This is a genomic window from Vibrio sp. Vb1755, assembly GCF_033338635.1.
Lineage (GTDB): Bacteria > Pseudomonadota > Gammaproteobacteria > Enterobacterales > Vibrionaceae > Vibrio > Vibrio alginolyticus.
On sequence record NZ_JAWOTA010000004.1, the window covers coordinates 1 to 57,374 of the forward strand.

A 57,374-nucleotide genomic window follows, 5' to 3' on the forward strand; every position below is an offset into this window, starting at 1 on the left:
TTTCTAATTACTTAGAGATGTGAGCGATTAGGTCTAGAACTTTGTTTGAGTAACCGATTTCGTTGTCGTACCAAGATACAACTTTAACGAATTTGTCAGTTAGCGCGATACCAGCTTTAGCATCGAATACTGAAGTGCAAACTTCGCCGATGAAGTCTTGAGATACAACTGCATCTTCAGTGTAGCCTAGAACGCCTTTTAGTTCGCCTTCAGAAGCTTCTTTCATCGCTTTACAGATGTCTTCGTAAGAAGCACCGTTAACTAGGTTAACAGTTAGGTCAACTACAGAAACGTTAGCAGTTGGTACACGGAAAGCCATACCAGTTAGTTTGCCGTTTACTTCTGGAAGTACAACGCCTACAGCTTTAGCAGCACCAGTTGAAGATGGGATGATGTTTTGAGAAGCACCACGACCACCGCGCCAGTCTTTAGCAGAAGGACCATCTACAGTTTTTTGAGTTGCTGTAGTTGCGTGAACTGTAGTCATAAGACCAGATTCGATACCGAACTTGTCGTTAAGAACTTTAGCGATAGGCGCTAGACAGTTAGTAGTACAAGAAGCGTTAGAAACGATGTCTTGACCAGCGTAAGTGTCGAAGTTTACGCCGTTAACGAACATTGGAGTAGCGTCTTTAGAAGGACCAGTTAGTACAACTTTTTTCGCGCCAGCAGTGATGTGCTTACGTGCAGTCTCGTCAGTTAGGAAAAGACCAGTTGCTTCAGCTACAACGTCAACACCGATTTCGTCCCATTTTAGGTCTTCAGGGTTGCGCTCTGCAGTAACACGTACAGTTTTACCGTTAACGATTAGGTTACCGCCTTCAACTTCAACAGTACCGTTGAAACGGCCGTGAGTTGAGTCATACTTAAGCATGTATGCCATGTAATCTACATCGATAAGGTCGTTAATACCTACTACTTCGATGTCGTTGCGCTCTTGCGCTGCACGGAATACGAAACGACCGATACGGCCAAAACCGTTAATACCTACTTTGATAGTCATTATAGTTGCTCCACAACTTAATTTCTGATTAAAGATAACTGGTAGTAAAATTACAGAATCCAGTAAACATCTGCAAGTGATAATCGGACTTAACTTGTTTAAAGTCAAAAAAAAGCGACGCTTTTTTTAACAATTCTTTGCAAATGTACGTTTTTTAAACTTTTAACTGATTCTTCTGTAGCCCAGTTGGCGTAATATAACTGGTGAGATAAGTGCTCTTATCAAATTAATTACGCATGGTGTCCTGGTGAGAAAGTATGTGCTACAACTGTTAAGAGAAGCAAGTTTTTTGCTAAAAAAGTCAATACCAAGAACAGTAAATAAGGAGCCGAAAGTCGTGGAACAAAGCGGGAAAAAAGTGACGAAGTCAGATGAACAGTGGCGTGAGCAACTGTCTGATGAAGAGTTCCGTGTTTGCCGAGAGCAAGGTACAGAGCCTCCTTTCAGCGGTAAGCTACTGCATAATAAGGAAACTGGTGTTTATGCTTGTACTTGTTGTAATGCCCCTCTCTTTGTCTCTGATAACAAGTATGACTCTGGCTGCGGATGGCCAAGTTTTGATGCGCCTATCAACGATCAAGCGGTGCGCTATTTAGAAGATCTAAGTCACGGAATGGTACGTACAGAGATTCGTTGTGCAACGTGTGATAGCCATCTAGGGCACGTTTTTGAAGATGGCCCACAGACCACAGGAGAGCGTTTTTGTGTTAATTCTGTGTCGTTAATTTTCAACAAATCAGAATAATAACGACAAAATTGTGCTCGAGATGTTTTATCCTTTCAGGATGATTCATGCTCAACGGTGATCTGAGTGTCGCTCGACTTAAATAAAAACTCCCGCTTATTGCGGGAGTTTTTCGTTTATATCTCACTGGGTATCATTGCTGGGGAATAGATACCTTTCTCTATGGCTTTCGCCACCGATTCGGCTAATTCATCCAACTGCTTATATCGCTCTGGATGACTGAAATTGAACATACGTTGGAGCTGCTTTTCATCAGCAAGCGGTACGTCGAATCTCTTCGCGACCATTGCCCATAGATACGCTTGCTCTTTGTCTCCAAGCCCCTGATGAATACTTGCCATTGACTTGAGAATGACCGGATTGATGTTGTCTTCATCAGATAAAGACAACGCGTTATTAAGAAGCTCCAGGGTTTTCTTGGTATCTCGGTTGGTATAAAAAGTGGCTAATGCATATTGCATCTCAGCATTATTTAATTGGGGAGACCCTTCCATTTGTAAAAATGCGCGCCGAGCTTGAGTATCTCCCGTTTGAGACCATAAGAAATACAAAGTAGCCGGGTCTTCTGAGCCTTTTAACTCGTTTACAATGCGCTCTAGCTCATCAATACTGTGTACCAATGCATTAAAGCGTTGTCTTTTGAGAGCACTTTGATCAATAGGGGTGATCTGGGAGGCGAGTTCTAAGCATTTCCTATATTCAGCGACCAGACCGTATTCGATGATTTGGTTGGCCTCTGATGGGTTTTTCAATTGCTCAAACCGATGCCAAACCAAATTTGTTCTTGGAATTCGACATTGGCCGTCATCCATATTGAGCTGCTCGCAACGTAGCTCTGGTGTTTTTTGGCACAACTCTTCGGTTGTCACGTTACCTTCAAAACAGCCCGATAGCGCAAAACATGCGAGGCTGAGAAGTAACCAGTTTGTTCTTTTCATGGCTTTGCTTGTGATCCGTTACACCAATTCATTTTCGTATTCTTGACTCAGTTTCTTAACCCGTTATGTTCTGTAAATAGAATGTAATAAGAAGGTACACTATGGACGCAGAACAACTATTACAAGCGATGACTCCAGAAGTTTATGGTCGCTTAGTCTATGCAGTAGAAACGGGAAGATGGCCTGAGGGTACAACACTTTCTAAAGAGCAGCGAGATTCGTGTATGCAAGCTGTGATGTTGTATCAATCAAAACATAATACTGATGCGCAGCATATGACGGTTGCAGCCGGTGGTGAAATCAGTTTTAAATCAAAACAAGAGCTTAAAAAACAATTCAGCGGAGAAGAGAGCGATATTGTTCGTGTCAATCCGAACATTGATTAATCCTTACGCCTTATTTCTCAAAATTTTATTATTTTGATTTTGAAAGAAAAAAGCCCAAACTGTATTGGGCTTTTTAGATCGTAGAAAGCTTGAACTTACAGGCTCATTTCACCACGCAGTACTTGTTGCATTCTCTCTTTTACTTCTTCGTAAGAAAGGTTTTGGCTTAGAAGGTAGTGTAGTTTTGCCAGCGCCGCTTCGGGCGTCATGTCAAAGCCACTGATAACACCAGAGTCTGCGAGCGCACAACCTGTGGCATATCCGCCCATATTCACTTTACCTGCCAAACACTGAGTTAGGTTTACGACAATAACGCCGCGCTCAGAGGCTTCTTTCAGGTGACCAAGCAGCTCAGGGTTCTGAGGAGCATTACCGACACCAAAAGTCAGAAGAATCATCGCATTCACGGGCTGACGAAGCGTGTTGCGGATAACTTCGTGTGAAATACCAGGGTACATGGTGATCACACCGATTGGTTGTGGCGTGATGTTGTGAACCTTAAACTCACCTTCTGGTTGTGCACCAACGGTTACGCTGTTGCTAACTTGAATATTGATCCCAGCTTCCAATAGTGGAGGAAGGTTTGGTGAAGTAAAGGCATTAAAACCGTCTGCATGAGATTTTGTGCTGCGGTTACCACGCATCAATTGATTATTGAAGAACAAAGTTACTTCGTTGATCGGGTAGTTTGCCGCAATATGTAGCGCGTTTAATAGGTTTGCTTGGCCGTCAGAACGCAGCTCTGCGAGAGGGATTTGTGAACCCGTTACAATCACTGGCTTACCAAGGTTTTCAAGCATGAAAGACAATGCGGACGCTGTGTACGCCATGGTGTCAGTACCATGTAGGATAACGAAACCATCGTATTTGTCATAGTTGTCACGAATATCATTCGCAATCTGCTGCCAGTCAGCAGGTGTCATATCTGATGAGTCAATCAGAGGGTCGTATTCGTGGATGGTGTAATCCGGCATTTCAGGACGATGGAATTCTGGCATGCTTGCTAATTGCTTTTCCATAAAGCCAGCAACAGGCACATAGCCGTGGTCGGATTTTTGCATTCCGATGGTACCACCGGTGTAAGCGATGTAGATGTGTTTTCTAGTCATCGTTTTTTCTTTCGTGTAGGGGAACAGAGGCGGGGATTATATACCTAAATAACCTTGAGATGCGAGGCTATACGCACAGCATCAGAAAGTCATCTGAGGAGATGCAAAGCCTAATAAAAAGGGCACTTCAAGTAGAAGTGCCCTTTGTAATATTGATGGAAAAACTACTGCACTTGGCAGTTCAAACAAAATGCGTATTGACCTTTAGGATCGTTGAAGCTTTGGAGCAAGCTTGCGTCTTGTTCGAATTGTTGAGCTACGGGTTGAAGACTTTTTGGTAGCAAGCTTGTTGCATCAATACCTAGAGAGACTTTCACCTGTTTCATAAACTCTTGTAGAAATAGTTCAGTAGGTGAAAGAGGCTCTTCTACCCAGTAAATGCCGTAATCGGTTACGTTCGCTAGTTTCGCCGCTAGCTCTACAGCATCATCAAAGTCACCCATTTGATCGACAAGACCAAAGGATAGTGCATCTTGGCCAGTCCAAACTCGACCTTGAGCAACTTTGTCAACTTCCTCTAGAGACATATCGCGATTCTCGCCAACTAGAGAAATAAAGCGCTTGTAACCGTGCTCGATACCTAATTGGAACACTTGAGACGCGCCCTCAGAAAGGCCAGTGGTAATACCGTCACCTGAGAACGGCGATGTGCCAACGCCATCAGTATTAATACCTAACTTGCTAAAGCCTTTTTCAAACGTGGTGATGACACTAAATATACCAATGGAGCCCGTCAGGGTTGTTGGTTGAGCAACGATTTTGTCTGCGCTCATTGAAATCCAATAACCACCAGAAGCGGCCAAACTCGACATGGATACAACAACCGGCTTACCTGCTTGCTTCAGAGCTTCTACTTCGTTACGAATCACTTCAGAAGCAAAGGCACTGCCTCCTGGACTATCTACTCGTAATACGACCGCTTTCACTTTTTCATCATTGCGTGCTTGACGCAGCAAGCTTGCGACCGTGTCACCACCAACAGTTCCGCGAGGTTGTTGACCGTCCATAATCGCGCCACTGGCTAGAACAACGGCGATGTCGTGCTGAGGTAGTGTGTAATCGGGACGAATCGTTGCAAGGTAGTCGTAGTAACCAATCGCGTTGTAGCTGTCTTTGCCGTCACTACCAAACTGTTTTGCAAATAGAGTGCGAATGTCTTGGCGTGTCGCAAGTTCATCCACTAGCCCCAGTTTGACTGCGAGCTGAGCAATATCGCCATTTACAGACTTCATCTCGTTAATCAGCTCATCCATGGTTGGATTAAGCACTTTCGCATCAATGTTTCGGTTTGTTGTTACGTCATCAATAAAAGCACTCCACAATTGAGTAACCCAGCGTGTTGCTGACTCTTTCGCCGCATCGGACATGTCATCACGAATAAACGGTTCGATAGCGGATTTATAAGTACCTACGCGAAAAACATGAGTGGAAACGTCAAGCTTTTCAAGTAACGTTTTGTAGTACATTGAGTAAGCGCTGTAACCTTTAATCAATACACCACCATCAGGTGCCAGATAAACTTTGTCAGCGTAACTTGCCAAGTAATATTGGCTTTGGTTGTAGAAATCACCTACGGCGTAAACGGGTTTGCCTGACGCTTTAAATTCGTTCAACGCTTTCGCGATGTAACGTAGTTTCGTGAGATTTGTTTCTGGCATGTCTCGCAGTGCTAGCACTAATCCAGATACTTTAGGATCGTCTTTCGCGTAGCGAATAGTATCAACGATATCGAAAAGGACGTTTTCTTTCGGTAACTCATTACCCAAAAGGGAACCAGCAAAAGAGTCCATTGGGTTTACATAACGTCTTTGTTCGACAATTGGGCCTGAAAGGTTCATCACCAATGCCGATTCTTTTTCGACGACAGGTTGACCGTCTCCGGTATAAGTAAAGGCAAAGTAGAAAACGGCAATCATCAGCAAGAAAATTAGGTTTGCCAGTGCGAGTCTGATGAAAGTGATACTTTTCCATATCCCTTTAAATATCAAACCAATAAATTTGAAGAGTTTTTTCATCTTGTCTCCATAACGAGATAGTTACGCCGAGTCTAACAAAGTATGGGTTCTTATCTCTAAGATCTCAAAAGATAACATTTTTTTAGCTTATCACGACCACTCAACAATTGGCATATTTTCACACGAGATTGATCGGTGTTACAAAAATGTAAACGCTTGTTTGATTTTTTGGTTGAGCAGGCTTAATCTGGTCAGACCATGATAATAACAATGGATGTTAAGTGATGTCTGCCATGTACCCAAACCTATTAAAGCCACTGGACCTCGGTTTCACACAATTACGAAACCGAGTTCTGATGGGATCAATGCACACGGGCTTAGAAGAGCACAAAGAAGGATTACAGAAGCTCGCTGCTTTTTATGAAGAACGCGCGAAAGGCGGTGTCGGACTGATTGTAACCGGAGGTTTTTCTCCTAACTTACGCGGTCGTTTACACCCGTTGAGTGCTGAATTCAGCAAGCCAAAACATGCTAAAGCCCATAAAGTTGTGACAGAAGCGGTGCACAAGCACGGTGGTAAAATTGCGTTGCAAATTCTCCATGCTGGGCGTTATGCAATGCATCCATTCTCGCAAAGTGCATCTGGCATTAAAGCGCCGATTGCAAAGTTTGCTCCGAGTGAAATGAGCGACCGCCAGATAAAGAAAACCATCGACGCGTTTGCTAATAGTGCGGAGTTAGCACAGCTTGCTGGTTATGATGGCGTCGAGTTAATGGGCTCGGAAGGTTACTTGATAAACCAATTCTTATGTAAACGTACTAATATGCGTTACGACGAATGGGGTGGCAGCTATAAAAAACGTATGCGTTTTCCGCTAGAAATTGTTAAAGCGGTACGCAAGGCGGTGGGTGACAAGTTCATCATCATCTTCCGTCTTTCTATGCTGGATCTTGTCGAGCAGGGCAGCACTTTTGAAGACGTTATCGAATTGGCGAAAGCACTTGAAGAGGCTGGCGTCACGATTATTAATACGGGTATCGGTTGGCATGAGGCTCGAATTCCGACCATTGCGACTCAAGTACCACGCGGTGCGTTTACATGGGTTACGGAAAAAGTTAAACCTCACGTTTCGGTTCCTATTATCACTTGCAACCGTATAAATACGCCAGATGAAGCAGAACGTATTTTATCTTCAGGTCATGCCGACATGGTTTCGATGGCGCGCCCATTCTTGGCCGATCCTTACTTTGTTGCTAAAGCCGAACAGGAAAAAGCGCAGCTTATTAATACGTGTATTGGTTGTAATCAGGCGTGTCTAGATAACGTGTTTAAAGGTAAGCGCGCCAGTTGCTTAGTGAACCCTCTAGCGTGCTATGAAACCGAAATTGTTGTTGAACCAGCCTTTAAAAAGAAAAACATTGCAGTTGTTGGTGCTGGACCTGCGGGCTTGGCTTGTGCGACCACACTGGCTGAACGTGGCCATAAGGTTGATTTGTTCGAAAAGAACGACCGCATCGGTGGTCAGTTCCGTCTTGCGATGCAGATCCCTGGTAAGGAAGAGTTTCGAGAGACGATACGATATTTCGCTAACCGTATTGATGAAACAGGCGTGAATCTGCACTTATCGACGGAAGCGAACTATGACTTACTCACAGAATACGATGAGATAGTGATGGCATCGGGTGTTGAGCCACGTAAAGTCAATATTGATGGAATTGATAACCCAGAGAAAGTCGTCGACTATCAAACTCTCATTCGAGACAAAACGCCAGTCGGTGAGAAAGTGGCTATCGTTGGTGCTGGTGGCATTGGTGTAGATGTCGCGACCATGCTTACAGAGCCAGTTGGACAAACGTTGGATGACTGGTTGCATGAATGGGGAATCGACAAGGAGATGTCTCAGCCGGGTGGTTTATACCCTTACCCTGATGCGGTCAGCGATAAAGAAGTCTGGGTACTTCAGCGTCGTAAAGGTCGTGTGGGTAAAGGTCCGGGTAAAACGACAGGTTGGATCCATAAACGTACCCTTGAAAAACGGGGCGTACATTTAGTCGGTGGTGTGTCTTACGATAAAATTGATGATCAAGGTTTGCACATTCATGTAGACGGAAGCGCGCAGGTACTTAATGCAGACAAAGTTATCATTTGTGCTGGGCAAGAGTCTGTACGTCCGTTTGAAGATAAATGGTCTGAACTTGGAGAGAAGATTCATATCATTGGCGGAGCTGACCATGCGGGTGAACTTGATGCTGTGCGTGCGATTCGTCAAGGTGTTAAATTGGCGGTAAAACTCTAGCCTTTTAATGTGTGTTTACCATAAAAGCTGCGCTTTGAGCGCAGCTTTTTTGTATAGAACTAGTCACTGATATCTGGCAGTTGTTTGGCCATTACCACGCCAGAAAAAGTAATAAAAGAGAACACTAACACCACAGCTGAAAGGCTCAAGAAGTTCGACATAACACCAAGAGAGCTCATTAGAAGCAGCATTATCCCAACCACTGTGTTACTCACGGCTACATAGCTCGTTCGTTTGTCACCTTCTGCGATATCAACTAAATAGGTTTTTCGTCCGACTCGTATTCCGTCGTGGGCAATACAAACACAAAAGTAAAGCAGAGGAATCACGAATAGGAAGCTTTGGCTAGCGGTGACCCATGTATCGTAAACAAATAACACAACACCAAGTAGCGCGCTCATCATTGCGCCGATGACCATCACACTGCGGCTAGAGCGATCGGACATTCTTCCCCAGAAAGGACCTGACACAAAGGAGGCTAAGCCACTCGCAAACATAAAGAGAGCTAGCACCCAGAGCTGTCCACCCAGAGATTGCTGTGCCAGCACAACGTAGTACGGTGCACTCAGCGCAGAACATAAAAATAGTGTCCGCGTGATAACGAATCGACGAAAGGTCACGTCTGTCTTAAGTAACGCGAGTTGTTTAAATGCTTCGAGGACGCCATTTCGACCACCGTCTACCTCACCGGCATACTCATTAATTCGCGCATAGACGAATGCCGCGATGAGCCATATGACGCCCGCTAAGCCTAAACTCAGACCGTAAAAGCGCTCTGTCGGCTCTACGTCCCATAACCAGGCTAGTGCCAGAAGGCTCGCGAAAAGCAGCGTAACCAGGCCAGCAGCGCTTGAAGACCAGCCGTTGACTTGACCTCGTTGGTTTTTAGGGATGGTTTTGCCCAATACATCTTTTGATGCGACGGAATTTAAACCGCGTGAGAGGCTGAAGATCACAAGGCATGCAATCACACCATAACCCGCAGCTGCTCCTGTTAGAGTTAATGCGACCAATCCGATTGCAAATATGGAAAGAGCCTGCAAGATACTGCCAATTACCCAGACCCATTTTCTTACTGGAATGCGTCGGATGTAGTGCGCGATGCTAAGTTGTGGGATAAGGGATCCTGACTCACGAATAGGAACCAGCCAACCAATTAAGTAAACCGGAGCCCCGAGACTTTGTAGTATCCACGGCAACGTGACTTTAGGATTGATTAACGCATCGCCGACTTTCGTTAAAAACTGAGCGAGAATGATTTTAAGAAAGTTGCCGGGAACTTGATGACAAGCTGATTCAGGAATCGCCTTACAGGCACGGGCATCTTCGTCATTAACGATCTTTTCGTAAATGCTGTTTTGTTTGTCCTTGTTCATCAACCTGCCTATGTTCAACTTATTCATTTCGCGAATAAATTAACATTAAACCCAGATTGATGTTAAGTGAAGCACGTTATCAAGCCCGCAGAAAACCGGTTGTTATTCGCAGGAGCAGATTGTGCTAAAGTGGCGTAAACAAAATAACAACGATATTCAATAAGGATTCTTTCATGGACGCTCTCGATCTTTTGCTCAATCGCCGATCTATCGCGAAGTTATCCGCGCCTGCACCAGAAGGTAAAGCTCTTGAGAACATCATTCGTGCTGGCCTTCGTGCGCCTGACCATGCGGGATTAACCCCTTGGCGTTTCGTTATCGCACAGGGCGATGGTTTGAAAAAACTGTCAGATATCTTGGTAAAAGCGGCAGAAGCTGAAAATAGTGATGAAGCGGTGGTCGAAAAGGTAAAGAATGCCCCATTTCGCGCACCAATGGTGATCACTGTTATTGCTAAAGTAACAGAACATGAGAAAGTACCAGCACTAGAGCAACACTTATCTGCGGGATGCGCTGTACAAGCGATGCAAATGGCAGCCGTAGCACAAGGCTTTCAAGGATTTTGGCGCTCAGGTAAGTGGATGTTCCATCCAGAAGTTCATCAAGCATTTGGTTTAGAAGGTGACGATGAGATTGTTGGTTTCTTGTACTTAGGCACGCCTGGTTGTACACCGATGAAAGTTCCTGAGCGTGACCTTTCTCAGTTTGTTGAATTTCTATAACTGAAAACTTAAATAAACTGACTGTTTATTTATACAGTTTTTCTTGATTTATTAGGGCTACATTCGATAATGTGGCCCTAATTATATTTATTTCCCAAACGTTATGTCTCGTCTGTTTATTGCTGAAAAACCAAGTTTAGGCCGTGCGATTGCCGCTGCACTGCCAAACCCTCAAAAGAAAGATCAAGGATTCATCCGCTGTGGGAACGGGGATATCGTTACTTGGTGTATCGGCCACTTGCTCGAACAAGTCGAACCCGACGCTTACGATGAGCGTTACAAAAAGTGGAATATGGCAGATTTACCAATTGTTCCGCAGCAATGGCAGCTCAGACCGAGGAAAAGTGCAAGTAAGCAATTAACAGTGATTCGTAAATTGCTCAAAGAAGCTAACGAAGTCATTCATGCAGGAGACCCAGATCGAGAGGGTCAGCTGTTAGTTGATGAAGTTCTCGACTATTGCAAGTTATCTAAAACCAAGAAGGAATCTACACAGCGTTTGTTGATTTCCGACTTGAACTTACCTGCGGTTAAACGCGCACTCAGTTCTATGCGCAGTAATCGCGAGTTTATCCCACTTTCAGTTTCAGCATTGGCCCGCTCTCGGGCTGATTGGCTGTATGGTATGAACATGTCTCGTGCTTATACCTTGCTTGGTCAAAAAGCAGGGTATCAAGGTGTTCTCTCGGTAGGGCGAGTGCAAACGCCAGTTCTTGGCTTAGTGGTGCGTCGTGATGAAGAAATCGAAAACTTTGTCCCGAAGGACTATTTTACCCTACATGCTCTGATCCCATATCAAGATCCCAATGGTACTTTTGATATTCGTGCTCGTTGGAAGCCAAGTGAGGCATGCAAGCCTTGGCAGGACGAAGAAGGTCGAGTATTAAACCGTAAGTTGGTAGAAAATGTTGCAAACCGTATTGCAAATCAACCCGCAAAAGTGACAGAGTCGGAACAAAAGCAAACCAAGCAATCAGCACCATTACCTTATTCGTTATCTGCTTTACAGATCGATGCCGCGAAGCGCTATGGTATGAGTGCGCAACAAGTACTAGATACTTGTCAGGCATTGTATGAAAAGCACAAGCTGATCACTTACCCGCGTTCAGATTGTCGCTATTTGCCGATGGAACACTACTCACAAGCAGGGACGGTGACAACTGCTATTGCGAATAACGCAAAAGAGTTGCAAGTTGCCGTTCAGGGAGCAGACTTAACATTAAAGTCCAAAGCCTGGAACGATAAAAAAGTGGATGCGCACCATGCGATTATCCCTACACCGAAGCAAGCTAATGTGAATGCGCTTTCCGGCAATGAGATGAAAGTGTATCAGTTGATTGCGCGCCAGTACCTCATGCAGTTCTATCCGGCGGCGGTTTACGCAGAAGCGAAATTGGTTTTCGATATCGCTGGTGGTACGTTTGTCGCGAAAGGTCGTCAGTTAGTTTCGCCGGGTTGGAAAGCGCTAATGGGCAAAACTGACAAGGAAGATGAAGGTATTGATGCCGTGCCACCGCTACCCGAAGGCACCGTGTTAACTTGTCGTGAAGGGGAAATAAAAGACCGAAAAACCGAGCCACCAAAGCATTTTACCGAGGCATCGCTGTTGCAAGCGATGACCGGGATCGCCCGTTATGTTGCGGATAAAGAACTGAAAAAAATCCTTCGTGACACTGATGGGCTAGGCACGGAAGCGACTCGCGCTGGTATTTTGGACACGCTGTTCAAACGCCAACTGCTTACGCGTCAAGGTAAGTCAATTCTCAGTTCTCCTGCGGGAAGAGGTCTCATTCATGCCTTGCCAGAAGATTCAACATACCCTGATATGACGGCTCATTGGGAGCACCAGTTACAAGGTATGGCAGAGAGAAATCAAGCATATCAGCCGTTCATGCAAGCACTGGAACAACGCATTGATAGCTTGATGGCACAAGTAAAAGCAGGCCCTATCCCTGATTCATTACGTCATCTACCCAAGGTGGAGCGTCCTGCGTTTAAACGTAAAAAGCGCAGTTATTCAAAGAATGGTGGCGCGACTAAATCTCGTGCAACCAAAGGTAAGCAGGCATAGGACAAGCGCGGCGTAATTAAACTCCGCGCATGCTTGAAAATAGATTACTCGAACAGATCACCGTGGTTTTGGATCGCGCCTCTTACTTCACCTTGAGTTAACACGCGTTTGTCCAGTACCTCTTTCACCTGGTTGCCCAAGTCAACTAATGTATCTCGATTCGCTTGAGTTTGGCGTTTACCAGCACTTCTCAAGCAGTAATTTAGTTCGTGCTCTTCGCTAAAATTAACCAAATCCCTATCTGCTGCCATCGTGCTTTCTCCTTATTTGTTCTACTTTTTCCTAAGTCTGGATTGGATGTAGATAAATTCAAGTTAGATTGCGCGAATTATGCTGGTGGATCACTGATGAACATTATGTTTGCCAACCAAGTCACGATTATGAAGCCTGGCTTTGATGGTATTTGGTTTAGTGATGGTTGTGTCTTAATGCTGCTACCAAGGTAACTCAGTACCATCGTAGTTAATAAATCGACCTGAAAGCTGCGGTGTGCTCAGTTCTATCACGTTCGCTAGGCCTAGCGCGGAGGTTTGCGTATCTATCAAAGCATTTGGCCCGCCCATCGCCGTTTTTACCCAACCAGGGTGAAGCGCTAAAACGGTAAATCCTTCAGGTGTTAAATCATTACTTAAGCTTTTCACAACCGAGTTAAGCGCCGCTTTCGATGAGCGATAAATATAGCCGCCGCCGGACGTATTTTCGGTCATACTGCCGACTTTTGATGAGATACAAGCAATCTTTTTCATCTTGCCTTGTTGTAAGCGAGGGTAACAGTACTCAACCAGTTTTAACGGAGCAATGGTGTTTACTTCGAAGACTTTACGCCATGCTTCTACGTCAGTATTTCCAAAGCCATATCCCTTGGGGCCGTAATATCCTGCATTATTGATGAGTAAGTCGATGGCAGGGAGTTTATCGGCAAGCTTAGCGACTTGTTCGTAGTGCGTGACATCCAGTTCGTGCAAAACTAGATTGCTGAATTGTGAGGCTAGAGTTTGTAGTTCTGAACTGTTCTCTAAGGAACGGCTAGTAGCATGTACTTGGTGGCCTTGCTTCAGGTACAGCTCAGTTAAGCTAAGGCCAATGCCGCGATTTGCTCCGGTAATAAAGACGGTTTGACTCATACAAACACCTATGTTTTTTTGATTTCAGTTGAAAGTCATTGTGTTAGCTAAGCACCATAAAATCAACCAACCACCACGCACCAACAACAAGAGATGAAAATAGGGACAGAGCACAAAGAGAGCCAAACAGTGCGCCGAGAATAGCAAAGAAAGTAGAATTCATATGTATATTAAATTTAATTGATATTGAAAATCATTATCAATTAAATTGCGTTTTATTCAACCCTTGAAGTTGATACTATTTCGTTACCATTGTTATTAAGAATTTCTCATGCTGCCATTTATCTACCACCCGATTTATTCTCAACTTGAGTTGCCAGAGGGGCATCGTTACCCAATTATGAAATACCAGTACCTCTATGAATCGGTATTGGTGCATATAGAGAAAGATAACTGGAAAGAGCACGCGCAGTTTTTCCAGCCCGAAGCATTAACTGTTGGGGAAGTAAAGCGTGTTCATGACGAGGAATACGTCGAGTTACTTGTTAGTGGAAACATGCCAGCTGCGAAGATGCGCCGAATAGGTTTTCCTTGGAGTGAGTCTCTCATTACCAGAACGCTAACTTCAGCAGCGGGCACGGCTATGACCGCAAAAAAGGCACTTGAGTACGGTGTGGCCATTCATTTGAGTGGTGGGTATCACCACGCACACAAAGAGTTTGGCAGTGGTTTTTGTTTATTTAATGACTTAGTGATCGCGGCCAGGCAAGCGCTCGAAGTCGAGCATGTCGATAAAGTATTGATCATTGATAGTGATGTTCACCATGGGGATGGAACAGCAACTTTATGTGACGATGAGCCAGATATCATCACGCTTTCTTTCCACTGTGATAAAAACTTCCCAGCGAGGAAGCCTCAGTCTGACCTCGATGTGCCTTTGGTGCGAGGGACAGGTGATGAGGATTTTTTAATGGCGTTTAAAGAAGTGGTCGATATGGCACTTAATCTTCATCGCCCTGATTTAGTTATCTACGATGCTGGTGTCGATATACATCAAGACGATGAACTTGGATATTTTGATGTGTCGACTCAAGGGATTTTAGAACGTGATAGATTTTTAATGCAAACAGTGAAATCTCGAGGTATCCCTGTCGCAGCTGTCGTTGGAGGTGGATATCGAACGAATCATGCTGACCTCGTCCCAATTCATTTGCAGCTTATCAATGCCGCTAAAGAAGTCTTTATTGATGAGTAGATACAACTAGATGTAAATATCAAATTGATTCAACACTGGAACGAACGAAAAGGGCATTAATTTTTTTGTGGGTTCTTTCGGAGTGTGGCGGAGTGCTTAGTTGCGTTCAAGAAGTGATAAGTGATTTGTACAAATCTTTTAAGTCTGGAGATGCGAAAAAGCCCGCTAATTTCTTAGCGGGCTTTTTCTAAAAGTGGCGGAGAGATAGGGATTTGAACCCTAGATACGCTATTAACGTATGCCGGTTTTCAAGACCGGTGCTTTCAACCACTCAGCCATCTCTCCGTTGTTGAGGCGCATAATATAAGGCTTTGAAAATGTTGTAAACCCCTAGTTGAACTGATTGGATGTTTACTGCGCAAATTTGTGGTTTGTGTTGTTTAAATAAACAAAAACTCCCCAAAAAGGGGAGTTTGAATAGTATATGGATTGCTAGGTATTAATCGTTTTTAGAATAAAAACGCTGTAACTCAGTTAAACCTTGCATCAAAACTGGCAACTTCGGTGCATCATCTCGAAGTCGTTTGTAGTTTTTGTCATACAGCTTGTAGTTGCCAAACTTATCGATCACTGTGGTTTGTGAGCTAGTAATTAAGGCAAGCTCGCGAGTATCGCCCGCCAAGATCCAGCGACGACGACTTTCATCGAATAGGTTGCGACCACTACTGTAATCATATGGGTTGGAAGATACGCCGAGCATATCTTGCAACAGTGTAACTGAGAGGTCCAAGTGACTTGTGCTGTGATTAAATTCGCCAGCTAGCATTCCAGGCCAATGGATCACCATCGGAACTTGCAATTGATAACGGCTGTAGTTGCTGTTTGCTCCCCAGCTGTTCGTATTGGTTTCGTTAAATTCACTACCGTGATTAGAAGTGATGATTACGATGGTGTTTGTCAGTTGTCCCGTCGTTTCTAGTTCATCAATAATACCGGCGATAGTTCTATCCGCCGACTTCACTGCATATTCATAAGCTTTTTTGAATCGCTCACTTGCGGGCATTTCTTCGTCATTATTTGAAGGAATCGATTCAAAATTATCAACGGTGGTGACTTCGATGTAACTAAACCATGGCTGACTTGCTTTCTCTGCTAACCATGTATTCCAGTTTGCGATAGATTGTTTATCGGTATGAGCTTGCGTGCCATCTAGGTCTTCCGCTAAGTTCAAGTCGCGGAAAATAATTTCTGAGTAGAGATCATCTTCAAACCCACTGCCACTGAATAAACCAAAGTTGTAGCCCTGATCTTTCAGTACATCGAGCAATACTGGGGAAGCACCTTGCGCCTTGATGCTTGATGCATAACTGGTCGGTAAGCCATAGAACAAACCAAAGGCCCCGTATGTATCATTACTTGAGCTGTAATGATTACGGAAGTTCTGATTGTTTTCAGCAAACTCATAGAGGTTAGGCATCTCTTCTTGGTTAAGCGCATCCGCTCGTAAATTGTTTATGCTGATCATCAACACATTGAGCTTATTAACTCGGCGGTTAAACTCAAGCTTTTCAAGAGGGTAGTTGACTAACTCTACGTTGCCTTCGTTTTCTGCTAAACGTTTTAGGTATTCCTCACGGTCAAGTAGACCATGTTTTTCCATAAAACTCTTCGCCGTCATCGGATAAGACAAAGGGAAGTTTGAACGCTGGCTAGTAATTGGGTTGTAAAAATATGCATCTGCCCAAATGTAAACCAAATGGCTGGTCATAAAGCTGAGGAAAAAGACGGCCGCGAGAGGGCGTCCTACGTGCTTATGAGATAGTTTGCGCTGTTTTCGCCATACCCATTCGGATAGTGCGAGTTGAATAAGGAAGATCAGCGGCATCACAACAAATAAATGTTGTAGGTCAGTGCTGAGCGCACTTTTGTCTTCGCTGAATAGTAACTCCCAGACAACGGGAGTTAAGTGCAAATTGATCGACTGATACGCTTGGGTATCAATTAATAATATGGTTTGCCCAACGGTTGCGAAAATCACTGCCACCAAACGGAACAACTTCCGCGATGGCAGGATAAACGTCAACGGGAATAGAACAAGCAAGTAAAGTGCGAAAACTAGAAAGCCAAAGTGACCAACCCAAGAAACCGCCAGATAAAACTGACCAAGTAACGTCTCGGGCCAAGGAGACTGAACAATGTAGCGTGTGCCTATCAACATCGATGCAACGATATTGAAGAATGCAAACCAGTGACCCCAACCAACTAGTCGAGATACACGTTCGCCGTATGAGTTTCCGCTGTCTACCATGTATGTGTTCTATTGTCCGTGATTAGTGTGTTTTTGGTGTTTCTAAAGAAGACATCAGCGCCTGAGCAAATTTTTCAGCAATCGCTTTGCGTTGTGAAGCAGCAACACGTTGATTTAAGACATTGGTTGCGATATTTCCGGCAATCATTAGCGTCAACTCAGGAGAAGCAGCGTGTTTTTCAAGAACTGTTGCTACTTCAGCAAGAATTTTTTCTACTTGCTCGTCAGTATATTTAGATGTAATCGGCATAAAGACTCTAATAATGATAGTAAAAGCGGCTTATGATAACCTACAATGCCCATCAACTAAAACCTTGTAGCAAGATAAAATCACTATGAGTCTTCATCTTTCAAACGTTATTCTGCATCAACTGTGCAAAAACGATCAGGACGAGCTGGTTGTAAACTTTCGTCCAGCATCATTAGAGAACGATGCATCTACAGAAAACTTAGTCGCTGAGCTTCACCGAGTATTCCATTCTAAAGCTGGTAAAGGTTTTGGCGCTTTCCAGTCAGACAGCGAATTTCAATTTTGGCTTCAAGAAATGCGCAAAGGAGAGCGAGATTTTTACGACTTCTCACAAATTAGTGCAAATCGCTTGAAAGAAGAGTTGATTAAGTACCCATTTGCGGATGAAGGTATCTTGGTTTTCGCTGAGTATCAGAGTTTAGCAACGGACTACTTGTTCATCGGTATCTTACCAATGAATCAAAGTTTAAAAGTGACCGAAGGTTTGGACATCAGTGCGACAGATTACTTAGATATCACCAAAATGGATATTGCCGCACGCATCGACCTGTCGAGCTACGAGACCGACAAGGAGTCCAATCGTTATCTGCAATACATTAAAGGACGCGTTGGCCGTAAAGTGGCGGACTTCTTCCTAGATTTTCTGCAAGCGGATATTGGCTTAGATACTAAACAACAAAACTTAGTGTTGATGCAGGCGGTGGATGATTTTTGTGCTGACTCGAAGCTAGAAAAGCAAGAAGTGAACGAGTACAAGAAACAAGTTTACGACTACTGCAATGAGCAAATTAAATCCGGTGATGAAGTTCAAATCTCAGAACTTTCCGGAGAGCTTCCTCAAAGCCAAGATGGCACGAGCTTTATGGATTTCACCAAAGAGCAAGGGTACGAACTTGAAGAGTCTTTCCCAGGTGATCGTGCGACGGTTCGCAAACTGACTAAATTTGTTGGAGCTGGTGGTGGTTTGAATATTAGCTTCGATAGTCTCTTACTTGGTGAGCGTATTTTTTATGATCCAGAGACGGATACCTTAACGATTAAAGGGACGCCTCCAAATCTAAAAGATCAGTTAAGTCGCAATTAAAATCATATCGCTAAATAAAGAGAGCAAACGGCTCTCTTTTTTTATGTGAATAAGAAACATCCATAGTATATGCTTGTAATTAATGGAGATATGCGAGGGGCAAGTGTTGCTGAAGCTAAAAGAAGGAATACGGCGGTTTGTTTGGTTCTGGTTCGTTTTGTGGAGTGTTTTAGCACTTGGCATTTGGCTGCAAGCCAAACAAACGATTCAAACGATTTCGACTGTAAATGAGTTAGGAAGTAAAGTTGAAGAAGTCAGGCACTTTTTTAACTTCGATCTGCCTTACCGTGTTAAACACGTCGACCAAATTTCACTGAAACTTCAGTTGGCTTATGCAGTTCGCTTACAGCTTGAAAGTGAGTTTTCTGAAGGGAAAATCACACCAGACATCACTCAATTGCTTTATACGACCGACCGATTTTTAGAAAGTGCTCGAGCTTTTGTAAGAAGTGACAGTGAATTGGTTTCGTTAGCTGAACAGTTACGAAGCAGCCGTGCTCGAACAGAAAACTCTGAGCAAATTCAGGCAATGTACTATCGCTTAGGTGCGCTTGTTTTTGAGTCTGTCTTTAGTGACTCTGCAACGAATAGCGATACTTACCGTGACTTAGACCGACTTTTTATTGAATCAGAGGCACTCTCTCCCGAAGAGCGAAGTGCTCTTCAGCGCCAGCTTGCTCAAACCTCAAGCGCACTATCTGCTCAGGCACAGGGCAGTTATTTATCTAATCAACTGCTTAATCCAGATTTCCCGAACCAGTTAACTTCGATAAATGATCAGTTGGAACAGAAGCTAATGACTTTTATTGTTTGGCTGTCTGTAATCAGTGGTTTGCTCCTTTTCCTCATTTCATGGGGAGCCTTCTCCCCAAAAACGATTCAACCGATACCACTACCCAGAACCGATGATAAAAAGTCAGAGCAAGTTGGCGATGATGAAAATGGAGCTAACACTGTTCCCTCAGCTCAGTCAGAAAATTTTCAAAACGTCCAAATGAACGAAAAAAGTTGTAATGAGGTGAATTCATCACAAGTGGGAGTAGTGGAACGTGAGCCGTACATAGATATCAATAAAATGTTAGATTCTCTGTCTGGTGACGAGGGCGCTGTGCGGATGTTACTGGAGGTCTTTATTCAGGACCACTCTGGCGATGGCACTAAAATGTATCAGCTGTTAGAAGAGGATAAAGAGCAAGCGCAAAGAGCCGCACACAGTCTTAAAGGGGTCTCAGGGAGTTTAGGTGCAATGCCATTGCACTGTATTTCGGGTGATATTGAACTGTTGATTAAACAAGGGCAAAAAGTGCCGGAAGAGAAGTTGGCATGTTTAGATGATGTCCTAAAACAAACCATACTTTTTGCTAATAATGTTCTCAATAGTGAAAAGATAACAGAAGCGCTAACAGATTGATATTGCTCTGACTTAATGTCATAAGAGTTGAGGTAATAAAGGCTCGAACTATATGACTTAGTTCGCTTTATTCCTGTTCTATACAATTTGTTAAAGGTGTTTTCATGTCCGTTCGCCGAATGTCTTCAATGATGTTGATAGGGCTGGTTATGATGCTTTCAGGGTGCTCCCTGCTCGAAGTCAAGATCGAGAGTCAAACCGTCCCTCTTACCAAACAAGAGCTCAATATGCGTCTTTTGACTCGTGAGTATGCGCAGCAGTTTTTTGCTCAGGTTGAGCAAGCAGCAGACGCACTACACGAACAATATGAGCCTCATGATAAAGTTCATCAATCTTATATTTTACTTTGGAAGATAAATGCTGAAGAAGGCATCCAAGCTTCTGCATACCAAGTGTCCCCAATGGCTGCACTGATTGATACATGGACTTTCACGCTACAAATGGAACAGTTCTTTACTACCGCTTCTGGTAATGAGCTCTTTGCGTCAGATGAGGCCAAGTTAGTTTCCGTTTATTTAGCGAAAGAGGTAGATAAACTGGCTCAATCTTTATTGAAGAAAGAAGCATACATCAAGACACAAACGTTTGTTGCAGAGTTCGCCAAGCAGCATCCATTCGCTGATTTAAGCATGATTAGGACTCCGGCTTACCGTAGGTGGTTAGATGCAAACCAAATTAGCGAAGAGGAAGCCGTTACAACGCTAGGCACGATGCCAGAAGCACTTGGGGATGTCTCTGATCGTCTAAGTCTGGTATCAGAGCAGACACCAAAAATTATGACGTGGAAAGCGCAGTTGTTGGCCTTGAATAGCTCTGACAGTATCGAAAAAGTCAATGCGGCGCTCAATAGTTTGCAAGTTACCGCTGATTCGATGAGGGATTTTATCGATAACAACCCAGAGTACATGCGTTATTTGGCAGAACAAATGGCGCTGGAGTTACAACCTTTGGTTGACGATATCGATCAAAGGACGGAGGCGCGTTTATCTCAGTTGGGTGAAGAACGCCAAGCTATAGAGCTGATGGTTGCCAGAGAGCGCCAAGAAATCGCACAGATCATTACCCATGAGCGCGAGAAGTTTGCTCAAGATATGGATCGAGTGTCGCAAGAGGTTGTGAATCTCGCAATGACTAAGCTGATTGAACTTGTCAAAAGTACCATCATCTACTTTATTCTGTTCATTGCCGTTATATTCTTTGCACCGCTTGGCTTGGGCTATTGGTTTGGGAAGCGTGCAGCCGTGAAAACGCCAGTCAAACAAAGCTAACGATTTGTTTTGGAAATAAAAAAAGAGCGCTTTAAAGCGCTCTTTTTTAGTATTGAATTCGAAAGGGAGGTTCTTCCTATCTCTGCGAAGTTAAGCGGTTTGCTGCTTTAATTCGCCTTCAGCTTCTTCAACTGCTTCTGCTGTTGGTTCGCACTTATCAACAAACCAACCCATGTAAGAAGTGAAGATCGTTACGATGATACATACAAAACTCAGCCACATGAACGGGGCATAAGACAGTGTAGCAACACCCAAAATACTGGCCATGTAGATACCGTTGTCACTCCAAGGGACCATACCTGAGGTTAGCGTGCCGCCAAATTCTGCGTTACGAGACAAATTCTTACGTTTGTAGCCTAGACGGTCATAGTTCTTCGCACAGATTTTTGGGGTCAGGATAAGTGAAACGTACATCGCTGAACCAAATACGTTGCCCATAAAGGCCGTACCAATTGTGCTTGTTGCCAATGAACCTGCACTTTGAACGCGTTTTTCAAACAGCTTCGCGATAGTCTCTAGCACGCCTACTTTATCTAGTAGACCACCAAAACCAAGGCCGAATACGATAACCGCTACCGACCCAAGCATTGAAGACATGCCGCCACGGTTAAGGATTGAGTCAATGAAATCTACGCCAGATGAGATTGCAAACGGAGCCCAAGCCGTGTTAAACGCGGTTAGGAAATCGACATCTTGGATCATCACTGCCCAAATAATACCTAGCAGAGAACCAAAACTGATCACTGGGAATGAAGGCATACGCATCGCTAGAAGTGACAATACGATGATCACAGGAACAAATGAGTAAGGGGTGATGTAGAACTGCTGTTCCATCGCTTTAATGACAGAGTCTACCTGGCTCATGTCAACTTGACCTGCGTAGTGGAAGCCAAATGCAGTAAACATAATGCCTGTAATAATGTAGCTAATGAGTGCTATCGGCAACATGCCTTTAATATGTTCCATCACTTCAACGTTAGACATAGATGAAGCAAGGATTACTGAATCCGATAGAGGCGACATTTTGTCACCAAAGTAACAGCCTGAAAGTACGGCACCTGCAGTGATTGGCGCAGGAACACCAAGACCTTGACCGATACCCATCATTGCAATACCTGCCGTGCCAGCCGCACCCCAAGATGTGCCAGTCGCTAGCGCAGTCAATGAACAGATGATCATGGTCGCGAGCAAAAAGATGGAAGGGTGGATTGCTTTAAGGCCGTAGTAAATAATGGTTGGAACAATACCACCAGAGATCCAAGTACCTACAAGCGCGCCAACGGCCAAAAGGATTAAAACGGCTCCAAGTCCATTGGAAATGCCATTTAGTGCTGCTTTTTCCAGATCTTTATACTGATGGCCAAGCTTTATGCCCAATATCATGACAATGAACCAACCGATGTATAGCGCTAGCTGAATCGGTAGGTCTAGCTTGGCTGTGAACGAAAATGCCAGCAGGAGAAATAAACCGAGCGAGATAAATACCTGTATCAAGCTTGGTAGGCGTGGTGTAACTTGCTTCATATGTGCCTCTGTCAATCTTGGAGCAATAGAGGAAGGCGCTCCTTGTTGTAATCGCGCATAACATACATTAACAAAAATTATATTTCGAACATTTGGTGTTTTATCTTGATGTTCGTCGGTAAAAACGTTTGCTTGTGAAATTAACTGTTAGTTTGTTTTAACTTTTTTGGTTTTAAATGTTGTGTAATGTGAAATTATTGTGCTTCATGTGTTATTTTCTCATTGAGTGGTAAGACCAATTAGGGGACTAAAGTGCTTTCCCTACTTGAAAAATGGTTAAAACCGCAAACCAAACACTAAAAAATCTCGTGTAACCCGGTTTTTCAGAGGAAAAGGTTAAAAAACGCGCTTATTTACAAAATAGGGGTTGAGATTTTGCTGTGAAAAATTAACTATGGGGTAGGTTTTTTAATACATGGAGAGTTAATACGATGAGAGTTGGTTTAGTTGGTTGGCGCGGTATGGTTGGTTCAGTCCTTATGCAGCGTATGGTTGAAGAGAAAGACTTCGACCTAATCGAACCAGTATTCTACAGTACTTCTCAAGTTGGTATTCCTGCTCCTAACTTAGGAAAAGACGCAGGCTTACTGCAAGACGCGTATGATATTGAAAGCTTAAAACAGCTTGATGCGGTAATCACCTGTCAAGGTGGTAGCTACACAGAAAAAGTTTTCCCTGCACTTCGTCAGGCTGGTTGGAAAGGCTACTGGATTGACGCGGCCTCTACGCTACGTATGGCTGAAGATTCGATCATCACACTTGATCCAGTGAACTTAAAGCAAATCCAACAAGGCATCCACGGTGGCACGAACACATTTGTCGGTGGTAACTGTACGGTTAGTTTAATGCTAATGGGGCTAGGTGGTCTATTTGAGAAAGGTCTTGTTGAGTGGACAAGCGCAATGACTTACCAAGCCGCATCTGGTGCTGGTGCGCAAAATATGCGTGAATTGATCTCGCAAATGGGCGTTATCAATGACTCTGTTAGCTCTGAACTTGCAAACCCATCAAGCTCTATCCTAGATATCGATAAGAAAGTCGCGGATACAATGCGCAGCGGCTCTTTCCCTACCGATAAATTCGGTGTGCCACTAGCTGGTTCGTTGATCCCATGGATCGATGTGAAGCGCGATAATGGTCAGAGTAAAGAAGAGTGGAAAGCGGGCGCCGAGGCGAATAAAATTTTGGGTTCTCAAAGTTCACCTGTCCCAATTGACGGTACTTGTGTGCGTATTGGCGCGATGCGTTGTCACTCTCAAGCACTTACTATCAAGCTTAAACAAAATGTACCAATGGACGAAATCGAAGAAATCATCGCCACTCATAACGATTGGGTGAAAGTGATTCCTAACGACCGTGACATCACTGCTCAAGAGCTAACGCCGGCAAAAGTTACGGGCACAATGTCTGTACCAGTGGGTCGTCTACGTAAGATGGCAATGGGTGATGATTTCCTAAATGCTTTCACTGTTGGTGACCAACTGCTTTGGGGTGCTGCGGAGCCATTGCGTCGTACTCTGCGAATTATTCTGTCTGAGAAAGCATAATCACATCAATCCTTTATTTGATGACAAAATAAAAGAGCTCCTTAGGGAGCTCTTTTTTCATGCGTCGTCTTCCGTTCGAACGACTCTTTTGTCTGGATCGGCCAGTTCACTACCACAATGTTTACAGTAAATTGCGTCAGAGTCGTGCCCTGCGTGGGAGCAGTTTGGGCATTTCACCAATACTTTGTGCGATTGCATCTCTTGGTGCAGTTCGGCAGTGAAAATACCTGTAGGTACCGCCAAAATGGAATAACCCAGTAACATGGTGAGTGATGCAAGCCCTTTACCTAGGTCTGTTTGAGGGACCAAGTCACCATACCCAACCGTTGTGATGGTCACGATCGCCCAATAAATACTCTTAGGAATGCTAGTAAATCCGTTTTCAGGTCCTTCAATGATAAAAATCAACGAGCCGAAAATCGTTACCATAATGGCGACGGAACTAAAGAAGATAAAAATCTTTCTGCGCGCCATAAGCAGTGAACGTAAGAGGATATTGGACTCTTGGAGGTATCGGACTAACTTGAGTATGCGGAATATTCGCATCACTCGCAGCGCCCTGATCACACCCATAAACGAAGCGGATGGGAAGAAGAGTGCTAAATAGGTGGGCAAAATCGCAAGTAAATCGACGACACCATAAAAACTCTTTGCGTAGGCGGCAGGTTTAGGAGAGCAATAAAGCCTTAGAAGGTATTCAATCGTGAATAGGCCAGTAAATGTGTATTCAATAAACTTCAGCTCTTTTTCCCACTCGGCCCGAACGGAGGGTATCGAATCTAACACCAGTACGATTAACGAACTGATGATCGCGATAATGAGAGCAATATCGAACGTTTTACCAGCTTTGGTATGAGTACCAAAAATGGTGACATATAGAGTATGTTTAAGAGAGTCAGTCGTCATGACAAAGCGATCCATTGTTGAATCGCTCTATCATACAATTTTATAGAAACTCAGGCTAATCCTGGAAATAAGTTGCGTAAGCCATTCGCAATGAACTCTATGCCAAGCGCGCCCAATATCAAACCCATGATACGAGTAATGACGTTGATTCCAGTTTGACCTAAAAATCGTACGATCAATGGGGCAGAGCGGAACAATAGCCATGAACAAAGGCAGAACAAACCAATCGTAATACTAATGCCCACGGTATCGAACATGCTTGGGTAGCGTGCACCATAAACAATAGTCGAACTGATTGCACCAGGACCTGCCATTAAAGGCATTGCAAGAGGGACCACACCAATCTGTTCACGACTGACGTATTCCGTTTTCTCTTGTTTGTTCTGCTTATCTTCCCCCAGTTTACCGCTCATCATCGAGAATGCGATGCTAAGTAATAGCAACCCGCCAGCGACACGAAACGAATCCAGAGAAATACTGAACATGTCTAACAGTAACTGACCAGCAAAAAGCGAAATGATCAGGATGATCGCAACAGCCACATTTGCTGTTGTTGCCGTATTGCGCTTTTCGTCTGGAGTCATATGCCCGGTTAGTGACACAAACACAGGCATGATACCAACAGGGTTTACTGCGGCGACCAAACCGAGAAAAAACTGCAAGAAGATAGCAAGTTCAAAAGTTTGCATGTTGCGTACTCATCAAAGTTCACATTAGTGAAAAGGAGAAGGGGTAATTTGGGCGTAATGTAAGGCAAAAGTTAGGTTGTAAGAAATGAAAAAAACTAACGCATTCCCTGCCATTTAAGTGAGAAAAACTAATTCTTTAATAAACTGTATCTAATCTGGAAAGGAAATGTTACGTATAAAGTTGCTGATAAATTGCGCTGTTTTACATAAACGTTAACATTCGCACATTTTTGATAAAAACCAAGGTGGTTTGTAGAGAGATGTATTCGGTTCGATATACTCTCAGTAGCACAAAGAATTGGGCCTACATGTAATTTTGTTGGTTAAAAATGAAACTTTTTTACAGGTTGTTGTAGTTTCTTTTATTTATTTGTCCATTTGCTTCTTTTTTACTCAATAAAAAATGAAAGTTAATTTATTTGTTTATCAGTGATTTATGTCATTTTGGTGTGATGAGGCACCACTTTGGTAGTATTTAGGTGGTGAGAACTGATCCAAGTCAATTTTTTTCACACTCTGAAATATTATACTCAGTCCTGAAAGCAATTTACTAAGACGTTTGTTTTCTAAGTGACTGATAAACAGTAAAAACGATAAGTAATAGCCTTAGTAAAAAGTTTTTAATATTTGTTAATTTTAGGAGATTCCCTATGCCTGTAACTAATATGGCTGAACTAGATGCAATGGTTGCTCGCGTTAAGAAAGCGCAAGAAGAGTTCGCTACTTACTCTCAAGAGCAAGTAGATAAAATCTTTCGTGCAGCATCGCTTGCAGCTAACCAGGCCCGTATCCCGCTAGCTCAACAAGCGGTAGAAGAATCTGGTATGGGTATTGTTGAAGATAAAGTAATCAAGAACCACTTCGCTTCTGAGTTTATCTACAACAAATACAAAGACGAACAAACGTGTGGCATCTTAGAAGAGGATGACAACCTAGGTACTATGACTATCGCTGAGCCTGTAGGCATCATCTGCGGTATCGTACCAACGACTAACCCAACTTCTACAGCGATCTTCAAATCTCTAATCTCTTTGAAGACTCGTAACGGTATCATCTTCTCACCACACCCACGTGCGAAAAACTCAACTAACGATGCAGCTAAACTCGTTCTAGATGCAGCAGTAGCAGCAGGCGCACCAAAAGACATCATCGGTTGGATCGACCAGCCTTCTGTTGAGCTTTCAAACGCTCTAATGAAACACGATGACATCGCGCTTATCCTTGCAACTGGTGGTCCAGGCATGGTTAAAGCAGCATACTCTTCTGGTAAGCCAGCAATCGGTGTAGGTGCAGGTAACGTTCCTGTTGTTATCGATGAAACAGCAGACATCAAACGTGCTGTTGCTTCTATCCTTATGTCCAAGACTTTCGACAACGGTGTAGTATGTGCTTCTGAGCAGGCGGCAATCGTAGTTGATGAAGTATACGACGAAGTGAAAGAGCGTTTTGCTTCTCACAAAGCTTATGTCCTAAGCAAAGCAGAAGCTGATAAAGTTCGTAAAGTGCTTCTTATCGATGGCGCGCTAAACGCGAAAATCGTAGGTCAGCCAGCAGCAGCAATCGCTGAAATGGCAGGCGTTAAAGTTCCAGCAGACACTAAAGTTCTTGTTGGTGAAGGTCTGGGCAAAGTATCTCACGATGACGCATTCGCTCACGAGAAACTATCTCCAACTCTAGGTCTATTCCGTGCTGACAACTTCGAAGACGCGGTTGCTCAAGCGGTAACTATGGTTGAGATTGGTGGTATCGGCCACACATCTGGTCTTTACACTAACCAAGATACTAACGCTGATCGTATCCGTTACTTCGGTGACAAGATGAAGACAGCTCGTATCCTAATCAACATCCCGACTACTCACGGCGGTATCGGTGACTTGTACAACTTCAACGTTGCGCCATCTCTAACGCTAGGTTGTGGTTCTTGGGGTGGTAACTCTATCTCTGAGAACGTAGGTCCTAAACACCTAATCAACAAGAAAACTGTAGCGAAGCGAGCTGAAAACATGTTGTGGCATAAACTACCTAAGTCAATCTACTTCCGTCGTGGTAGCCTTCCAATCGCACTGGGCGACCTAGAAGGTAAGAAACGTGCATTCCTAGTAACTGACCGTTTCCTATTCAACAACGGTTACGCAGATGACGTAGTAAGCCTACTAAAAGCTCAAGGCATGGAAGTTCAAACATTCTTCGATGTTGAAGCTGACCCAACACTGTCTGTAGTAGAAAAAGGTGCGGCTCAAATGGCTAGCTACCAACCTGACGTTATCCTAGCGCTAGGCGGTGGTTCACCAATGGATGCAGCGAAAATCATGTGGGTAATGTACGAGCACCCAGAAACTCACTTTGAAGAACTAGCAATGCGCTTTATGGACATCCGTAAACGTATCTACAAGTTCCCTAAAATGGGTAAAAAAGCTGAGCTTGTATGTATCACTACAACTTCAGGTACTGGTTCAGAAGTTACTCCATTCGCGGTTGTTACTGACGACAAGACTGGTGCGAAATACCCACTAGCTGACTACGAAATCACGCCAAACATGGCAATCGTTGATGCGAACCTAGTAATGAACATGCCTAAGTCTCTAACAGCATTTGGTGGTTACGATGCCGTAACTCACGCTCTAGAAGCTTACGTTTCTGTTCTTGCTAACGAATACTCAGATGGCCAAGCTCTTCAAGCACTTAAGATGCTAAAAGAGTACCTACCATCAAGCTATGCGAACGGTGCAAATGACCCAATCGCTCGTGAGAAAGTACACAACGCAGCTACTATCGCTGGTGTTGCATTTGCGAACGCATTCCTAGGTGTTTGTCACTCAATGGCTCACAAACTGGGTGCTGAGTTCCACTTGCCACATGGCCTAGCTAACGCACTACTTATCTCTAACGTGGTACGTTACAACGCGAACGACAATCCAACTAAACAAACTGCGTTCTCTCAATACGACCGTCCACAAGCACGTCGTCGTTACGCTGAAGTTGCTGACCACCTAGGCCTAAGCCAAGAAGGTGACCGTACTGCTCAGAAGATTGAACGTCTACTAGCATGGTTGGATGAACTAAAAGTTAACCTAGACATCCCAATGTCTATCCAAGCGGCAGGTGTTGCTGAATCAGATTTCGTAGCGAAACTGGATGAGCTAGCGGTAGAAGCGTTCGATGACCAATGTACTGGTGCGAACCCACGTTACCCTCTAATCAGCGAACTTAAAGATGTGTTGATGGCTTCTTACTACGGTAAAGCATTTGTTGAAGGCGAAACTTTCGAAGGTACAACTGTTATCAAGAAGAAAGCAGACCAAGAAGCAGCAAAAGCAGCACCTAAAGCAAAGAAAGAAAAAGCTGACGCGTAATTAAAAAATCGAGTGAGCAAGGTTTTCGCTAGCACGGAACCTTAATCGGGAAAAGGTTAAAGCCCCAGTCAAATGACTGGGGCTTTTTTTATTTTGGTGCAGGAGTTACATCTGGCTCGGGAAAACAGAGTTGCTGTGTATGCTTACACTTCGGTCGCAACTACTCGGCCACTGAAGTATTCATTCGCGACGATGTATGCTGTGTTGCGGACTAGTTCGTCTTGGATCTCAGCCCAGTGCCTCTCGTTGAGCTCTTCTTTTGTATGATTTACCGAGGGAATAACGCCGCCCACTCGAATGTTGAATGGTGTGAGTTCTTTTGCCCAGCTGTGAGTAAAACCGGACACCAACGCCGCCATGCTTTCAACTCCCGTAAAGTCTTCATGGTTGTCATGAGAAATGACATTAACAATGACGCCTTTCTTGTTTCTGGCTCGAAAGCGCTCTGCTCCTACTTGGCCGTAGGTATAAAGGAAGCGTGCCGCAGACGACAAGTGATCAATGTAAGTACTCATTGGTTCTGGCGCCATTAAGCCAGGCATAGGGGAGCTGGTCCAGCAATTAACAATCACATCTGGTGTCGCACGTAGCTGTGATTCTATCTGGTCAAACAATAAGTTAATGGACGTTGTGTTATCACTACACACATTCATCGCATACACTTTGTCAGTGAAAGCGCTGATTTGCTCATAGCTCGCTCTCAAAGCGCTAGAATTTTGGTCACAAAGAATCAACGTTGCTCCAAGGTGAGCAAAGTGATTTGCACAGGTTCTTCCTATAACCGAACCTGCAGACGTGACGAGAATAATTGATTCTTTGATATCCATAGCACCTTCACTGTATCCATATGTGAAAAACAATACACCAGTGGTTTGTGCTAATAGCATGGTTGAAATTCGTTGGGTTCAGTGTGAAAGGCTTCAAACTAACGCTTTCGAGTGAGGACTATTGTGCGGTAATTTGTAAGATGTCACATTTCTGACGTGTAGGTATTGCAAGCTATTGGATAAAAAGCGGATCTCTATGCTTTAGCTTGAATTTGATGCTGACGTTGAGCCGTCACTAGCTGATTATATAGCCCAGCATCTGGGATCAGTTGTTTGTTGCGTTCGCCCAATCTGCGTCGCTCATGACCAGATAGGTTGTGATAAACCTCCTCTGGTAGGTTGAATGTGTCTTCAGGCAGGTAAGTCAGCGCATCTGGTTTTAGGTAATGGCTCAGCTTTGCGGAAGGCAATCCTGCATCGTGAAACTGTTTCGCTTGTTCAGCTGCGAGTTCATAGCTGCTGCTATCAGAACGAAGAGCTTGAGGTTGCGATAAACCCAATTGTTGGCGAAGAATACTGTCACTGGTGATGACTTCCTGGACCTCTTCAACTGGGACCACATCGCGAACATCATTAGAGAACATAGACAGAATCAGCGAGAAATCCGCACGACGACCTTCGTGTACGGCATGGTTAATACCATTACCGAACTGAAGTTCGTTGATAATTGCAGCTTTGTCTAACGTATGAATTTGCATGATGTTCCTCGCTCGATGCTCTTTTAACGGCGTGGATAAGAAAAACTTTAGTAAAAGAGGGAATTATTTAAAGGTGCTAGGGAAGGCGAAACAAAAAAGCCCGCTAAATAGCGGGCTTTTGAATAAGACTAAATTGAACTTAGGGGGAAGTATATTACTTCGCTAGGTTCTCAGCTACGAAGTCCCAGTTTACTAGAGCCCAGAAGCCGTTCATGTAATCAGGACGTACGTTGCGGTAATCGATGTAGTACGCGTGTTCCCATAGGTCAACAGTTAGAAGTGGTGTTGTACCTTCTTCTGTTAGAGGAGTAGCAGCGTTAGAAGTGTTAACGATCTCTAGAGAGCCGTCAGCTTTCTTAACCAGCCAAGTCCATGAAGAACCGAAGTTGTTGATTGCTGAATCAGTAAACTTCGCTTTGAATTCTTCAAAAGAACCGAATGCTGCGTTGATTGCGTCTGCAACTGCGCCAGTTGGCTCGCCGCCCGCATTTGGAGCAAGACAGTGCCAGTAGAACGTGTGGTTCCAGATTTGCGCTGCGTTGTTGAATACGCCACCAGTAGAAGTCTTGATGATCTCTTCTAGAGTTTTGCCTTCGAACTCAGTACCAGGGATAAGACCGTTAAGCTTAACAACGTAAGTGTTGTGGTGCTTACCGTGGTGGTAGTCTAGAGTCTCTGCTGAGATGTGTGGTTCTAGTGCGTCTTTCGCGTAAGGAAGAGCTGGTAGTTCAAATGCCATTACTCGATTCTCCATTGATTTGAAAGGATGACCTTTCGATTGCTTCCAGTGTTTTTTTATAGCTATGTCGCCTTTAAGGCTGACTTGCTAAGTATTTTAGCAAGTTTTTACTTTATTAAAACCCCGATATGAAAATATTTTAAGAGGTTAGCAGTGGTGAAGTGCTGCATTGCTCGCCAATGAGCAACCTAAAATTAAGCCTTATTAATTATATGGTTTTTATTCTGTCGTTATTGAGTAGAATGTGGCAAATAAATAAAGTTCAAACCCATGAATGAGGAAGCGATGGAAACTATCGACAAAATCAAACAGCAGATCTCTGAAAACTCAATCCTGCTGTACATGAAAGGATCACCGAAACTACCTAGCTGTGGTTTCTCTTCTCAAGCGTCACAGGCACTAATGGCATGTGGTGAGAAGTTCGCTTACGTAGACATTCTGCAAAACCCAGATATCCGTGCTGAGTTACCAAAGTACGCGCAATGGCCAACTTTCCCTCAACTATGGGTTGAAGGTGAGCTTATCGGCGGTTGTGACATTATTCTAGAAATGTTCCAAAAAGGTGAACTGCAGCCTCTAATCAAAGAAGCAGCAGCGCGCGCTGAAGATCAAGCTGAGTAATTCGTAAATACTCACATTTAGCGATAGAATACGAAGGAGCCGTACTGGCTCCTTTTTCTTTTTAGGTTAGTGGAATGAACATAAAGCTTTATTATATCCCGCAACCTTGCCGAACCTCTCCAATCGTCGCTATCTCTTGCTATATATAGAGTGTAAGGAACACGTCAATCCGACGGTGACTTATGAATAACGAAGAAAGCAGACCTATGCCGCCATTTTGTCGCCATGAGTGGCGGCTAGATACTAATATTTGTTAGTGGGTTAAAACGTACGGCATCACTCAGGTGGTTTGGTGAAAAGTGCGCATAGATCATCGTGTGATCGATGTGTTGATGGCCCAGGATTTCTTTCAACACCAGAATGTTGCCGCCATTGGTCATAAAGTGGCTCGCGAAAGTATGACGTAAGACGTGAGTCGCTTGACCTTCCGGTAAATGGGGTAGTGCTTTAATTAGCCACTTATATGCCACGCCGTAACCGCAAGTGAAAAGCCGGTCATTGGTTGGCTTATAAATTTGGTTATACAACTCTTCAGAAATCGGTACTGTTCTGTTGCGCTTACCTTTGGTGTTGTTGTAGGTAATACGGTATTTAGTTAGGTTAGAACCCTTCAGATAAATCGCTTCTCTGATACGTGCGCCAGTCGCTAAGCAAACTTTATATATCCTCGTTAACTCATCGCCAAGAGGGCTTTCCTGTGCCACCTCGAACAGGTGTCGAATTTCTTGTTCGGTCAAGAACGCAAGTTCGGACTCAGGCTTTTTGATTGCCTCAATACCGCTAACCGGATTTGGTAGCTTCCACTCACCAAGCTTTATTAACTTGTTGAACATCGCTTTTAGCAATCCAAAGTCCACATTGTTAGATGCAATAGAAAGTTCTTTGTGTTCTTGGCCACGCCCCTTGTTCATGCGGGCTGCTCGGTAAGTCGCGAGGTGTTTCGAGTTTAGTTGAGCTGCGATCGGATCGCTTAAGTCTTCAACCATATTCTCTAAGCGTAGACGAGTATGTTCGCCAGATTTTAGGTTCTTTCCGTGGAGCGTGTACCAAAGTTCCACCAAGTTAGATAATCGACGGTGATCGGGTTTACTCCCTAGCCACGGCTTGTCATCCACTTCTTTCATCAAGTGGAGTTCAAAAGCAGCGGCTTCACCTTTGGTGGCGAAGAGTTTACGAACACGTTTCCCTGCTCGACCCTGTGGGTAACACTCACATAACCAGGGTTTCTTGCTTCCATCTTTTAAGTTGCGGATTGACATAGTAAGTAGTATTTTGGCTGTATATAAATACAGTTTAACCAATGAGATATGAACATCAATCTTCAGAAGTATAATGAATTTGGAAAACTAGTTTGATTTGTAATCTATCATGCTAACCAATAATGGTAATTTACAAGTAAGTCTGTAGAATATGCCGGCTAAGTTTTTTATGAGTGGTTTGAATGACAATTAAAGCGATAGATTTATTTGCTGGCGCCGGTGGTTTTACACTTGCTGCACTTAATGCAGGGGTAGACGTGCTTGCAGCTATCGAGTTTGATAAGGCGGCTGCTCACACATATAAAGAAAACTTTATCAACGCTCGCAATAAAAAAATTGACTTACGTGCCGGAAAAGACTTTGGTGATATCAACAATGTAGATCCTTTAGAGCTAAGAGAGAGCTTAAATCTAAAGAAGGGGGAATTAGATTTGATATTGGGTGGCCCTCCATGCCAAGGCTTCTCTACTCATCGTATCAAAGGTGCTGGTGTTAACGACCCTCGTAATGCTCTACTGCTTAGATATTTTGAGTTTGTTAATGAATTCAATCCCAAAGCTTTCTTAGTTGAGAATGTCGCAGGCTTGCTGTGGGAGCGCCATAAAGACTTTTTAGATAAGTTTATCTCTCTCGCTGAAGATGCAGGTTATATCATCAAGTTCTGTGGCATTGTGAACGCCAGAGATTATGGAGTACCACAGAATAGAAAGCGTGTCTTTATCTATGGATTGCGCCAAGATTTAGATAGATATGATGAGTATATTTTCCCTCCTGAGCCAACTCATTTTTCTGAAGCTAGTGGGAAGCGCCCTCTATGGAAAACTGCATCTAGTGTTTTCGAAAAAATTCCTAAAGACTTATACGAACAGTATTGGGAAGAGTATTTTAAGAATAAAACGAAGTACTCATATGAGCAAACGATGAAGCTTCTTAGCTCTCTTACATCTGGCACAAAGGTTGAAGAAGATGATCCATGTAATGTTCACATGCAGCCTACTGCTAAGATGATGGAGCGGTTTTCAGATACTCCCCTTAATGGTGGTCGCGAAGATGCTGGAGAAAAGCACCGACTAAAATGTCATTCTGGTGAGTACAAAGGTCATAAAGACGTTTATGGGCGTATTTTAATCCATCTGCCAAGCAATACTATCACCACTGGCTGTAATAACCCTTCAAAAGGCCGTTTTGTTCATCCTTGGCTTAATCATGGTATTACGCTGAGACATGCGGCGAGGTTACAATCGTTTCCTGACGAGTTTAATTTTTATGGAAGCTCAACCGAAAAAGCTCGGCAAATCGGCAATGCAGTACCACCGTTACTTGGTAAAGTACTGATAAGTGATATATGCAGTAGATTGAATTAAATAAAGTGCCTACAATGTTAGGCACTTTTTTATGTCTAAGATATTGAGATTGGGTTACAAATGGCTCAAATGAATGTAAGCGCTAGGGCTGTCGACATGCTCGGAAGGCAGCAAATAGCGGGTATCCCAACAGCTATACATGAGTTATTCAAAAATGCTCATGATGCATATGCCACCCACGCAGAAATCGACTACTTCCAAGATCAGAACCTCGTTACCCTCAGAGATGACGGTATTGGGATGACCGAGGAAGACTTTAACAAGAAGTGGCTGACCATCGGTACTTCAAGTAAGTTTGGGGTTAATAGAAAATCTGATTACATTCCTGAAGGAATGTCCGAGCGCAAGCTCATGGGCGAAAAAGGCATCGGACGACTGGCCATTGCTTCCATAGGGCGACAAGTGCTCGTGCTTAGTCGAGCAGAACGTGAAGACGGTATGCATGATATGGTCGTGGCACTTATCCATTGGAGTCAATTTGAAATTCCCGATATTGGGATTTCGGAAATTGTCATTCCTACTCGCACGTTTCCTGAAGGAAAACTACCGTCTTCGCAAGATATACAGTCGATGGCCAATGAACTAGTTGGACACTTAAAAAGCCTCGGTGACGCTATTCCGCCTTCATATTTAGATCTAATCGAAGAAGACATTAAGCTATTTTCTTTTTCTCCTGATGTGTTGTTTAAGAACCTACAAAAAAAATCGCAAAGTACTTGGGAAGAAGGACAAAGAGAAGGGGATTCAGATACTTCTCTTCCCATACTTGATGGTCTTGGACGAGGCACACACTTCATCATCATGCCTTGTGATGAAACTTTGGCTCTAGATGTCAAGCCAAACGACAAAGGGACCACAGAACTTCAGAAAATTCTAGTAGGCTTTTCTAACACTTTGTCATCAGACCAAACTGAAGTATTGAAAACTAAATTTCGTTTGCATCAAGGAAATGCAGACCCGTCGGAGTTGATTGAGAAAGGCTTTTTTTCCAAAGAAGATGCTCATGATGGAGACCACTTCATCCAAGGTGAGTTTGACGAGTTTGGTCAGTTTAAAGGCACAGTGTCAGTATATAAAGGTGAGCCTCAAGAGCATATCATCAACTGGAACGAAAGTTATGGCTCAAAAACTAGGTGTGGTCCATTTAAAATTAAGTTTACCTATATTCAAGGTGAGGCAGCGGAAAGCTTTGTGCCTTCTGATGCTTATTTAGAAATCAAAAACAAAGTCGAGAAGTATGGTGGACTCTACCTTTATAAGGACGGTATCCGCGTACTTCCCTATGGTAAACCAGAATTCGATTTTTTGCGCTTTGAAGAAAGAAGAACTAAGCGAGCTTCAGATAACTTCTTCTCCTATCGGTTGATGTTTGGAGTGATAGAAATTGATCACGATATCAATTCACGTCTTATAGAAAAAGCGGGCCGTGAGGGCTTAATAGAAAATATAGCCTACCAAGAGTTCAAGAATATTCTGGTTAACTTTTTTGTGCAGCTCGCAAAAGACTTCTTTAGAGATAACTCGGTAAATGACAGATTTGCTGTAATTAAAAATGAGTTTAAAGAGGTAGCGAAAGCTGAAAAAGATGCACTAGAAAAACGGAAAAAACAGGTTGCTTATAAAAAGGAACTATTTAACAGGGAGATTGATGAGTTTTTCGAACGGCTCTCCGACGGATTCTACTTATCTGAAGCAGAAGCTATAAATTCTTTTGTAAGTTCGGAGCTAAAAAAATCATCTGATATTTGGGATGATAAAAAGAAATATCATTTCATTTCATCTCTTCGATCCACTGTTTCCTCAAAATGGAAAGAACTCGATAAACTGATAAAAGTCACTAAGCCAAACATTGGTCTTAGTAAGGCTGCGAAAAAAGATTGGGAGTCATATCTCAAAAACAGAGTGAAGCTTAACGAAGATGTAATTGAACCAACCAAAAAAGAAGTCGATGCTTTAATTACTGGGTATATATCTACGAATGGGTTAACGTTTTCTGTCCGTGAACGTGTAAACGAACTCGTAGAGGAAGAAAAAAAATCTCTCACCAAAGCAATTTCCAACTATCGAAGTGAGCTTAAAGGTGATGTAAGCAAAATAGATTTGGTAGTGAAAGAAAAAGCAAGAGCAAAGTCTAACGAATATACGCAAGCTTTAGCTGAAGTAATGACAGCGATAAACTCGACAGCCATAGATACTTACAGTCCTGAAGAGTCTATGGCGATGATATCGAGCTGGGAACATAAGCTTGAGGAGATTAATAACCAGACTGAAAGTTACTTCACCAAGTTGCGCGAGACAGTTGAGTTTGTTCTAAACGATATTAAAGACGACGGGTCAAACTCTGTTGATATCCTTACCGCTTTAGAAAATGAAAATGAGCAAGTAAAAGAGTCGTTAAATCAATACTATGAATTTGCCCAACTTGGTATGTCCCTAGGCATTATTCAGCATGAATTTAGTAGTACGGCTCGAAATGTTAGGAACTCTATACGTTCGCTTAAACCATGGGCTGACAAAAACCCTAAATTAGGTGGATTGTACAAAAATATTAGCCATAGCTTTGAACACTTAGATGGCTATTTAAAAATGTTTACTCCATTAAATCGTCGTTTATACCGCAGCAAGATTGACCTGTCAGGTAAAGAAATAGACAACTATCTAAGAGATATTTTTGATGAGCGATTAAAGCGCCATAATATTGAGTTACTCTCTACTAAAGAGTTTATCGTTAAAACAACTCGCGTATTTCCATCATCATTTTTGCCAGTATTCATTAACGTTGTAGATAACGCTATTTATTGGTTAAACACTCAGACTGAAAGCGAAAATCAAGAAAAATTAATTAAGTTAGATGTTAAAAACGACCAGTTGCTAATAAGCAACAACGGTCCTGCGATAGCGTTGATAGACAGAGACCGAATATTTGATTTTACTTTCTCTAGAAAGTCCGATGGTCGCGGTATGGGCTTATTTATTAGTAAAGAATCTCTTAATCATGAGGGATTTGATATCCAGTTAGCTAGTGGAGGTGCAGATGACTCTCCATGTTTTGTTATTAGTGAAAGAAATATGGAGCAAGGATGATGTCTGCATTTGAAGAACATTGTAGGGGTATCGTTAGTGAATATGTTCAAACTGTTTTAATTATAGACGATGGGGCGGGTTTAAATCGCACGAACATGGATGTCGGGACAGTTGAAGAACCTGAGGACTTCAATAACCCAATGGCTGCCGAAGTTGAACTTGAACATGAGTTTGAGGACGATATTGTTGATGAGCCTGAAGAAGTTACTCATGGGCTTAACACGTTAGATTTAACAAGCGCATTCTATGATTTGGGACTTGTCGCGGGAATATTTCAACCTAAGATCGTAGAGGGTGAGCAACCAGAAGAGTTTGCGCTTAAAGCTGAAAAAGTAGTAGCTACAGCGGATATCGTCATTTTAGATTGGATGCTTGTTGATCATGATTCAAGGTATAGTAAGGCTATTGTTAAGCAAATATTAAGTCAAGATATACAATCCGGAGGCAGACTAAGAACAATAGTCATTTACACAGGAGAGTCAAACCTTCATCAAATGCGAGATGAGCTATGGACTTACCTCGAAGACACTAGTTTAAAAAGAGATGCTGACTATACCATCAGTACAGAACATTTAAATATAGTCTTTTATAACAAAGATATAGCTTTGAATGCTCTTAGACCTGTTTCTGAAAAACAATTACCTCAAAAAGCTTTGGGAGAATTTGCTGTTCTTGTTGATGGGTTGGTTCCCGCTTTTGCGATGAAAGCCGCAACTACCGTTAGACAAAATACTGGGGCACTGTTAGCGAGGTTTGATTCTAATTTGGATGCCGGATACCTAGCTCATCGTTCACTGCTACCAAATCCGGAGGACTCTGAAGTATTAATGCTTGAGAATTATGCCTCGTACTTGAGAAATATTTTGGCTTTAGCTCAAGTTGACCGACAAACTCTTGGGTATCAGAAAGTTAAGGATTGGGTTGAAGATAAATACTCTTCTTGTCACAAGAAAGCTAAGATTAGTGGTGATAATGATGAAGAAATAACCTTTAGTAAAACAAATTTTTTAGAGTCATTCGAGCACGGATTTACAGTAAGCAAAAGCGGTTTGTTTAAAGCGATTCAGAGCCAGACCAGTAACTCTAGAGCTAAATTGATTGTGAAAAGTATATCCAACCTTGAAAATATTGTTGGTGCGTTTGGTTTAGAAGAAGGTGCAACTCGGTTGTCATCTCAAGCTTTATCTGCTTTAACTGCGTTTCGACGCACATATAAAGATAAGAGAGTAGGCTTTCCCTACTTGACGCAAGGTACTTTGATTAAATCTGTAGATCGAGAACAGTACTTTCTATGTGTTATGCCTAAATGTGATACTGCTAGGGTTAGGAACAAGCGGAATTTTTTGTTTGCTAAATTGACTATAAACAACGGTGAATATGATCTAATAGCTCCTGATATATCTCAGGAAGAATCATACGTTCATCTGAAAACCAATTTAAAGTTTTATCAACTAGAAGATATAGAATTTGATGCTAAAGGCTTAGCTAAAGTTGAAGCCTCCGAAGATGATGGCTCGGTCATATTTGAATCCGTGCAAGGCGAAAAATATTATTGGATTGGTGACTTAGAAGACTTAGACATACAAAATAAAGTGTCTTGTATAGTTGGTGACTTCAACCGAATTGGTGTAGATGAAGTAGAATGGGTCAGAAGGCGAAAATCTAGGCAAAATTAGTGCAAGTTATGTAAAGAAAGCGGCTATAAGCCGCTTTCTTTATCTTCAATCTTTGCTAATAAGTTCTTTGTGAGATCTTGACGGCCTTTGCCACTATGTAGCTTTCTGTGGCAGTTTGGACAAACGCCAGCACAGTTTTCTGGTTTGTCTTCTCCGTTATCTACCAGCCTAATTAAGTGGTGAACTTCTAAGAAGGGCTTACCTTCATCCGTTTCAAAAGGGGCTGGTTCGTTACAGCATTCACAGGTACCATTTGCACGTCTAAGAACCCAGGCTTTAACTTTTGCATCTCTTGTATATGTAGTGGTTTGGGTTATCGACGTAGAAGGCCGAGCATTTCCTTCCGGCTTTTCCATGCTTTTACTCTCACTAGTATCACGCACTTCAGCTTCAAAGACTGCTTTGCCCTCAAAGGGGGTGTTCTCTATGTCCGCGATAAGTTGTTCAATAAGCTTAACCTGCTGAGCGGTGATATTACGCTTAGGTTTTAAGCCCGTAACCCAAGTGCGATCTAGAAGTTCGAAAACATAAGAGATGTTTTGCATTCGAAACTCATATGCTTTTGCACCTCTATTGTATTTTTGGCTGAGGTCTCTGTAGATTTGTGCTTTGTTGAACTTAATGCCAGCCCGTTCATTAGTAAGCATCTGCAAGTACCCACTGACAGAGTCTTTCATTTCTTCATCTGACCACAGGGAGTTATTGGAGTTCTTCTCCACCTATTTCTTCTCCAGCGTCACAGCTACGCGGCCAATTACTTTTATATCTTCGTCTGATACTTCAACCGTCGAGTTACCAAATACGATTGCTAATTTGTTGGGTAATCGTTGAATATGGTTGATAGACATACGCCCATTCATATCAATCAAATACTCGCCACTCACTGCATCGTTCTGTTTTTTATCTACCAGAAAGCGGCCGTCGTTTGTCTCGATTTCAATGACGTTGCTCACTTCTAAATCCCAAGAGTTAAATATGCGTTGTGCATATGGAATTTCTCCAGTTGGCACAATTTGACCGTTTGTGAGGCAGAAGCTCTTAATCGCTACGACGGCTAGCTGAGGGTTCTGTAACTCTGGACTAGATGAAGTCACCTCTGCTTCAGGCGCTTTTTGATTACCCCAAAAAGAGTGGTGTAGTTCGGTCTCAGGATAGTCGTTGGGAAGAATCAGCTCTTTAACCGGGATGCCCGTACGTAAATGAGTTCTTACAACCAGTTCGTGTGAGTTTCTGTTGTGTGAGTTCCAAGTGCTAAAAGTGGTTTTAGGTACACCATATATCTTCGCCAGTTCTCCAAGAGAATTTACGCCATTGATTTCTTTTAGTTTGTCAGTGAATGCCTCGCCTTTGATGTAATCAAAAATAGCCAATTCTGCACTCATAATCGTTCACCATTATGTGATTGATTTCAATTCTGTACGAAAATGCGTTGACCGTACGAAAAATCGGATCAATACTAAGCTTGTTTTCGGATGTTTCGCCGACCAAAGCAAGAGACAACCGAAGAAGATAGACATAAATACAAGGATATCACCATGTTAACGTACAAGATACCTCCACTAAGTCCATATGTGACTTACGAAGAATACTCACGCCTTACTGGTTTACCTATGGGGACCATCAAACAATACGTGACTGAAGGTCGCGTCATCATCAAGCCAAAAGACAAACGCCGCGATAAACCACTGATTAACATGGTTGCCATGCATGAAATGGCGGCTCGTGAAGCCATTGCAGCGTTGGGTTAAGTCATGAGCTTTTCCTTTCTTATTCCAACCAAAACGCACAGTCCAATATGGCTAAATGTGTTCGCGTTGGTTGTCATTCTCGTACCGCCTTTCATGTAAGAGTGTGGAGCATGGACGCAAATATCGCTATGTGCGGATTCCGCGAACGCAAACAGCAATCTTTTAACGCTGCATGCTGCGACTTCGCTATCAATCATAATATGGAAAAGCTGGCTCCACGCATCGGCCTAACTGGGAGAATGCTGCGTAACAAGCTAAATCCAGAACAGCCTCACAAACTGGACCCAGTGGATTTGGCATTGCTGAGTAAAGAATCCGGCGATTACACCATTGTGAACACACTCTTTGCTGACCTAGGTGTCGTGACGGTTCAGTTACCTCAAGACGGCGAAGAGAAGAACCTTTTAGAGCGCACGTTACTTAACAACCAATATTCAGGTGAGCTGTCTAGCGATGCAATGCACATGTGCAGCGCAGACCGTTTACCTCGCAGTCAAAAGCGCAAAACCATTGCCAAAGTTCAAGCGGCCATCGGCAACTTGGTTTTGTTCGTCAACGATTTAGAAAACCGCACCACTGGCTTTCAGCCACTCATGCAAATGGGCACAGATTTCCTAGCCAACGGTGCGCCACTTCCAGGCTTAGCCTAAGGAGAACCAATGAGTCAGCTAGCTATTCAACAAGAACACCAAAAGCAAATACCCAATGCCAGCGAGAGCATTGCCGCTTGTAAAGCCTTGTTCAATGGTTCCGCGACACGCGGCAAGTTGAAAAAATTGTGGGACGCTATGCCACCACGTTTTCGCGGTATGGTTTTAGTCGCCGGTGATCTGAAAGCATCGGAGCATGTGCGAGAGTTTGAAAGCTTTAATGATTTGGAGCTTCAAAAAATCCGTAACGGCATGCAACAGATTAAAGAAATCGCGACGTTGTTCGATCGCAATCTTGGTGACGTTCGACGCCTCAAGCATTACCAACTCAGTAGTACGCATTAATTCTCCAAGCCTTTGCCCCTGTAACAGGGGGCTTTTTTTCGTCTTAGCGTAGGAGCATAAAAGATGAATCTAAATGAAGTTGCAAACAAACTCGCTATCCAAACAACCATCAATAGTCTGTTCGCTTTGGCGTTGGATAGCTCAGGCGTCATCAGTATTCGTATCGAGTACTCATCAAAAATGAGCCTTCTCAACGTGATTGTGTTCGACGAAAACACAACGAATCACGCTCACAACGTTGTGTTGGTTGATAAAGAGCGTGCGCTTGAAGAGCTACTGAACATTGAAGATTACCTGATTGAACGCATTGCTGTTCGCCGTGATCAAATTGAATCGGAGGATGCAGCATGAGGAATAATTCGAGTGAAGCCAACCAGTTAATTAAAATGTTGAAAGACCGATTGGAAGAGTGTTGTGACTGCATCGAAGCTGGCTATGAGATTACGCGTTCTGCTGGATACACGACTATCGATGCAGAGTTAACGGTGGAAGGCGGGCGCTCTTTTATTGATGAGGCAAGTCGCTACTTAGAAGAACAGGAGTACGAGTCATGCAATACGCCGCAATAATGCTTTGTCCAGCTGGCGGTGTTATCCGTCATGAAGACACTCAAGAAGTTGCCAATGTAACGGTTGGCGACTTCGACTCGCTAGACCAAGCGATCGAACAAGCGTGTGTATCCCTCAGTTGCATTCATTTAACCAAAGGCGTTTTGAGAAAAGGCAATGGGAAAGGCGGCTTTATGTTGGTAACGACCCAAGAACTGGAGGCGGTATGAAAAATAAAAGGATCACTTCAGTTAGTGTCGGTGATGATGTCATTCAAATTTTGGAAGGACGAACAAAGACATATGAAAAGTGTGCTATTGCATATTTTGCTGGGCCGGAAGGATGGGGCATAACTATGACTATTCGACTCGAAGAGGTCGAAGTTTTTCTGAAGTCTCCTGATACACAGACACTATTCGTTAAGTTTTCGAAAGAAAAATTAGGGATAGAGCATGAATCAGTCTGACCTTCTCTATATCGGTGGGGCAGTGATGCCCCTGGACCGAATCAAAAATAATGACGCCAGCTATAATGCTGGTTTTTTAGGTTCCAAAATTTACTCAGACCAAGAACAAGCGCTTCTGGATAGCAGAATGGTCAAAAAAATAGCGATATATGACCGCGTTCCCAATCGAAAGTCTAAGCGTGAGCGAGATCTTCAAGAGCGAACTGACTTCTATAAATCTGTAAATTACCTCTCGGAACACGACCGCGAAGCGGCGGCGAGAACCGCCGAAGAGTATAGGCTAGTCAAAGGGCGCAAAAGTCCGACAGAGAAATTTCGCCACAGAAAAGACAAGCAAATTAAGCAGTTGATGAGTCTGAGCAAGTCTCTACGCCCTAAAAGTATCATCAGCAATGCCGACGCCAACTTTAGCCATGATGCTTTGTATGAAACGAACGAGCGCTCCAAACCTGCCATTCTCAATCAGAATGGAAAACGAGGACAAGGCGAACCTAAAAAGATTCCTATTTCAATGCAGCTAATGCACCGGTCTTGGAATGAAACTTATAAGTTTCAGGCGGTAACCGAAACGCCATCTAGTGCTGCGCCTTCGGAAAATAGTGGTAAGAGGTTCTCGGAAAAGCTGACGTCCCGTTCAGTTTCTAGAATCTTTGAGGCAGGGGCTTACACCGCAGCTTGCCATGGTGGTTTCTCTACTTTTCTCACACTGACTTTCACCAAGGCACAACGAATGGCCATATTCGGTGGAATGTTGGATGGAAGTGAGTGTGTCAGCATGGGGGCGCATCATCCAATAATCTATAAGCGCAACATGGTGACAGTACATCCTAAGCGTGGTGAAAAGAAAGTTGACCAACCAATCACGGATATTGGTGGAGAATACTGGCTGTTTCCAACCTTAGATAGTAAGCGTGTTAAAGCTATGAACCAGGGCAGTGTCATAGCCGGGCCGTATTGCGATCTTAAACAAAAGCCCAAGCAAGAGTTCTCGATGGAAAAAACCTTAGAGACAACGATAGGTAAAGAAGTCTCTCGTTTTCTTGATGGCGCAAAGAAAATGTATCAACGCGGCTGGGTTGCGGATCATACCATCCAAGTTGACAAAGATAGTGGACGAAAGTATTGCAGCTTATCCCAGGAGAAAGTTGCTAAACATGCTCAACCCAGCGATATTGGCCCGACTAACTTGCCTGCTGATTTCCATTACATATGGGTAGCCGAGTGTCCAGCCAATGAAGATGGAGAGCCTAATCCACACGTTCATATTTTGCTACGTTGGACAGTACCAGAGCATCTCTTTAGTCCTTGGGCTAAGCGACTTGAAAAGATATGGGGGCACGGGTTTGCGAAATTAGAGCGAATCAAAAAGCCAAAAGCCGCCGGTTCTTACATTATCAAAGCAGTCGGTTATGCCGCTAAAGGTGAAAATGCTGACCAAGGGCTAATCAAGGGAAATCGATACAATATCGCGAAGTGCTCAAGAGCTCCTGCCTGGGAAACTCTTGCTTCGTTTGAAGCTGGCAATATGACCGCAATAATTAAGGAGTTGGGATACAAACTTGAGCAATGGAAAAAGCCAATCAAGCGGCAAATCCGTAAGCTACGAAATGCCAAAGAGCAAACCATCAAGGCCAAAGCGATCGCCAAAAAGCAGCAGAAATCTGAGGAATATCAGAACAAGCTTTATCAGAGAATCATCCGTTTGGAAAAGCAGGCCGAAAAGCTGAGTCAGAACTTGCATAGCAGGGGAGTGCACGTGAATACGAGCAATCGCTTCTGCATTACGTTTGAAGGAGAACTGGCTAAGGATAAAGTAGACAAGTTTATGGTTTGGGCTGCTGGTGCAAGAGGGTGGTCATTGAATTGTAGAGATCTGGACCTGAGCGATATAAAACAAGACGCGAGCCACTTCTATCAATCTGAATATCAGCGATTTAAAGAGAATCAGTCCTATTGGCAATCACTATTACATGAACCTGTACCACATATGGAAGTTGATGAAAGTGAGCTTTCTTATTGGTATAGCATTACGGCAGATTATCTCGAAGGGCGGCTTTTTCCAATATTGACTTAGTCCAGTTTGTGTCGTCATAAGAACTTAAAGGTTAGAGTAGTGAACCGCTATTTCTTAAAGTTGATTTAAAGTGCTATTTCTTGCATAAAAATCTGAGCTGTAGGCCACATAAAGGCTATTGATTATTTGCTCGTCAGTTATGTGAATGTTATCCAACGGCTTTGTTTGTTCGAGGGATACGAGTATGAAGCATAATTTGAGTATAGTTGGACGAAAAACGAATCGTCCTAGTAATCCAACTGCAGCTGAGTTGGCCTTAGATCGTTTTGATGCGTTAGTCGACGATTTCTATAGCAAGTATCGTGTGGCTCCACCTGCGGGTGAAACTGAACAGCAAAGAGCAAAACGATTGCAGTTTGAAGCACAAGACTTGAGGTTTTTGAAAAAAATGAGGATTGAACTCATTGCTCATGCTCGAGTTGAAGATATGCAATCTAAGTTGCAATCATACTCCGCAGAAAACTTAAAAAAAAATGCGAAAGAGTTGTTCGTTGAAAAGCATCATCCGACGACGAAACTAGCTAATAACCTAACCGCTGCAGGAGAGCCTAAACCAACTAAAAACCATGAGCCTCACCATATCATTCCTGGCTCGGGAAGGTTTAGAAAAGCAGAAATGAGAGCCGCAAGATTAAATTTGCACATGCATAAAATTGGCATTAATGCGCCCGTAAATGGTGTTTGGTTAACAAATTATGCAAAACATACGGACTTTAACTGGGAAGCACCTAAGTCTCCGGCTCACCGTTCGATCCATACATTTAATTATGAAACTTGGATTAGTTCCAAATTTTCGAAGGGTATTCCGAGTAAACAGCACTTTGAGGCTAACTTACTTCGGGTCAAAATGGAGTTAAAGAGTGGCACCTACCCTAAAGAGGTCTTGGAAGCTAAGAATGAAGTTTGGAAAGGATGATGACGGTTTATAAAATTACAGATGATTTAACTAAGTTTCAGTCGGTATGTTCTGGCCCAGATGAAATAGCTACCCAGTTGGGGGATTTCGCCTATTTTGAGAGAATCTTATTGCAGGCTGTTGAAAATAAATCTCTGAAAGATATTTGGAAGCCTGCGGAGGTCGAGTTTGAAGATGTATTAACCGATAACTCTGTATTGCCTGATATTAGCTTATGGTTACGAACATATCTTGTTTTATCTCCGAGGGCATATGAAGCTCTAAATAGTTGCTTATCTGAAAGCGGGGATTTTTTACCTGTCAACTATCAAGATGAACAATGGTATTTATATACATCGCTGACTTTTGGAAAAGAAGATAGACAAAAGTGTGTAGAGAGGATCTCATATGGAAGCCCTGATGGGTTAGAGGTTCTTGCATTCATTGATGATGATGTGAAAGATAAAGTGATCTTTAAATCAAGATTAGAAGGGGCTAGCAACTTATATTGTACAGAGAGGCTCAAGGCTATGTGTGAACAAAACCAGCTTAATGGGCTCGTATTCTCTTCTAATCTGACAGATCCATTTAGTTAACGAATGACTTGATTTTAAACAGCCCTTCCGCAAAGAAAGCAGAGCGAGAGCTCTGCTTATATTTAATATTAGAAACCTAGGGTTTAATTCTCGGAGTTCTGTCAATAATTGTAAGGAGTATCACGAGGTACCGGTAAGCGATCAGCTAACCAGAATTTTAGCCCCTGTGAATAGTCGGGCGAATAATCCGCCGAATATTGATGAACCGGCACTGGCAGCACTGTTAAAAGGCAGCAGTTTACGCATTGATAATGAGACTAGTATCCAAATCCGCGCAGCGGAGATCTATGAGTACCGCAACGCTCGTCCAGCTCAGCTGGTTGAAGTTACCCGCACACCTGCAGAAAACAATAGCTGGATGAATTTTGAAGATTGGGACCAGGCATTAGTCCAACCAGAACAGCAAGAGTATCAACAACCAGACCCGTTATTCTTCCCAGAGATGGAAGATGATTGGCCGTTGATGTGATACTTAAGGATTAGTTCCAGTAGATGTTGAGTTATCTTGTACGAGTAGGTCACATCGCTGGAGACATCTTTCAGCGGTACTAATAGAATCTTGCGCACTTTCTAGATCAGGAGCATCAGAAAGTTCATAATCAGCTACTTGTCTTCGATCTCGTTCTTGTTTCAGCATATAAGCGAGCCCTTTTAAAGAGTTAAAGGGAAGGCTTTCATCATTTGCTGCATCTGTTTGAAGATAGTGTATTAGTGAACCGTGATAGCCTTTATTGGGATACAATATTTGTTCGTGATCCAGAATAGATAGCACTTTATGGTACATACCGTAGTAACAGCGACTTATGCATGAGCGTATATTAATTTCGTTTTGCTCTAACGCCATAAGTTCCTTGGCTTGCTCAAAAAAGTCTTCTGCTTTAACCGGCATATGCTTCTCTCATTTTGATCATTGTTCCTCGCACTGACTCAAATCTAGCGACTAAAGGTAACGTATCCAAATTGGCTTCAATGATTTTTTCACCTAAATCCCAGTTTAAATCCGCAGTTAGAACCTCTTGAGATTCAATCTCAACAAAATAAACAAGACTGATGTAATCCCCCTCATGCGAAATAGACATGCGGCATTTATTAAGAATTAGGTGTGGATTCTGCTCGACTATTTGCGCTGCAAACTCACTTACGCTACCAAAGGTTTCTAGTGGAATCTGAAGTGTATTATGACCATGGTCCATGATTTCTTTCATACATAATAACCTGTTATACATACCTTCGTACGCCTCAATGAAATTACATTTCTTAAGAACGTCGAATAGAGTCGAACAGATATGATAATTTGGTAAGCAATCGACGATTAACTCGTAGGCATAAATCAAGCCTGATTGCTCCACATTATCAACAGTATCTAACGCTAAACTCAGCAGTGTTTTAGGAAAACCATTAATAGCTAAGGTCGTAAGGGAGTTGTTGAATGTTGCTGGGTGTTCAAAAACCTCCAAGCACTCTAAGCAGAGAGATTTGGCTTTTTCTTTATCGCCAGATGCAGTGTAGATTAAAGCAAGAATAGAAAGAGATTGCTCATACGAGGGCAATTCTTTTGCTGCTTTTACAAAACGAGCTTTTGCCATTTCGTTCAATGGGGTGTCAGTAGTAATGTATTCTAATACATCAGCCAACAAGCCGTTCGCTTTGGTCTCTGCTGCAATATGCAAATTTAGCCACCTAGTACATTGAAATATATAAGGTCAGAGAAACTGACAAGATGAATGGATTTATCTTGTCGTGTTTTTAACCGATTTGAGTGCGCCAATACTACTAGAGCCTATTAACATGAGCAACAAGTACGATGTCAAATTATGCCCTATGTCGACAATACTCAGCCGTTATCAGCTACTATCGAACTCTTAAGCGTCTAGCAAGTATAGACTATTCTCGAGTTAGTCAATCAGTCACGAAATTTTAGATTTGCGTCCATATATTAGGTAGTTGCAGCCTGCTCAGATTGTCCCAGACATGGCTAAACAAAATTCGTAATGAGTGAATCATGCCCAAAAATCACTGTAGAATCCTGTATGTATATACAGTATATTTCAATGGTAATTAGTAAGGGTGTTGATATGTCGAATGAAAATCAAAACGATATCATGTTGTCTGCTTTAGAAATCGTCATTGATGGTGTAGCAAATAGTGAGGCGACAGAGCGAACTCGAGCGGCAGGTGCATACATAGCAGGCTTAATACTGGCGGATGCGAAAGGGCAGTTGGACTCCAAAAAACAAAAAGCCATCTTGAGTATTATCGAGATGGCTTGCGAAACGGAGAGTACTGCTTTTATGTCGAAGTAATTTATAACATAGATAGTTGGTGTTTGAGCTGTTGCCGTGCCTCTGGCGGCAACGCCTTACACAAGTTGAATGCCAGTTGGCTTGTCGTTTTTGCCGATGGGCTCAACGTATGGCTATAAGACAAATTCATCACAAAGGTATGTCCACATTCCGGGTCACTGCAGCTGCAATACAAATCTGAATGACTGTTGGTTAAGCGGTTGGATTTTTGGATACGGCTTTTGCTTCCACACTCCGGGCACAACACTCTCATATAAAACACCTGGCTTATTGACTGACTTAATAATCATACGTCAAAAGGCTGTGTTTTTATACAGTTTTTGGGGCGGGTTTAGGCCGTATCTCCATGTATTAAATTGAAGTTAAGGCGCAAGTGCTTAGGTACCTCGGGGTCTGAATTCACCTCATCCATAATCAGCTCACACACAGGGATGATCTCATCCTTGGCGTATTCACTGCCTATCTTCGTTGGGTCACCTAAACTGGTGGTACCCTGTGGAATAATGCCTGCTTTACCGACTGGGAAGCGGTGGCCGACGAGAATGTCCTGCGCGGTAATATTTTTGATGCGCTCAAATTCATCTTTAGTGGCGATATCACCAACCGGAATCAGTTGAATCCCTTTCTCTTTGCCGTTCGGAATATTCACAAACATACTGCGGAAGTTACCCACGCCTTTAGAACTGGCGATCTTCTGCTTCAACATTTCTTCATCTTCTTCACTAAGGTTTGGGTCAGTGGCGTAGAAGATAAAGCCCATGTGTGCGCCGTTCTTATAGTAGCGACGGCGGAACAAAGTCGCGTCTTTATTCAACAAGCTGCTTTGAATGCTACCAAGATAATCCGCCAAACCGTAGATTTGCTGCTGCGGATCGTACTGAGGCAAGAAAATAACATCTTCCTTTTTATATTCGCGTTGCTGGTTGTCGCGTTCCAGAATGACGAAATTGCCGTTTTTGCGCCTGCGAAGGTACATGCCAGGTAATGGATGCAAACGAACCACACGTTTGAAACCATCGCGGATTTTAAGAAATGCAGCATCGCCAAAGGTGAAGTAATCACGGCAAAAGGCTTGGATGTGTCGGCGGCGGGTCGCACCTCCATTTAGGAAGCGTCCGGCTACGTAGTTTGCCCGAGCAATCAACAATGAACCATGATAGGCGTTGGCCCGAGCGATATCGGCTAAGCCACTGCGTGAAATAGGAGGCTCCCAATAGTCGTCACCATTGTTGTAAAACAAATCTGAATAGGTGGTCATCCAACTGTTTGAGTCGATGGACTCTGGTGAGGAGTCGATGTGATAGACCGACTCTGGCGCGTGTTCTTCTTGTTTGACTAAAGTGTTCATTTGCTCGGTCATGCTGCAGTGGCCCAGGTTGATTTAGTTGGTGTTAAGTGATCTAACGGCTCGTTGATGATGGCGTGAGAGATTGCCCAGAATGCATCGGCGTGTCCGGTCGTTTCACTGCGTTCTGCTTTAAAGGTCATGGCGTTACCGCTGGCCGTTGGGACGCGCTTAATCGCCATAAACGCCATGGCAATGTCTTTGTGATCGGCATCAAACTGCAGGCGTTTGGCTTCTACGACGTCAATCATCTTCATTACCAAGCGGTTTTTGTTTTCGTTGCTGTAGTGGATGGCGTGAGCTTCACGTGGGTATTTCTTCGAAATTAAGTCCCAAACACCGCCACCAATACCAGTGGTGTCGACGCCGATGTAAGTTACTTTGTAGCGCTGAAAGACTTTATCTATTTCCGCTACGTGATATTGGAAATTCAGCCCTTTCCAATAGTGCTTTTCTAAAACACGGAAACGTTCACCCGCGACGACAGGCGGAGCGACAACCACCAAACAGGCGTTGTCTCGGGTTCGGCTTGGGTCGTAACCCAACCAAACTTCCCGAGTGGCAAAAGGGCGTTTGTTATTTGGTTTGAAGTCTTGCCAGTGAGCGGCATCCACCATGCCTTTTTCAAGGTCAGAGAATTTGAAGACAGACAACGAGCCATCGACAAACACACACATAAACAGGTTTTTAAAATCATCATCGCTGTATTCTTCGCGCAGTTCGTCAATGTCGAATAGGTCACAACCACCATTCGCGGCATCTTCAATAGTGACAACATAACGCCACTGTTTGTCTGGGCAGAGTCGGCCACCGTCTCGGAATTCATTAAAGGTCGGGAATTCGACGTGGGCGCGAGAGTCTTTACCTTTGCGCCACTGGTCACCAGTCCAGAATGGGTAAGCCTGGTGCATTTTAGAAGACGGCGTAGAAAAGTAGGTTTTGCGCCATTTTTTATGCGTTGCCATAGCCGAAGCCAGTTTGTTCAGCTCATCGAACTTAGGGATCCAGAAATATTCATCGACATACACATGGCCGTGGTAACTCTGCGCGGTCTTGCTGTTCGTGGACAAAAAGCGCAGTTCGGCACCATTGGAGAGAATGATAGGGTTGCCGGTTAACTCGATATCTAAAAACTCTTTCGCAATCGCAATGATGTAGCTGCGGAAAACTTCAGCCTGTGCGCGTGATGCAGAAAGAAAGATTTGGTTATCACCAGTCAGAATCGCATCTTCTAAGGCTTCACCACTGAAATAGTAGGTAGCACCAATCTGGCGAGACTTGAGAATATTACGAATACGCTGTTTGATGTTGTTACGCATCGTGTGCTGGTATTTGAACAGCGATTCGTGCCAGCCTTTAAAGTCATCTTCTGTTAGGTGCTCAATGCTGTTCTTCTTACGGCTCCTTTTACGGTTGCCGTTACTGCTGCTTTGCTTTGATGAGTCACCATCACTCTTTGGTGAGCTACCTTGCGAAAGGTGTCGCTCTACTTTGGCTTTTGCATCAGCGTGAGCTTTTAACAGCTTAACGTGGTGATCGATTAGCTTGTCCATTTCCTTGAGCTGCTGATCGGTTTTCTCATCCTTATCTATCAGCACCGCTAAACGGCGGTTAATCATCTGCTCTACAGACAATTCATCCAACAACAACGCCCAGCCGAATTTCTCCGCCCAGGTATAAAGGATGCGCTCACTATTGAGGTTCAGTTGCGCTGCAATTTCTTTCGGAGGAACACCGCGCAAATAGAGCTTTTTCGCGGCTTCTCTTATTTCATCTGAATATGCCATAGCTGCATCATACGCGCCGAAAACTTACAGATGACCTAGATAAGTTCCTGAAAATTCTAGTTTTGGCAAAATCCGAATTGGTAGGAATTGAAGTGGCTGAAAGCCGTTATTCAAAGGCGTATTGTTTGCTCACACCGATATGTGAATGACAAGTTTGAGTACCAAAATGCCAAAGATTAGTGACTGGAAAATCATTGCTACTGAGGGGCCAACCGTAGACGGGCGCAAAATTACCCGTGATTGGATTGAGCAAATGGCGGCAAGCTATGACCCAAAAGAGTACACCGCGCTAATCTGGCCAGAGCACCGTCGATTTTATGGTTACGGTGATAACTGGGGCAAAGTTATTGAGCTCAAAGCGGAGGAAGAAAGCGGCAAAATGCGTCTGTTCGCGAAGTTAGAGCCGAACGACTTCATGCTCGAAGCCAACCGAAAAAAGCAAAAGCTATTCACATCCATCGAACCAAATCCTGATTACAAGGGCGAAGGACGTTGCTATTTAATGGGCCTAGCTGCGACTGACTCCCCAGCCTCCACGGGTACTTCGCTCCTTCAATTTTCTCGTCAATCTGGCGAAACCACCGAGATGAAAGCAAGCCATTTAGAAGAGGTGGACTTCTCCGATTGCTTTACACGCAAAGACCGATTTTTTGCGGCATTCAATGAATTTTTCTCTTCTGGCGATGAAGTGCCAGAAACTCCATCACAAGTAGAGGACACCGACGTGACCGAAGCGCAACTTAAAGCAGCACTGCAAGAGCAGTTTTCTACATTCAAAGGCGAGTTCAAGCAAGAACTGAAAGAAGAGTTCAACTTGCAAGACGAAACAGAAACGCCAGAGCCAGAAGAGAAGGGAACAAGCGTTGATCTGTTCTCTGCCACTCTGGACGAAAAACTAAAACCGTTAATCGAGAAAGTGAACGGTCTCGAAAACCAATTCGCTGAACTTTCAAAAGAAGTTCCGGGTCAAGAACCAGATGGTTCTGGCGCTGACGATAAATTCTCAGCTAAGGAGATGTTTTAATGCTGAACGCAATTTCAACTCAATACCTGCAAGAGTTTTCTGCAACTATGTTGACAAGTGCAGGCGCGTCAGCAGGTCAAACGATGTTTAACCTTACGCCGCCAATGGAAACTAAGCTGCGTCAGGCAATTATGCAGTCAGATGCCTTCTTGGGCATGATCGCGATGCTGCCTGTACAGCAAATCAAAGGTCAGGTTGTTGATGTTGGTAACGATGGTCTATCAACAGGCCGCGGCAACAATGAGCGCTTTAGCGTAGAAGTAGGCCAAAGTGGTAACACCTACGAGTTGGTTAAAACTGATTCTGGTGCGCACATTCTTTGGGAAACCATGACTCAATGGGCGAACTCAGGTTCTAAAAATGAATGGTTGAAGATGATGCAAAATGCCATCTCGCGCCGTTTTGCTCTCGATATTCTACGTGTTGGCTTCAATGGTACATCGGCTGCAACGGTAACAGACCCAGTCGCAAATCCACTTGGTCAGGATGTCAACAAAGGTTGGCTGACTATCGCGAAAGAGAAGAAAGCGAGCCAAGTCCTTGCTTCTGCCCAACTCGACTCATCAGGTGCAACCGCGGATTCTTACAAAAACCTAGATTCGTTGGTTCAAGACCTGATCAATACCACGATTGCGCCAGAGCACCGCCAAGACCCTGATCTTGTGGTTCTCGTCGGTTCAAACTTGGTCGCAGCAGAGCAGCACCGTTTACTGGAAGCGGCAAACACGCCTACCGAGCACAAAGCTGCTCAACAACTGGCAAAAACCATTGCAGGTAAGAAAGCCTATCAAGCGCCGTTCTTCCCAGTCGATCAGGTTTGGGTAACCAACACCAAAAACCTGCAAGTACTCACGCAGGAAGGCACGCAGTGGCGTAAGCAAAAGAATGATGAAGACACGCTTCGCTTCAAACAAAACCATATCCGTATGGAAGGTTACGCCATCGGTAACCTGAACAAGTTCGCTGCGATTGAAGCGGTGACCGTTGTTGAGCCTGCTGCTTAAGGAGTAATGCATGGTTAGCCCATTAGCAAAACAGCGTCGAAAGCTCATTGAACAGCAAGCTAACCAGTCTGTACCGGAAGTCATTTCCGGTGCAGATACCGACAGCCTGCACATCAAGCTGATTGAGTTTGAAGAAGACCGCAAGTATTTGCGCTCATTTAACGCCATCGCTGATCGAATTAAGCACAAGCGTGAAGTGCTGGTACCGAAATACAAGCCGTATGTTCAGGCTTATTTAGAAAGTGGCGAAGCGTTCGAAAACCCAATTTTTACCAACATGGTGGTTTGGCTATTCGACATTAAAGAGCTGGATGCCGCGATTGAGTGGTGCATGAAAGCCATTGAGCTAGATTTGCCTACGCCAGAAAACTTCCGCCGTGACTGGCCGACGTTCTGTGCTGACGAAGTGTTGGCATGGGCGGAGAAAGAATCTGAACGTGGTCATTCCATTGAGCCTTACTTCTCCCAGGTGTTCGATAAGGTCGAGAAAGAGTGGCGCTTGCACGAGAAGGTTCACGCTAAGTGGTACAAGTTCGCGGGTTTATACCTGATCCGAAATGAAGAAGGCCAGCCGCAAGCCACAGCTGTTGGCAACGTAGAAACATTAGAAAAAGCATTGGCTCTGCTTCAACACGCGCACGATAAGAACAGCAAAGTGGGGGTGGGTACCCAAATCAAGAAGATTGAAGCCCGTATTCGCGCCATTAACGAAGGCAAGAATCTGTAAAGACTCCTACGCCACCGCGCCTCGGCTGGTGAGGTAAGAGAAGCTAACCGGCTAACTCGATACCGTCGACCCAGTGGCTAGAGGCGCCCTAATTTAACTAATCAAGGGACCGTTATGAGCTTTGGCGGAAATGTTAACAGTGCAGTCGATATCGCCATACCAGGTGAAGGATGGCCGGATTTATCTACGGCTGAATTTCGCAGTTTACGCCGTGTTCCCCATACGTTTGATAACGACTCTTTGAACTACGCGGTGGCCATCGCCGCGCTGAATATTCAAGAACGATTAGAAAGCCTGATCGTAGATGGCGAAAAACCAGTGCTGAGCAGCCCGAAAATCATGCTCTACAAGCGTGCGGTTTATGGTCGGGCTCACGCCGAACTGATGAAAGAGTTTGCGACTCAAGACCGCCGCAAAGAAGGTGAAAGCGTGGCAACGGATGAACCGGAACAAGAGGCACGTTTTCTCGCCCAGAGTAACAAAGATGTGCGTGCGCTCCTTGGCCGCAGTGCAAATGGGATTGACTCGATATGAGCGAAACCACTTACAACAAAACCAAGCTGGAACACCTGACGGATTACATCGTCAGTCACCTGAATTCCAATGTGCTCGATAACAAAATTGATGCCTGGCAGGAAAACGGCTCCATCGTGCCAAACGGTGAAGACCGAGGGAACGGCGGTTATATCGCCTGTCACTGGAAGTACAACGCAGTGATCAGTATTGAAGAATTTCCGCACCGACTTTTGGACCCTCGCTGCTTACTTGCTCTGGTTGCCTGTTGGCTCAGCGATTACGACACCACGCGCAATGAAGATGAGTTAGGCGACCCAGACCTTTCGGTTGATGTGATCAGCAGTGAGGTAGCCGACGTTGCCATTGAATTGGAAATGATGGAGCCGATTGAGCTGATCCCTGACCCAGCGGGAATGATCACTTGGCGAGGGGAAACCTACCGAGTGCAGGCCGTTGAAATCTACACCGCAGAAGAAGCGGAGTTGGTGAATGAAGCCGCAAATTAAGGTCAATGAGCGCGATGTGCTCAACATGCAGGAAAAGCTGGCCATGCTGGCTCTGCCACCTAAAAAGCGAGTCTGGATACTGAAAACCCTTGGCCGTTGGGAAACGACCAATACCAGAAAGCGCATTCGTTCCCAAAAAGACGTTAACGGACGCGCTCTACAACCAAAGAAAGGAAAGAAGAAAGGCAAGGTTTTAAAGCGGATGGCAAAGGGCTTAACGCCTTATGTGAGAAACGCCAACCAGCTTGATTTGACTTGGAGTAATAAGTTAACCGCAAAAATCGCAGCAAGGCACCACCTTGGTCAAAAGCAAAAAATGACCAAGCGCCAAATGCAAAAGCGATGGGGCAAACCGGATTACTCAGCACCTTGTACCAAGGGGCAAGCGAGAAAGCTAAGAGAACTGGGTTACACGGTACCGAGAAAAAGCGGCAAAGGACGAAAGAAAGCCAGCTTACGTGAGTTGATGGTAACCATCACCCACGGACAAGCAGGACAGCTCATTCGAGAACTCTCTAATCAGCCAAATATCACCAGTTGGGATATTCCATTAGCAGAGCGTCAGATTCTCGGTAGTAAAGAACGTGAAGTGAACCGCCAGCTCATCAAGATATTTGAGCAGGCAAAACAGAGGAAATAACCAATGGCAACCGGAAAGGTAGAGGTTAACAATCTCAATTTGGCACAAGGCGGTATCCCTGAGATAGAACGTCACGTGCTTTTCATCGGGCGTACTGACAAGGCCGAACTGCAAGGCAAAGTGACCCGTATTAATAACATGACCAACCTTGACGAAGTTGTTGCCGATGATGCGCTTGGTCTGAACGTGAAAGCCGCCCAGCTTAACGGCAAACAAAACTGGACGGGTGCGATTGTTGGCTTAGATGCAGACGATACCTGGCAAGACGCTGTTGATCTGGCGAACCGGACTGACTCATTCGAAGGCATTGCTATTTGTGACCCAGTCACGGTCAAAACTCAGTTTGATGATATGCAGTCGAAAGCAACCGAGCTGACTAGCAAACTTGGTCGTTGGGTGTTCTTCCTCGCCGCTTGTGCGGGCATTGATTCAACCCCTGATACAGGCCAAACGTGGGCAGAGTACGAAACCGCCATGCTTGACCTGGTGAAAGATGTTTCTGCAAACCTCGTGACGCCCGTTCCTCAGCTTAACGGCAATAACGTAGGTGTACTCGCTGGTCGTTTATGTGATCGAAACGTCACGGTAGCAGACAGCCCGATGCGTGTCGCAACAGGTTCAGTCTTGAGTTTGGGAGACATGCCAACGGACAGCGCAGGGAAAGCATTAGAGATGAGTACCATCGCAACGCTAGCTGATGCACGTTACTCATTGCCGCAATGGTATGCCGA

General features: G+C 43.8%; 56 protein-coding genes and 1 tRNA gene (1 of these 57 running past the window's edge). 33 read left to right on the top strand and 24 right to left on the bottom strand.

All coding sequences use genetic code 11. The annotated features are described in order from the left end of the window. Window positions 1-7: 7 nt before the first annotated feature. A complete protein-coding gene (gap, locus tag R7E00_RS05630; RefSeq protein WP_005380697.1) occupies window positions 8-1,003 on the bottom strand; it encodes a type I glyceraldehyde-3-phosphate dehydrogenase in 996 nt (331 codons plus the stop codon). A gap of 337 nt (window positions 1,004-1,340) precedes the next feature. On the opposite strand from gap, the gene msrB reads away from it, so the two are divergent. Next, window positions 1,341-1,748 carry a peptide-methionine (R)-S-oxide reductase MsrB gene (gene msrB, locus R7E00_RS05635; protein WP_005380698.1) on the top strand — a complete coding sequence of 136 codons (408 nt, stop codon included), beginning with the start codon at window positions 1,341-1,343 and terminating at the stop codon, window positions 1,746-1,748. Window positions 1,749-1,864: 116 nt separating this feature from the next. Here msrB and R7E00_RS05640 read toward each other — a convergent pair whose 3' ends face one another. After that, window positions 1,865-2,686, bottom strand: a complete 822-nt coding sequence (locus R7E00_RS05640) for a DUF2989 domain-containing protein (RefSeq protein ID WP_017821139.1) — start codon at window positions 2,684-2,686, stop codon at window positions 1,865-1,867. Between the two features lie 101 nt (window positions 2,687-2,787). Between R7E00_RS05640 and R7E00_RS05645 the strand changes: the two genes are divergently transcribed. Further along, entirely contained in the window at window positions 2,788-3,072 is a 285-nt protein-coding gene (locus R7E00_RS05645) for a YeaC family protein (protein WP_064368685.1), read from the top strand. A 95-nt stretch (window positions 3,073-3,167) separates the two neighbouring features. On the opposite strand, the gene ansA is transcribed toward R7E00_RS05645, so the two are convergent. Together ansA and sppA are read right to left on the bottom strand one after the other, a co-directional pair. Beyond that, window positions 3,168-4,181, bottom strand: coding sequence for an asparaginase (gene ansA / locus R7E00_RS05650; protein ID WP_017635822.1), 1,014 nt, complete (start codon window positions 4,179-4,181; stop codon window positions 3,168-3,170). Between the two features lie 164 nt (window positions 4,182-4,345). After that, the gene (gene sppA / locus R7E00_RS05655; RefSeq protein ID WP_054575342.1) at window positions 4,346-6,196 is read right to left on the bottom strand and encodes a signal peptide peptidase SppA; all 1,851 of its coding nucleotides are present in this window, start codon (window positions 6,194-6,196) and stop codon (window positions 4,346-4,348) included. A 224-nt stretch (window positions 6,197-6,420) separates the two neighbouring features. On the opposite strand from sppA, the gene R7E00_RS05660 reads away from it, so the two are divergent. Further along, the gene (locus R7E00_RS05660; protein ID WP_005380708.1) at window positions 6,421-8,433 is read left to right on the top strand and encodes an NADPH-dependent 2,4-dienoyl-CoA reductase; all 2,013 of its coding nucleotides are present in this window, start codon (window positions 6,421-6,423) and stop codon (window positions 8,431-8,433) included. Between the two features lie 59 nt (window positions 8,434-8,492). On the opposite strand, the gene R7E00_RS05665 is transcribed toward R7E00_RS05660, so the two are convergent. Then, the gene (locus R7E00_RS05665) at window positions 8,493-9,809 is read right to left on the bottom strand and encodes an MFS transporter (protein ID WP_054575559.1); all 1,317 of its coding nucleotides are present in this window, start codon (window positions 9,807-9,809) and stop codon (window positions 8,493-8,495) included. 173 nt (window positions 9,810-9,982) lie between these two features. Here R7E00_RS05665 and R7E00_RS05670 point away from each other — a divergent pair, with 173 nt between their 5' ends. Then, window positions 9,983-10,531 carry an NAD(P)H nitroreductase gene (locus R7E00_RS05670; RefSeq protein ID WP_005380711.1) on the top strand — a complete coding sequence of 183 codons (549 nt, stop codon included), beginning with the start codon at window positions 9,983-9,985 and terminating at the stop codon, window positions 10,529-10,531. 103 nt (window positions 10,532-10,634) lie between these two features. Next, entirely contained in the window at window positions 10,635-12,602 is a 1,968-nt protein-coding gene (locus tag R7E00_RS05675) for a DNA topoisomerase III (RefSeq protein ID WP_054575560.1), read from the top strand. Between the two features lie 44 nt (window positions 12,603-12,646). Here the strand turns inward: R7E00_RS05675 and R7E00_RS05680 are convergent, their stop codons facing one another. Both R7E00_RS05680 and R7E00_RS05685 read right to left on the bottom strand, forming a co-directional pair. Then, on the bottom strand, window positions 12,647-12,853 hold the full coding sequence (locus R7E00_RS05680) for a hypothetical protein (protein ID WP_005380717.1): 207 nt from the start codon (window positions 12,851-12,853) through the stop codon (window positions 12,647-12,649). A 183-nt stretch (window positions 12,854-13,036) separates the two neighbouring features. After that, on the bottom strand, window positions 13,037-13,726 hold the full coding sequence (locus R7E00_RS05685) for an SDR family oxidoreductase (RefSeq protein ID WP_054575561.1): 690 nt from the start codon (window positions 13,724-13,726) through the stop codon (window positions 13,037-13,039). A 271-nt stretch (window positions 13,727-13,997) separates the two neighbouring features. Here R7E00_RS05685 and R7E00_RS05690 point away from each other — a divergent pair, with 271 nt between their 5' ends. Further along, window positions 13,998-14,921, top strand: coding sequence for a histone deacetylase (locus R7E00_RS05690; protein ID WP_213880849.1), 924 nt, complete (start codon window positions 13,998-14,000; stop codon window positions 14,919-14,921). 194 nt (window positions 14,922-15,115) lie between these two features. On the opposite strand, the gene R7E00_RS05695 is transcribed toward R7E00_RS05690, so the two are convergent. The 3 genes from R7E00_RS05695 to R7E00_RS05705 all read right to left on the bottom strand — a co-directional run bounded on the left by R7E00_RS05695 (window position 15,116) and on the right by R7E00_RS05705 (window position 17,419). Beyond that, a tRNA-Ser gene (locus tag R7E00_RS05695) sits at window positions 15,116-15,206 on the bottom strand. Between the two features lie 154 nt (window positions 15,207-15,360). After that, window positions 15,361-17,169 (bottom strand): DUF3413 domain-containing protein, encoded by a 1,809-nt coding sequence (locus R7E00_RS05700; RefSeq protein ID WP_005380721.1) that lies wholly within the window; start codon window positions 17,167-17,169, stop codon window positions 15,361-15,363. A gap of 22 nt (window positions 17,170-17,191) precedes the next feature. Then, on the bottom strand, window positions 17,192-17,419 hold the full coding sequence (locus R7E00_RS05705) for a YejL family protein (RefSeq protein WP_005380722.1): 228 nt from the start codon (window positions 17,417-17,419) through the stop codon (window positions 17,192-17,194). A gap of 85 nt (window positions 17,420-17,504) precedes the next feature. On the opposite strand from R7E00_RS05705, the gene yejK reads away from it, so the two are divergent. From yejK to R7E00_RS05720, 3 genes are all read left to right on the top strand, one after another. Continuing rightward, complete coding sequence (gene yejK, locus R7E00_RS05710) at window positions 17,505-18,503, top strand: nucleoid-associated protein YejK (RefSeq protein WP_005380723.1); 999 nt, start codon at window positions 17,505-17,507, stop codon at window positions 18,501-18,503. 82 nt (window positions 18,504-18,585) lie between these two features. Then, window positions 18,586-19,914, top strand: a complete 1,329-nt coding sequence (locus R7E00_RS05715) for an Hpt domain-containing protein (protein WP_054577629.1) — start codon at window positions 18,586-18,588, stop codon at window positions 19,912-19,914. 104 nt (window positions 19,915-20,018) lie between these two features. Continuing rightward, window positions 20,019-21,182, top strand: a complete 1,164-nt coding sequence (locus R7E00_RS05720; RefSeq protein WP_213970721.1) for a chemotaxis protein — start codon at window positions 20,019-20,021, stop codon at window positions 21,180-21,182. Between the two features lie 90 nt (window positions 21,183-21,272). Here the strand turns inward: R7E00_RS05720 and nhaC are convergent, their stop codons facing one another. Next, window positions 21,273-22,706 carry a Na+/H+ antiporter NhaC gene (gene nhaC, locus R7E00_RS05725; protein ID WP_005380726.1) on the bottom strand — a complete coding sequence of 478 codons (1,434 nt, stop codon included), beginning with the start codon at window positions 22,704-22,706 and terminating at the stop codon, window positions 21,273-21,275. 431 nt (window positions 22,707-23,137) lie between these two features. On the opposite strand from nhaC, the gene asd reads away from it, so the two are divergent. After that, on the top strand, window positions 23,138-24,253 hold the full coding sequence (asd, locus tag R7E00_RS05730; protein WP_005380727.1) for an aspartate-semialdehyde dehydrogenase: 1,116 nt from the start codon (window positions 23,138-23,140) through the stop codon (window positions 24,251-24,253). 57 nt (window positions 24,254-24,310) lie between these two features. Here asd and R7E00_RS05735 read toward each other — a convergent pair whose 3' ends face one another. Both R7E00_RS05735 and R7E00_RS05740 read right to left on the bottom strand, forming a co-directional pair. Further along, on the bottom strand, window positions 24,311-25,174 hold the full coding sequence (locus tag R7E00_RS05735) for an ion transporter (protein ID WP_005380728.1): 864 nt from the start codon (window positions 25,172-25,174) through the stop codon (window positions 24,311-24,313). Between the two features lie 35 nt (window positions 25,175-25,209). Beyond that, the gene (locus R7E00_RS05740; RefSeq protein ID WP_005380729.1) at window positions 25,210-25,848 is read right to left on the bottom strand and encodes a YchE family NAAT transporter; all 639 of its coding nucleotides are present in this window, start codon (window positions 25,846-25,848) and stop codon (window positions 25,210-25,212) included. 650 nt (window positions 25,849-26,498) lie between these two features. On the opposite strand from R7E00_RS05740, the gene adhE reads away from it, so the two are divergent. Further along, window positions 26,499-29,201, top strand: coding sequence for a bifunctional acetaldehyde-CoA/alcohol dehydrogenase (gene adhE / locus R7E00_RS05745; protein WP_005380731.1), 2,703 nt, complete (start codon window positions 26,499-26,501; stop codon window positions 29,199-29,201). 143 nt (window positions 29,202-29,344) lie between these two features. Here adhE and R7E00_RS05750 read toward each other — a convergent pair whose 3' ends face one another. The 3 genes from R7E00_RS05750 to sodB form a co-directional block, all read right to left on the bottom strand. Then, entirely contained in the window at window positions 29,345-30,088 is a 744-nt protein-coding gene (locus R7E00_RS05750) for an SDR family oxidoreductase (protein ID WP_005380732.1), read from the bottom strand. 134 nt (window positions 30,089-30,222) lie between these two features. Beyond that, window positions 30,223-30,726: a VC2046/SO_2500 family protein gene (locus tag R7E00_RS05755; protein WP_033907342.1), complete on the bottom strand. Its 504-nt coding sequence runs from the start codon at window positions 30,724-30,726 to the stop codon at window positions 30,223-30,225. A 154-nt stretch (window positions 30,727-30,880) separates the two neighbouring features. Beyond that, window positions 30,881-31,465, bottom strand: a complete 585-nt coding sequence (gene sodB, locus R7E00_RS05760; protein ID WP_005396533.1) for a superoxide dismutase [Fe] — start codon at window positions 31,463-31,465, stop codon at window positions 30,881-30,883. A 285-nt stretch (window positions 31,466-31,750) separates the two neighbouring features. On the opposite strand from sodB, the gene R7E00_RS05765 reads away from it, so the two are divergent. Then, window positions 31,751-32,086 (top strand): Grx4 family monothiol glutaredoxin, encoded by a 336-nt coding sequence (locus R7E00_RS05765; protein ID WP_017635833.1) that lies wholly within the window; start codon window positions 31,751-31,753, stop codon window positions 32,084-32,086. 236 nt (window positions 32,087-32,322) lie between these two features. Here the strand turns inward: R7E00_RS05765 and R7E00_RS05770 are convergent, their stop codons facing one another. Next, window positions 32,323-33,345, bottom strand: coding sequence for a tyrosine-type recombinase/integrase (locus tag R7E00_RS05770; RefSeq protein ID WP_318124405.1), 1,023 nt, complete (start codon window positions 33,343-33,345; stop codon window positions 32,323-32,325). A gap of 182 nt (window positions 33,346-33,527) precedes the next feature. On the opposite strand from R7E00_RS05770, the gene R7E00_RS05775 reads away from it, so the two are divergent. The 3 genes from R7E00_RS05775 to R7E00_RS05785 are packed head-to-tail and all read left to right on the top strand — an operon-like array spanning window position 33,528 to window position 39,469. After that, a complete protein-coding gene (locus tag R7E00_RS05775; RefSeq protein ID WP_318124406.1) occupies window positions 33,528-34,709 on the top strand; it encodes a DNA cytosine methyltransferase in 1,182 nt (393 codons plus the stop codon). 60 nt (window positions 34,710-34,769) lie between these two features. Then, on the top strand, window positions 34,770-37,793 hold the full coding sequence (locus tag R7E00_RS05780) for an ATP-binding protein (protein WP_318124407.1): 3,024 nt from the start codon (window positions 34,770-34,772) through the stop codon (window positions 37,791-37,793). After that, window positions 37,790-39,469, top strand: a complete 1,680-nt coding sequence (locus R7E00_RS05785) for a response regulator receiver domain (RefSeq protein WP_318124408.1) — start codon at window positions 37,790-37,792, stop codon at window positions 39,467-39,469. Before R7E00_RS05780 ends, R7E00_RS05785 begins: the two co-directional genes overlap by 4 nt. A gap of 23 nt (window positions 39,470-39,492) precedes the next feature. Here the strand turns inward: R7E00_RS05785 and R7E00_RS05790 are convergent, their stop codons facing one another. Together R7E00_RS05790 and R7E00_RS05795 are read right to left on the bottom strand one after the other, a co-directional pair. Then, window positions 39,493-40,188, bottom strand: coding sequence for an HNH endonuclease (locus R7E00_RS05790; RefSeq protein WP_318124409.1), 696 nt, complete (start codon window positions 40,186-40,188; stop codon window positions 39,493-39,495). Continuing rightward, entirely contained in the window at window positions 40,189-40,851 is a 663-nt protein-coding gene (locus R7E00_RS05795) for a helix-turn-helix domain-containing protein (RefSeq protein ID WP_318124410.1), read from the bottom strand. 153 nt (window positions 40,852-41,004) lie between these two features. Between R7E00_RS05795 and R7E00_RS05800 the strand changes: the two genes are divergently transcribed. The 10 genes from R7E00_RS05800 to R7E00_RS05845 all read left to right on the top strand — a co-directional run bounded on the left by R7E00_RS05800 (window position 41,005) and on the right by R7E00_RS05845 (window position 47,260). Beyond that, entirely contained in the window at window positions 41,005-41,217 is a 213-nt protein-coding gene (locus R7E00_RS05800) for a hypothetical protein (RefSeq protein WP_017821157.1), read from the top strand. A 110-nt stretch (window positions 41,218-41,327) separates the two neighbouring features. Further along, the gene (locus R7E00_RS05805) at window positions 41,328-41,867 is read left to right on the top strand and encodes a phage regulatory CII family protein (protein ID WP_104971994.1); all 540 of its coding nucleotides are present in this window, start codon (window positions 41,328-41,330) and stop codon (window positions 41,865-41,867) included. A 9-nt stretch (window positions 41,868-41,876) separates the two neighbouring features. Next, a complete protein-coding gene (locus R7E00_RS05810; protein ID WP_140337505.1) occupies window positions 41,877-42,212 on the top strand; it encodes a hypothetical protein in 336 nt (111 codons plus the stop codon). A 63-nt stretch (window positions 42,213-42,275) separates the two neighbouring features. Beyond that, on the top strand, window positions 42,276-42,563 hold the full coding sequence (locus R7E00_RS05815; protein ID WP_133280134.1) for a hypothetical protein: 288 nt from the start codon (window positions 42,276-42,278) through the stop codon (window positions 42,561-42,563). Then, a complete protein-coding gene (locus R7E00_RS05820) occupies window positions 42,560-42,781 on the top strand; it encodes a hypothetical protein (RefSeq protein WP_318124411.1) in 222 nt (73 codons plus the stop codon). Before R7E00_RS05815 ends, R7E00_RS05820 begins: the two co-directional genes overlap by 4 nt. Further along, window positions 42,763-42,990 carry a hypothetical protein gene (locus tag R7E00_RS05825; protein WP_318124412.1) on the top strand — a complete coding sequence of 76 codons (228 nt, stop codon included), beginning with the start codon at window positions 42,763-42,765 and terminating at the stop codon, window positions 42,988-42,990. Before R7E00_RS05820 ends, R7E00_RS05825 begins: the two co-directional genes overlap by 19 nt. A 222-nt stretch (window positions 42,991-43,212) precedes the next feature. Then, window positions 43,213-45,300 (top strand): hypothetical protein, encoded by a 2,088-nt coding sequence (locus R7E00_RS05830; RefSeq protein ID WP_318124413.1) that lies wholly within the window; start codon window positions 43,213-43,215, stop codon window positions 45,298-45,300. 184 nt (window positions 45,301-45,484) lie between these two features. After that, complete coding sequence (locus tag R7E00_RS05835; protein WP_086484683.1) at window positions 45,485-46,216, top strand: AHH domain-containing protein; 732 nt, start codon at window positions 45,485-45,487, stop codon at window positions 46,214-46,216. Beyond that, complete coding sequence (locus tag R7E00_RS05840; protein ID WP_309303542.1) at window positions 46,213-46,791, top strand: hypothetical protein; 579 nt, start codon at window positions 46,213-46,215, stop codon at window positions 46,789-46,791. The genes R7E00_RS05835 and R7E00_RS05840 overlap by 4 nt, the downstream gene beginning before the upstream one ends. A 166-nt stretch (window positions 46,792-46,957) precedes the next feature. After that, window positions 46,958-47,260 (top strand): hypothetical protein, encoded by a 303-nt coding sequence (locus R7E00_RS05845; protein ID WP_133280138.1) that lies wholly within the window; start codon window positions 46,958-46,960, stop codon window positions 47,258-47,260. A 3-nt stretch (window positions 47,261-47,263) separates the two neighbouring features. Here R7E00_RS05845 and R7E00_RS05850 read toward each other — a convergent pair whose 3' ends face one another. Together R7E00_RS05850 and R7E00_RS05855 are read right to left on the bottom strand one after the other, a co-directional pair. Beyond that, window positions 47,264-47,680: a hypothetical protein gene (locus R7E00_RS05850; RefSeq protein ID WP_133280139.1), complete on the bottom strand. Its 417-nt coding sequence runs from the start codon at window positions 47,678-47,680 to the stop codon at window positions 47,264-47,266. Further along, the gene (locus R7E00_RS05855; protein WP_140305231.1) at window positions 47,670-48,461 is read right to left on the bottom strand and encodes a hypothetical protein; all 792 of its coding nucleotides are present in this window, start codon (window positions 48,459-48,461) and stop codon (window positions 47,670-47,672) included. Before R7E00_RS05855 ends, R7E00_RS05850 begins: the two co-directional genes overlap by 11 nt. A gap of 405 nt (window positions 48,462-48,866) precedes the next feature. Here R7E00_RS05855 and R7E00_RS05860 point away from each other — a divergent pair, with 405 nt between their 5' ends. Continuing rightward, window positions 48,867-49,094: a hypothetical protein gene (locus R7E00_RS05860; protein WP_373272015.1), complete on the top strand. Its 228-nt coding sequence runs from the start codon at window positions 48,867-48,869 to the stop codon at window positions 49,092-49,094. A 1-nt stretch (window position 49,095) separates the two neighbouring features. Here R7E00_RS05860 and R7E00_RS05865 read toward each other — a convergent pair whose 3' ends face one another. The 3 genes from R7E00_RS05865 to R7E00_RS05875 form a co-directional block, all read right to left on the bottom strand. Next, window positions 49,096-49,347, bottom strand: a complete 252-nt coding sequence (locus R7E00_RS05865; RefSeq protein ID WP_079765352.1) for an ogr/Delta-like zinc finger family protein — start codon at window positions 49,345-49,347, stop codon at window positions 49,096-49,098. Window positions 49,348-49,425: 78 nt separating this feature from the next. Beyond that, on the bottom strand, window positions 49,426-50,454 hold the full coding sequence (locus R7E00_RS05870) for a phage portal protein (RefSeq protein ID WP_140098602.1): 1,029 nt from the start codon (window positions 50,452-50,454) through the stop codon (window positions 49,426-49,428). Next, window positions 50,451-52,226 carry a terminase large subunit domain-containing protein gene (locus tag R7E00_RS05875; protein WP_140098600.1) on the bottom strand — a complete coding sequence of 592 codons (1,776 nt, stop codon included), beginning with the start codon at window positions 52,224-52,226 and terminating at the stop codon, window positions 50,451-50,453. The genes R7E00_RS05870 and R7E00_RS05875 overlap by 4 nt, the downstream gene beginning before the upstream one ends. 166 nt (window positions 52,227-52,392) lie before the next feature. Between R7E00_RS05875 and R7E00_RS05880 the strand changes: the two genes are divergently transcribed. The 7 genes from R7E00_RS05880 to R7E00_RS05910 form a co-directional block, all read left to right on the top strand. After that, complete coding sequence (locus tag R7E00_RS05880) at window positions 52,393-53,250, top strand: GPO family capsid scaffolding protein (protein ID WP_045607476.1); 858 nt, start codon at window positions 52,393-52,395, stop codon at window positions 53,248-53,250. Then, the gene (locus tag R7E00_RS05885) at window positions 53,250-54,254 is read left to right on the top strand and encodes a phage major capsid protein, P2 family (protein ID WP_065870465.1); all 1,005 of its coding nucleotides are present in this window, start codon (window positions 53,250-53,252) and stop codon (window positions 54,252-54,254) included. The genes R7E00_RS05880 and R7E00_RS05885 overlap by 1 nt, the downstream gene beginning before the upstream one ends. Window positions 54,255-54,264: 10 nt before the next feature. Next, window positions 54,265-54,981: a phage terminase small subunit gene (gpM, locus tag R7E00_RS05890; RefSeq protein ID WP_065870466.1), complete on the top strand. Its 717-nt coding sequence runs from the start codon at window positions 54,265-54,267 to the stop codon at window positions 54,979-54,981. Between the two features lie 114 nt (window positions 54,982-55,095). Beyond that, entirely contained in the window at window positions 55,096-55,515 is a 420-nt protein-coding gene (locus R7E00_RS05895; RefSeq protein ID WP_065870467.1) for a head completion/stabilization protein, read from the top strand. Then, window positions 55,512-56,003 (top strand): phage tail protein, encoded by a 492-nt coding sequence (locus tag R7E00_RS05900; RefSeq protein ID WP_065870468.1) that lies wholly within the window; start codon window positions 55,512-55,514, stop codon window positions 56,001-56,003. Before R7E00_RS05895 ends, R7E00_RS05900 begins: the two co-directional genes overlap by 4 nt. Next, window positions 55,987-56,643, top strand: a complete 657-nt coding sequence (locus tag R7E00_RS05905; RefSeq protein WP_065870469.1) for a virion morphogenesis protein — start codon at window positions 55,987-55,989, stop codon at window positions 56,641-56,643. Before R7E00_RS05900 ends, R7E00_RS05905 begins: the two co-directional genes overlap by 17 nt. A 3-nt stretch (window positions 56,644-56,646) precedes the next feature. Further along, window positions 56,647-57,374, top strand: the 5' portion of a protein-coding gene (locus R7E00_RS05910; RefSeq protein WP_065870470.1) for a DUF2586 domain-containing protein. It continues 403 nt past the right edge of the window; the window shows 728 of its 1,131 coding nt (coding positions 1-728); the start codon lies at window positions 56,647-56,649; the stop codon falls past the right edge of the window.

Coding starts and splice junctions, on each gene's coding strand:
- gap (WP_005380697.1), bottom strand. CDS start 1,003: ATGACTATCAAAGTAGGTATTAACGGTTTTGGCCGTATCGGTCGTTTC.
- R7E00_RS05640 (WP_017821139.1), bottom strand. CDS start 2,686: ATGAAAAGAACAAACTGGTTACTTCTCAGCCTCGCATGTTTTGCGCTA.
- R7E00_RS05645 (WP_064368685.1), top strand. CDS start 2,788: ATGGACGCAGAACAACTATTACAAGCGATGACTCCAGAAGTTTATGGT.
- ansA (WP_017635822.1), bottom strand. CDS start 4,181: ATGACTAGAAAACACATCTACATCGCTTACACCGGTGGTACCATCGGA.
- sppA (WP_054575342.1), bottom strand. CDS start 6,196: ATGAAAAAACTCTTCAAATTTATTGGTTTGATATTTAAAGGGATATGG.
- R7E00_RS05660 (WP_005380708.1), top strand. CDS start 6,421: ATGTCTGCCATGTACCCAAACCTATTAAAGCCACTGGACCTCGGTTTC.
- R7E00_RS05665 (WP_054575559.1), bottom strand. CDS start 9,809: ATGAACAAGGACAAACAAAACAGCATTTACGAAAAGATCGTTAATGAC.
- R7E00_RS05670 (WP_005380711.1), top strand. CDS start 9,983: ATGGACGCTCTCGATCTTTTGCTCAATCGCCGATCTATCGCGAAGTTA.
- R7E00_RS05675 (WP_054575560.1), top strand. CDS start 10,635: ATGTCTCGTCTGTTTATTGCTGAAAAACCAAGTTTAGGCCGTGCGATT.
- R7E00_RS05680 (WP_005380717.1), bottom strand. CDS start 12,853: ATGGCAGCAGATAGGGATTTGGTTAATTTTAGCGAAGAGCACGAACTA.
- R7E00_RS05685 (WP_054575561.1), bottom strand. CDS start 13,726: ATGAGTCAAACCGTCTTTATTACCGGAGCAAATCGCGGCATTGGCCTT.
- R7E00_RS05690 (WP_213880849.1), top strand. CDS start 13,998: ATGCTGCCATTTATCTACCACCCGATTTATTCTCAACTTGAGTTGCCA.
- R7E00_RS05700 (WP_005380721.1), bottom strand. CDS start 17,169: ATGGTAGACAGCGGAAACTCATACGGCGAACGTGTATCTCGACTAGTT.
- R7E00_RS05705 (WP_005380722.1), bottom strand. CDS start 17,419: ATGCCGATTACATCTAAATATACTGACGAGCAAGTAGAAAAAATTCTT.
- yejK (WP_005380723.1), top strand. CDS start 17,505: ATGAGTCTTCATCTTTCAAACGTTATTCTGCATCAACTGTGCAAAAAC.
- R7E00_RS05715 (WP_054577629.1), top strand. CDS start 18,586: ATGGAGATATGCGAGGGGCAAGTGTTGCTGAAGCTAAAAGAAGGAATA.
- R7E00_RS05720 (WP_213970721.1), top strand. CDS start 20,019: ATGTCCGTTCGCCGAATGTCTTCAATGATGTTGATAGGGCTGGTTATG.
- nhaC (WP_005380726.1), bottom strand. CDS start 22,706: ATGAAGCAAGTTACACCACGCCTACCAAGCTTGATACAGGTATTTATC.
- asd (WP_005380727.1), top strand. CDS start 23,138: ATGAGAGTTGGTTTAGTTGGTTGGCGCGGTATGGTTGGTTCAGTCCTT.
- R7E00_RS05735 (WP_005380728.1), bottom strand. CDS start 25,174: ATGGATCGCTTTGTCATGACGACTGACTCTCTTAAACATACTCTATAT.
- R7E00_RS05740 (WP_005380729.1), bottom strand. CDS start 25,848: ATGCAAACTTTTGAACTTGCTATCTTCTTGCAGTTTTTTCTCGGTTTG.
- adhE (WP_005380731.1), top strand. CDS start 26,499: ATGCCTGTAACTAATATGGCTGAACTAGATGCAATGGTTGCTCGCGTT.
- R7E00_RS05750 (WP_005380732.1), bottom strand. CDS start 30,088: ATGCTATTAGCACAAACCACTGGTGTATTGTTTTTCACATATGGATAC.
- R7E00_RS05755 (WP_033907342.1), bottom strand. CDS start 30,726: ATGCAAATTCATACGTTAGACAAAGCTGCAATTATCAACGAACTTCAG.
- sodB (WP_005396533.1), bottom strand. CDS start 31,465: ATGGCATTTGAACTACCAGCTCTTCCTTACGCGAAAGACGCACTAGAA.
- R7E00_RS05765 (WP_017635833.1), top strand. CDS start 31,751: ATGGAAACTATCGACAAAATCAAACAGCAGATCTCTGAAAACTCAATC.
- R7E00_RS05770 (WP_318124405.1), bottom strand. CDS start 33,345: ATGTCAATCCGCAACTTAAAAGATGGAAGCAAGAAACCCTGGTTATGT.
- R7E00_RS05775 (WP_318124406.1), top strand. CDS start 33,528: ATGACAATTAAAGCGATAGATTTATTTGCTGGCGCCGGTGGTTTTACA.
- R7E00_RS05780 (WP_318124407.1), top strand. CDS start 34,770: ATGGCTCAAATGAATGTAAGCGCTAGGGCTGTCGACATGCTCGGAAGG.
- R7E00_RS05785 (WP_318124408.1), top strand. CDS start 37,790: ATGATGTCTGCATTTGAAGAACATTGTAGGGGTATCGTTAGTGAATAT.
- R7E00_RS05795 (WP_318124410.1), bottom strand. CDS start 40,851: ATGAGTGCAGAATTGGCTATTTTTGATTACATCAAAGGCGAGGCATTC.
- R7E00_RS05800 (WP_017821157.1), top strand. CDS start 41,005: ATGTTAACGTACAAGATACCTCCACTAAGTCCATATGTGACTTACGAA.
- R7E00_RS05805 (WP_104971994.1), top strand. CDS start 41,328: ATGGACGCAAATATCGCTATGTGCGGATTCCGCGAACGCAAACAGCAA.
- R7E00_RS05810 (WP_140337505.1), top strand. CDS start 41,877: ATGAGTCAGCTAGCTATTCAACAAGAACACCAAAAGCAAATACCCAAT.
- R7E00_RS05815 (WP_133280134.1), top strand. CDS start 42,276: ATGAATCTAAATGAAGTTGCAAACAAACTCGCTATCCAAACAACCATC.
- R7E00_RS05820 (WP_318124411.1), top strand. CDS start 42,560: ATGAGGAATAATTCGAGTGAAGCCAACCAGTTAATTAAAATGTTGAAA.
- R7E00_RS05825 (WP_318124412.1), top strand. CDS start 42,763: ATGCAATACGCCGCAATAATGCTTTGTCCAGCTGGCGGTGTTATCCGT.
- R7E00_RS05830 (WP_318124413.1), top strand. CDS start 43,213: ATGAATCAGTCTGACCTTCTCTATATCGGTGGGGCAGTGATGCCCCTG.
- R7E00_RS05835 (WP_086484683.1), top strand. CDS start 45,485: ATGAAGCATAATTTGAGTATAGTTGGACGAAAAACGAATCGTCCTAGT.
- R7E00_RS05840 (WP_309303542.1), top strand. CDS start 46,213: ATGATGACGGTTTATAAAATTACAGATGATTTAACTAAGTTTCAGTCG.
- R7E00_RS05850 (WP_133280139.1), bottom strand. CDS start 47,680: ATGCCGGTTAAAGCAGAAGACTTTTTTGAGCAAGCCAAGGAACTTATG.
- R7E00_RS05860 (WP_373272015.1), top strand. CDS start 48,867: ATGTCGAATGAAAATCAAAACGATATCATGTTGTCTGCTTTAGAAATC.
- R7E00_RS05865 (WP_079765352.1), bottom strand. CDS start 49,347: ATGAGAGTGTTGTGCCCGGAGTGTGGAAGCAAAAGCCGTATCCAAAAA.
- R7E00_RS05870 (WP_140098602.1), bottom strand. CDS start 50,454: ATGACCGAGCAAATGAACACTTTAGTCAAACAAGAAGAACACGCGCCA.
- R7E00_RS05875 (WP_140098600.1), bottom strand. CDS start 52,226: ATGGCATATTCAGATGAAATAAGAGAAGCCGCGAAAAAGCTCTATTTG.
- R7E00_RS05880 (WP_045607476.1), top strand. CDS start 52,393: ATGCCAAAGATTAGTGACTGGAAAATCATTGCTACTGAGGGGCCAACC.
- R7E00_RS05885 (WP_065870465.1), top strand. CDS start 53,250: ATGCTGAACGCAATTTCAACTCAATACCTGCAAGAGTTTTCTGCAACT.
- gpM (WP_065870466.1), top strand. CDS start 54,265: ATGGTTAGCCCATTAGCAAAACAGCGTCGAAAGCTCATTGAACAGCAA.
- R7E00_RS05895 (WP_065870467.1), top strand. CDS start 55,096: ATGAGCTTTGGCGGAAATGTTAACAGTGCAGTCGATATCGCCATACCA.
- R7E00_RS05900 (WP_065870468.1), top strand. CDS start 55,512: ATGAGCGAAACCACTTACAACAAAACCAAGCTGGAACACCTGACGGAT.
- R7E00_RS05905 (WP_065870469.1), top strand. CDS start 55,987: ATGAAGCCGCAAATTAAGGTCAATGAGCGCGATGTGCTCAACATGCAG.